45 protein-coding genes are annotated in these 48,153 nt (G+C 36.3%); 8 read left to right on the top strand and 37 right to left on the bottom strand.

What is annotated here, in order from left to right; all coding sequences use genetic code 11:
- Window positions 1-173: 173 nt before the first annotated feature.
- Window positions 174-914, top strand: coding sequence for an LPS export ABC transporter ATP-binding protein (lptB, locus tag AB8M93_RS07155; protein WP_373056885.1), 741 nt, complete (start codon window positions 174-176; stop codon window positions 912-914).
- 176 nt (window positions 915-1,090) lie between these two features.
- On the opposite strand, the gene AB8M93_RS07160 is transcribed toward lptB, so the two are convergent.
- Window positions 1,091-1,687 carry a hypothetical protein gene (locus AB8M93_RS07160; RefSeq protein WP_373056886.1) on the bottom strand — a complete coding sequence of 199 codons (597 nt, stop codon included), beginning with the start codon at window positions 1,685-1,687 and terminating at the stop codon, window positions 1,091-1,093.
- Between the two features lie 208 nt (window positions 1,688-1,895).
- Window positions 1,896-2,660: a CDP-alcohol phosphatidyltransferase family protein gene (locus AB8M93_RS07165; protein ID WP_373056887.1), complete on the bottom strand. Its 765-nt coding sequence runs from the start codon at window positions 2,658-2,660 to the stop codon at window positions 1,896-1,898.
- Window positions 2,661-3,070: 410 nt separating this feature from the next.
- Between AB8M93_RS07165 and lnt the strand changes: the two genes are divergently transcribed.
- Window positions 3,071-4,657 (top strand): apolipoprotein N-acyltransferase, encoded by a 1,587-nt coding sequence (gene lnt, locus AB8M93_RS07170; protein ID WP_373056888.1) that lies wholly within the window; start codon window positions 3,071-3,073, stop codon window positions 4,655-4,657.
- 1,069 nt (window positions 4,658-5,726) lie between these two features.
- On the opposite strand, the gene AB8M93_RS07175 is transcribed toward lnt, so the two are convergent.
- The 31 genes from AB8M93_RS07175 to AB8M93_RS07325 all read right to left on the bottom strand — a co-directional run bounded on the left by AB8M93_RS07175 (window position 5,727) and on the right by AB8M93_RS07325 (window position 38,179).
- Window positions 5,727-7,121 carry a sugar transferase gene (locus AB8M93_RS07175; protein ID WP_373056889.1) on the bottom strand — a complete coding sequence of 465 codons (1,395 nt, stop codon included), beginning with the start codon at window positions 7,119-7,121 and terminating at the stop codon, window positions 5,727-5,729.
- Between the two features lie 36 nt (window positions 7,122-7,157).
- Window positions 7,158-8,168, bottom strand: coding sequence for a glycosyltransferase family 4 protein (locus AB8M93_RS07180; protein WP_373056890.1), 1,011 nt, complete (start codon window positions 8,166-8,168; stop codon window positions 7,158-7,160).
- 8 nt (window positions 8,169-8,176) lie between these two features.
- The gene (locus AB8M93_RS07185) at window positions 8,177-9,190 is read right to left on the bottom strand and encodes a glycosyltransferase family 4 protein (protein ID WP_373056891.1); all 1,014 of its coding nucleotides are present in this window, start codon (window positions 9,188-9,190) and stop codon (window positions 8,177-8,179) included.
- Window positions 9,147-10,502 carry an O-antigen ligase family protein gene (locus tag AB8M93_RS07190; RefSeq protein WP_373056892.1) on the bottom strand — a complete coding sequence of 452 codons (1,356 nt, stop codon included), beginning with the start codon at window positions 10,500-10,502 and terminating at the stop codon, window positions 9,147-9,149. Before AB8M93_RS07190 ends, AB8M93_RS07185 begins: the two co-directional genes overlap by 44 nt.
- 3 nt (window positions 10,503-10,505) lie before the next feature.
- Window positions 10,506-11,579 carry a glycosyltransferase gene (locus tag AB8M93_RS07195; RefSeq protein WP_373056893.1) on the bottom strand — a complete coding sequence of 358 codons (1,074 nt, stop codon included), beginning with the start codon at window positions 11,577-11,579 and terminating at the stop codon, window positions 10,506-10,508.
- An 87-nt stretch (window positions 11,580-11,666) separates the two neighbouring features.
- Window positions 11,667-12,782 carry a glycosyltransferase family 4 protein gene (locus tag AB8M93_RS07200; protein WP_373056894.1) on the bottom strand — a complete coding sequence of 372 codons (1,116 nt, stop codon included), beginning with the start codon at window positions 12,780-12,782 and terminating at the stop codon, window positions 11,667-11,669.
- Complete coding sequence (locus AB8M93_RS07205) at window positions 12,782-13,585, bottom strand: class I SAM-dependent methyltransferase (protein WP_373056895.1); 804 nt, start codon at window positions 13,583-13,585, stop codon at window positions 12,782-12,784. The genes AB8M93_RS07200 and AB8M93_RS07205 overlap by 1 nt, the downstream gene beginning before the upstream one ends.
- A gap of 27 nt (window positions 13,586-13,612) precedes the next feature.
- Window positions 13,613-14,572, bottom strand: coding sequence for a glycosyltransferase (locus AB8M93_RS07210; RefSeq protein ID WP_373056896.1), 960 nt, complete (start codon window positions 14,570-14,572; stop codon window positions 13,613-13,615).
- A gap of 3 nt (window positions 14,573-14,575) precedes the next feature.
- Window positions 14,576-15,643, bottom strand: a complete 1,068-nt coding sequence (locus tag AB8M93_RS07215; RefSeq protein WP_373056897.1) for a glycosyltransferase family 2 protein — start codon at window positions 15,641-15,643, stop codon at window positions 14,576-14,578.
- Entirely contained in the window at window positions 15,613-17,148 is a 1,536-nt protein-coding gene (locus tag AB8M93_RS07220; protein WP_373056898.1) for a glycosyltransferase family 2 protein, read from the bottom strand. The genes AB8M93_RS07215 and AB8M93_RS07220 overlap by 31 nt, the downstream gene beginning before the upstream one ends.
- Window positions 17,149-17,354: 206 nt before the next feature.
- Window positions 17,355-18,350, bottom strand: coding sequence for an N-acetylneuraminate synthase family protein (locus AB8M93_RS07225; RefSeq protein ID WP_373056899.1), 996 nt, complete (start codon window positions 18,348-18,350; stop codon window positions 17,355-17,357).
- An 8-nt stretch (window positions 18,351-18,358) separates the two neighbouring features.
- The gene (locus tag AB8M93_RS07230; protein ID WP_373056900.1) at window positions 18,359-19,516 is read right to left on the bottom strand and encodes a glycosyltransferase family 4 protein; all 1,158 of its coding nucleotides are present in this window, start codon (window positions 19,514-19,516) and stop codon (window positions 18,359-18,361) included.
- On the bottom strand, window positions 19,516-20,496 hold the full coding sequence (locus tag AB8M93_RS07235; protein ID WP_373056901.1) for a glycosyltransferase family A protein: 981 nt from the start codon (window positions 20,494-20,496) through the stop codon (window positions 19,516-19,518). Before AB8M93_RS07235 ends, AB8M93_RS07230 begins: the two co-directional genes overlap by 1 nt.
- Window positions 20,493-21,131: a class I SAM-dependent methyltransferase gene (locus tag AB8M93_RS07240; RefSeq protein WP_373056902.1), complete on the bottom strand. Its 639-nt coding sequence runs from the start codon at window positions 21,129-21,131 to the stop codon at window positions 20,493-20,495. The genes AB8M93_RS07235 and AB8M93_RS07240 overlap by 4 nt, the downstream gene beginning before the upstream one ends.
- Window positions 21,132-21,138: 7 nt before the next feature.
- Window positions 21,139-22,227, bottom strand: a complete 1,089-nt coding sequence (locus AB8M93_RS07245; protein ID WP_373056903.1) for a glycosyltransferase family 2 protein — start codon at window positions 22,225-22,227, stop codon at window positions 21,139-21,141.
- Complete coding sequence (locus tag AB8M93_RS07250; protein ID WP_373056904.1) at window positions 22,220-23,377, bottom strand: glycosyltransferase; 1,158 nt, start codon at window positions 23,375-23,377, stop codon at window positions 22,220-22,222. The genes AB8M93_RS07245 and AB8M93_RS07250 overlap by 8 nt, the downstream gene beginning before the upstream one ends.
- Complete coding sequence (locus tag AB8M93_RS07255) at window positions 23,374-24,618, bottom strand: glycosyltransferase family protein (RefSeq protein ID WP_373056905.1); 1,245 nt, start codon at window positions 24,616-24,618, stop codon at window positions 23,374-23,376. Before AB8M93_RS07255 ends, AB8M93_RS07250 begins: the two co-directional genes overlap by 4 nt.
- A gap of 110 nt (window positions 24,619-24,728) precedes the next feature.
- Window positions 24,729-25,640 carry a class I SAM-dependent methyltransferase gene (locus AB8M93_RS07260; RefSeq protein ID WP_373056906.1) on the bottom strand — a complete coding sequence of 304 codons (912 nt, stop codon included), beginning with the start codon at window positions 25,638-25,640 and terminating at the stop codon, window positions 24,729-24,731.
- 24 nt (window positions 25,641-25,664) lie between these two features.
- A complete protein-coding gene (wecB, locus tag AB8M93_RS07265; protein WP_373056907.1) occupies window positions 25,665-26,777 on the bottom strand; it encodes a non-hydrolyzing UDP-N-acetylglucosamine 2-epimerase in 1,113 nt (370 codons plus the stop codon).
- Window positions 26,774-27,718, bottom strand: coding sequence for a glycosyltransferase family 2 protein (locus tag AB8M93_RS07270; protein ID WP_373056908.1), 945 nt, complete (start codon window positions 27,716-27,718; stop codon window positions 26,774-26,776). The genes wecB and AB8M93_RS07270 overlap by 4 nt, the downstream gene beginning before the upstream one ends.
- Entirely contained in the window at window positions 27,718-28,548 is an 831-nt protein-coding gene (locus AB8M93_RS07275) for a glycosyltransferase family 2 protein (RefSeq protein ID WP_373056909.1), read from the bottom strand. The genes AB8M93_RS07270 and AB8M93_RS07275 overlap by 1 nt, the downstream gene beginning before the upstream one ends.
- Window positions 28,545-29,585 (bottom strand): glycosyltransferase family protein, encoded by a 1,041-nt coding sequence (locus tag AB8M93_RS07280; RefSeq protein ID WP_373056910.1) that lies wholly within the window; start codon window positions 29,583-29,585, stop codon window positions 28,545-28,547. Before AB8M93_RS07280 ends, AB8M93_RS07275 begins: the two co-directional genes overlap by 4 nt.
- Window positions 29,582-30,472 carry a glycosyltransferase family 2 protein gene (locus tag AB8M93_RS07285; protein WP_373056911.1) on the bottom strand — a complete coding sequence of 297 codons (891 nt, stop codon included), beginning with the start codon at window positions 30,470-30,472 and terminating at the stop codon, window positions 29,582-29,584. The genes AB8M93_RS07280 and AB8M93_RS07285 overlap by 4 nt, the downstream gene beginning before the upstream one ends.
- 29 nt (window positions 30,473-30,501) lie before the next feature.
- On the bottom strand, window positions 30,502-31,644 hold the full coding sequence (locus tag AB8M93_RS07290) for a glycosyltransferase family 4 protein (RefSeq protein WP_373056912.1): 1,143 nt from the start codon (window positions 31,642-31,644) through the stop codon (window positions 30,502-30,504).
- Between the two features lie 20 nt (window positions 31,645-31,664).
- Window positions 31,665-32,474 carry a glycosyltransferase family 2 protein gene (locus AB8M93_RS07295; RefSeq protein ID WP_373056913.1) on the bottom strand — a complete coding sequence of 270 codons (810 nt, stop codon included), beginning with the start codon at window positions 32,472-32,474 and terminating at the stop codon, window positions 31,665-31,667.
- A 14-nt stretch (window positions 32,475-32,488) separates the two neighbouring features.
- On the bottom strand, window positions 32,489-33,436 hold the full coding sequence (locus AB8M93_RS07300; protein WP_373056914.1) for a sulfotransferase family protein: 948 nt from the start codon (window positions 33,434-33,436) through the stop codon (window positions 32,489-32,491).
- 1 nt (window position 33,437) lies between these two features.
- Window positions 33,438-34,301 (bottom strand): glycosyltransferase family 2 protein, encoded by an 864-nt coding sequence (locus AB8M93_RS07305; RefSeq protein ID WP_373056915.1) that lies wholly within the window; start codon window positions 34,299-34,301, stop codon window positions 33,438-33,440.
- A gap of 5 nt (window positions 34,302-34,306) precedes the next feature.
- Complete coding sequence (locus tag AB8M93_RS07310) at window positions 34,307-35,068, bottom strand: FkbM family methyltransferase (RefSeq protein ID WP_373056916.1); 762 nt, start codon at window positions 35,066-35,068, stop codon at window positions 34,307-34,309.
- Window positions 35,050-36,330 carry an ABC transporter ATP-binding protein gene (locus AB8M93_RS07315; RefSeq protein ID WP_373056917.1) on the bottom strand — a complete coding sequence of 427 codons (1,281 nt, stop codon included), beginning with the start codon at window positions 36,328-36,330 and terminating at the stop codon, window positions 35,050-35,052. Before AB8M93_RS07315 ends, AB8M93_RS07310 begins: the two co-directional genes overlap by 19 nt.
- Window positions 36,331-36,390: 60 nt before the next feature.
- Window positions 36,391-37,302: a glycosyltransferase gene (locus AB8M93_RS07320; RefSeq protein WP_373056918.1), complete on the bottom strand. Its 912-nt coding sequence runs from the start codon at window positions 37,300-37,302 to the stop codon at window positions 36,391-36,393.
- Window positions 37,303-37,306: 4 nt separating this feature from the next.
- Entirely contained in the window at window positions 37,307-38,179 is an 873-nt protein-coding gene (locus AB8M93_RS07325) for a class I SAM-dependent methyltransferase (RefSeq protein ID WP_373056919.1), read from the bottom strand.
- A gap of 154 nt (window positions 38,180-38,333) precedes the next feature.
- Between AB8M93_RS07325 and AB8M93_RS07330 the strand changes: the two genes are divergently transcribed.
- Genes AB8M93_RS07330 through AB8M93_RS07340 form a run of 3 tightly spaced genes read left to right on the top strand, consistent with a single transcriptional unit; the run spans window position 38,334 to window position 41,663 of the window.
- Window positions 38,334-39,722: a glycosyltransferase family protein gene (locus AB8M93_RS07330; protein WP_373056920.1), complete on the top strand. Its 1,389-nt coding sequence runs from the start codon at window positions 38,334-38,336 to the stop codon at window positions 39,720-39,722.
- Entirely contained in the window at window positions 39,719-40,516 is a 798-nt protein-coding gene (locus AB8M93_RS07335) for a hypothetical protein (RefSeq protein WP_373056921.1), read from the top strand. Before AB8M93_RS07330 ends, AB8M93_RS07335 begins: the two co-directional genes overlap by 4 nt.
- Before the next feature lie 4 nt (window positions 40,517-40,520).
- Entirely contained in the window at window positions 40,521-41,663 is a 1,143-nt protein-coding gene (locus AB8M93_RS07340) for a glycosyltransferase family 4 protein (RefSeq protein ID WP_373056922.1), read from the top strand.
- A 241-nt stretch (window positions 41,664-41,904) separates the two neighbouring features.
- Here AB8M93_RS07340 and AB8M93_RS07345 read toward each other — a convergent pair whose 3' ends face one another.
- Complete coding sequence (locus AB8M93_RS07345) at window positions 41,905-42,213, bottom strand: GIY-YIG nuclease family protein (RefSeq protein WP_373056923.1); 309 nt, start codon at window positions 42,211-42,213, stop codon at window positions 41,905-41,907.
- Between the two features lie 135 nt (window positions 42,214-42,348).
- Here AB8M93_RS07345 and neuC point away from each other — a divergent pair, with 135 nt between their 5' ends.
- Both neuC and AB8M93_RS07355 read left to right on the top strand, forming a co-directional pair.
- Window positions 42,349-43,506 carry a UDP-N-acetylglucosamine 2-epimerase gene (gene neuC / locus AB8M93_RS07350; protein ID WP_373056924.1) on the top strand — a complete coding sequence of 386 codons (1,158 nt, stop codon included), beginning with the start codon at window positions 42,349-42,351 and terminating at the stop codon, window positions 43,504-43,506.
- Between the two features lie 254 nt (window positions 43,507-43,760).
- Window positions 43,761-44,477 (top strand): acylneuraminate cytidylyltransferase family protein, encoded by a 717-nt coding sequence (locus AB8M93_RS07355; RefSeq protein ID WP_373056925.1) that lies wholly within the window; start codon window positions 43,761-43,763, stop codon window positions 44,475-44,477.
- Window positions 44,478-44,518: 41 nt separating this feature from the next.
- Here AB8M93_RS07355 and AB8M93_RS07360 read toward each other — a convergent pair whose 3' ends face one another.
- Both AB8M93_RS07360 and AB8M93_RS07365 read right to left on the bottom strand, forming a co-directional pair.
- Window positions 44,519-44,791 (bottom strand): type II toxin-antitoxin system YafQ family toxin, encoded by a 273-nt coding sequence (locus tag AB8M93_RS07360; RefSeq protein ID WP_373056926.1) that lies wholly within the window; start codon window positions 44,789-44,791, stop codon window positions 44,519-44,521.
- 1 nt (window position 44,792) lies between these two features.
- On the bottom strand, window positions 44,793-45,017 hold the full coding sequence (locus AB8M93_RS07365; RefSeq protein WP_373056927.1) for a TraY domain-containing protein: 225 nt from the start codon (window positions 45,015-45,017) through the stop codon (window positions 44,793-44,795).
- 229 nt (window positions 45,018-45,246) lie between these two features.
- On the opposite strand from AB8M93_RS07365, the gene asnB reads away from it, so the two are divergent.
- Window positions 45,247-46,965 (top strand): asparagine synthase (glutamine-hydrolyzing), encoded by a 1,719-nt coding sequence (asnB, locus tag AB8M93_RS07370; protein ID WP_373056928.1) that lies wholly within the window; start codon window positions 45,247-45,249, stop codon window positions 46,963-46,965.
- On the opposite strand, the gene AB8M93_RS07375 is transcribed toward asnB, so the two are convergent.
- Window positions 46,958-47,803, bottom strand: coding sequence for a polysaccharide pyruvyl transferase family protein (locus tag AB8M93_RS07375; RefSeq protein WP_373056929.1), 846 nt, complete (start codon window positions 47,801-47,803; stop codon window positions 46,958-46,960). The two genes, asnB and AB8M93_RS07375, sit on opposite strands and share 8 nt — an antisense overlap.
- Between the last annotated feature and the right edge of the window lie 350 nt (window positions 47,804-48,153).

Here is a 48,153-nt window from a genome sequence, read left to right on the forward strand (position 1 = left end):
GTTTAATTTATATAAATTAAGATGGACAAGGGGAAAGTTTTGAAAAAGTTTGGAGGAATTTTTGCTACAGTGAATAAAAAACCGTTAAACCTTGCTTATATCTGGAAAGAAACGGATAGAAATCTACCGGTTTCCCAGAAAATACAACCAAGCACCGGCATTAAATAAACAAAATGAAATTACGCGCTGATAATCTTATTAAGACCTATAAAGGCAGATCTGTTGTAAAAGGAATCTCCCTTGAAGTAAACCAGGGAGAAATTGTAGGATTACTTGGCCCAAACGGAGCCGGTAAAACCACTTCTTTCTATATGATTGTGGGCTTAATTAAACCCAACAGCGGAGACATTATCCTGGATAAAGTGAATATTACCAAATACCCAATGTACAAACGCGCGCAAAACGGCATTGGCTATCTTGCGCAGGAGGCTTCGGTATTCAGGAAACTTAGCATTGAAGACAATATTATGAGCGTGCTGGAACTTACCAGCCTTTCCAAAAAAGAACGGCAGCTTAAAATGGAATCGCTAATTGAGGAATTCGGCTTAAACCATATCCGGAAAAACCGCGGAGACCTTTTAAGCGGCGGGGAACGCCGTAGAACAGAAATTGCCCGTGCTCTGGCCACAGATCCTAAATTTATTCTTTTAGATGAACCCTTTGCAGGAGTGGATCCTGTAGCGGTGGAAGATATTCAGCGGATTGTAGCACAGCTAAAAAATAAAAATATCGGTATCCTTATTACCGATCATAACGTACAGGAAACCCTGGCAATTACAGACCGCACCTACCTTATGTTTGAAGGTTCTATCCTTAAACACGGGCAACCTGAAGAACTGGCTGAAGATGAAATGGTGAGAAAAGTTTATCTGGGCAAAAACTTCGAACTTCGGAAAAAGAAAATTTTTGAATAGAAATTTTCTTCAAGGTGGTTTTCTGGCCAATAAATCTGGGAAAATTAAAACACTTAAAAGAGGCCGAAAAAGGCTTAAATTCTATAGAAAATTGAAAACTTCTGGCCTTGCCTGTGGAATCCTTAAATTGAGATCTCCCATATTCCATTACACATTTAGCAACAATAATCATAAAGTTATTGCTTTTCAGGTTCAACCGGCGTGATCATGATATGGGATCTATGGGTGTTGGCATCCATTAACCATGGCATGCCGGGAGCTTGTGGTGTAGTTGGCAGGCCGGTACTTTCTGCCGTCATGTACGGCTTATAAAGCACATAGCGCATAAAGCCGTTCTTGAGTTCGCCGGTTTCACGATTATAGTCTTTTTCCTGTCCTGAAAAAACGTATAACATGGCTGGTTCAGAGGGCATTTTTAGTTTTCCCGAATCAATTTCGTTTTTCCTGGTATCCCGTTTTTCATTCAGGTTTTTGCCTTCGGCAGCCAATTCCCGCCCACGTGCCATAAAAGGTTCTAATGCTATGCCATAACACGCCACACTTATCCCGCCCTTGTCTGGATCGTCTGCAATGCAGATTATCTCATTGGTTCCCTGCCGCAAAGTCACCAGTTCCCCATCTTCATTATAACCCAAAACTTTAGCACCATCGCGAAACATTTCGGGTGCCGCCATCACTGCCGTCTTTATCTGGACTTCTGCAGGCAAGATTTCATTTTGTGCAAAAGCAGCCAACTTCCCTAAAACAAAAACAAGAAGTATTAATTTTTTCATAACTAAGACCTTTTCAAATAAGCCTTAATTTACAAAGATTCCTCAAAATCAGGTGTTAAACTGTCAACCATAATTTCCTAAGAGTCCCTAAGCTTTTGATTTATAGGTCAATCCCAATGCAGTAAAACTGGCTGTTATATGTTCAGAAATTATATATGACAATCTAAATTTTATCGCAAAATTTCTTCATGAATAGAAAAAGCCTGGCTTAAGCAATTGCAGCCTTCTGATCTCCAAAGATCAGCGAGAGCAGGACGTAACTTACAATAATAACTGGAATTGCCGCAAATTGCAGTAAGATCACCAGCACCAGACATAAGAGAATAAATAAATACCTCAATTTATTATTCTGAAAAGACCAGTCTGAAAACTTCAGGGCGAACAATTTTATTTCAGCATTTAAGAAATAACAGCTCAACAGCGTTAGGCCAATCAGAAACCATTCATTTAAAATAAAAGAAGAAACAAATTCTCCCGGCTGGTAAGTGAGGATCAATGGCAAACTAAGGATAAGTAAAGCATTGGCAGGAGTAGGAAGGCCAATAAAAGAATCTGTCTGCCGGTCATCTACATTAAATTTTGCCAACCGGTAGGCTGATGCCAAAGTAATTAATAATCCAAGGAGGGCAATATTATTGAAATCCCATTCCAAAAAAGAACTATCGGCAGTCCATTCCGTAGAAATTTCGTGTGATGGGCCAGGTAATGCCTTGTTCAGCATCTGGTACATTACAATTCCCGGCACTACCCCGCTGGTAACGGCATCTGCAAGGGAATCCAGCTGCAGCCCCACCTCGCTTTTAACATCCAGGGCACGCGCTGCGAGTCCGTCAAAAAAATCAAAAAATATTCCAAGTGCCACAAAGGCGGCTGCCATTATCAGGTGCCCCTGCACGGCAAATAATACGGCAATGCTTCCGCTTAAAAGGTTTAACAGAGTGATGAGATTTGGGATATGCTTCTTTATGGCCATATTAATTTTTATATGAAGATACTAAAGTAAGAATAAATATGAAGTTGGAAGTACGAGGTGAGAAGTACGAGGTTTGAAGTTGGAAATTTTCAACTTTTCATTTCACTTCTAACTTTTTAATTCCCACTTCTACTTTCTAATCTCAAACTTCCAAACAACCACCCCGGCCTACGGCCACCCTGCCCGACGGGGTCATTCAGGCGGGCCCTCCTTAGAAAGTAGGGGAGCATTTTCCCTACAGATTATAGATTTTTCATCTTTTAATGTAATTAATTTCACTTTCCACTCTTCACTTTTCACTCTTCACTATTTTAACTTTTAACCTTACGCTTATAAATTTAGTTTCCTATTTTTGAAGTGTCGGCAATACAATTGTCGTCTTTTTCCTGATTTATTTGTAAAATTTCAAAATGAAACAAATTGCTTACGCGGTTTTAAGCGGACTGCTCCTTGCCCTGGGCTGGCCTACTTACGGTTTCCCTTTTTTACTCTTTGTAGCCTTTATACCGCTGCTTTTCGCCGAATTTCAAATCAGGAATTTTTCTAAAAATTGGGTAAAATTGAAAGTCTTTGGGGCGGCTTATCTTACATTTTTTATCTGGAACCTTATTACCACTTACTGGATCTATTTTTCCACGCCTTTTGGCGGTGCTTTTGCGATTCTCGCCAATTCCCTGTTGATGAGCATAGTTTTTCTAATCTATCACCTTGTTGCCAAACGCACAGGTTTCTCGGCATCTGCCACCTTCCTGGCCAGTTTCTGGATGGTTTTTGAGCAAATCCACCTCAACTGGGATTTTTCCTGGCCATGGCTTAACCTGGGCAACGGATTTTCTGAATATCACAATCTTATTCAGTGGTATGAATATACGGGTACTTTTGGCGGCACGCTCTGGGTCTGGCTGGCCAATATTGCTGTTTTTAAAGCCCTGCTTCTTTATAAGGAATATAAAGACAAAGCGATTATTTACCGTGGAGTGGTAAAACTGCTGCTAATTTTGGCAGTTCCAATAGCGCTTTCTTATTTGATAAGATACAACTATGAGATGCCGGCCAAAAAGATGGAGGCGGTAATCTTGCAGCCTAACATCAACCCTTACACGGAAAAATATAATACCACCGATACCCGCATTGGAGAACTGCTGATGGATTTGAGCCGGGAAAAGGTATCTGATTCTACCGCATTAGTTGTTGCCCCGGAAACCGTTTTTGCCGATGGCACGGTTTTATCGGAATTTGAAAATTCTGAAGCTGCTTTTTTTGGAAGGCAGCTGGTTAGAAAACATAATAACCTCAGCTTTCTTGGCGGAATTTCCTTTTACCAGCGCTTTAGTGACCCTGCGCTGGTAAAACCTCAAAGCAACCAGATTGGGGTTAATGACTGGTATGATGACTATAATTCGGCATTTTTAATCAGCAATCTTAAGCCGGCGCAGCTTTATCATAAATCCAAACTTGTGGTTGGCGTGGAGAATTTCCCCTATCAAAGCCTTTTAAGGCCAATTTTAGGAGATATCATGATAGACCTGGGCGGAACCGTAGCCATGAAAACCACCCAGCCGGAGCGGGAAGTTTTTCAGCTGGATAATGGCGCATTTACTGCTCCTATCATCTGCTATGAATCGGTTTACGGAGAATATGTAACGGGATATGTTCGCAATGGCGCCCAATTTCTTACCATTATCACTAATGATGCCTGGTGGGGCGATACGCAGGGGCATAAGCAGCATCTTAGTTACGCCAGGCTAAGGGCAATTGAGACCAGAAAAGCTGTGGTAAGAAGTGCAAACACGGGGATCTCTGCTTTTATTAACCCATTGGGGGATATAGAAAAAAGCCTGGGTTATGAAAAAAGGGGAAGCCTAAAGCAGGAAATTGTCCTGAATGATGAGCAAACTTTTTATGTAAAATATGGTAATTATATCGCCAGGATCGCTCAATTTCTCGCTTTGTTCATCTTCCTGTTCGCTATGGTTAAGTACAGGAGAAAACGCTAGTGGTAGCCTGTAGTCGTTAGACTGGAGACTAGAGACTGGAGATTGGAGATTGGAGATTGGAGATTGGAGATTGGAGATTGGAGATTGTAAGTTCAATGGTATTTATTCATCTGATAATTGATAATTGTTTATTGTTTATTGTTTTTCAATATTTCCCCGCAAACCACGCAGATTAGCGCAGAATCTATTTTGAGGGTGAATTATAAATCATAGGCTCCTAACCCATAACACACAACTCACAAATTTTTCAAATTCCCACTTTTCACTATTCACTATTCACTTTTCACTCTTCACTTATTTCCCCGCAAACCACGCAGATTAGCGCAGAATCTATTTTGAGGGTAAATTCTAAATCATATGCTCCCAACCGATAACAGACAACTCATAACTTTTTCAACTCCCACTTTTCACTATTCACTATTCACTTTTCACTCTTCACTCTTCACTTATTTCCCCGCAAACCACGCAGATTAGCGCAGAATCTATTTTGAGGCTGAATTCTAAATCGTAGGCTCCAAACCAATAACACACAACTCATAACTTTTTCAACTCCCACTATTCACCTTTCACTATTCACTATTCACTTTTCGCTTTTCACTTTTCACTTATTTCCCCGCAAACCATCCAGATTAGCGCAGAATCCATTTTAAGGGTGAATTCTAAATATAGGCTCCAAACCGATAACAGACAACTCATAACTTTTTCAACTTCCCACTTTTCACTATTCACTTTTCGCTTTTCACTATTCACCTTTCACTTATTTCCCCGCAGACCATGCAGATTAGCACAGAATCCAATTTGAGGGTGAATTCTAAATATAGGCTCCTAACCCATAACACACAACTCATAACTTTTTCAACTCCCACTTTTCACTATTCACTATTCACTATTCACTTTTCACTTATTTCCCCGCAGACCATGCAGATTAGCACAGAATCCATTTTGAGGGTGAATTCTAAATCATAGGCTCCTAACCAATAACACACAACTCACAAATTTTTCAACTTCCCACCTTTCACTATTCACTATTCACTTTTCTAACTTCCAACTTCCAACTTCAAACTTCCAATTATTGTCCTCTAAAGAACAAAACCGTACTGCAGGTTTTCAGCAGAATATTAAGGTCCAGGAAAAGTCCGCGGTGTTTAATATAGTAAAGATCGTACTGAAGTTTTTCCAGGCTATCGGTATGGGAGGTGCCGTAATTAGCCATTACCTGCGCCCAACCTGTTAATCCGGGTTTTATCACATGCCTGGTTTCATAAAAAGGAATTATTTGAGACAATTCTTTTACAAAAACAGGGCGTTCCGGCCTTGGGCCTATAATGCTCATATCCCCTTTCAGCACATTATAGAACTGCGGAATTTCATCTAACCTGGCTCTCCTTAAAAACTTGCCGAAGGCGGTAATACGGTAATCATTTTTCTGGGCATATTGGGGGCCGCTATGTTCCGCATCATGCCTCATGGTCCTCAATTTTAAAATTTTAAAAATATAACCGTGTTTTCCCACTCTTTCCTGCGAATAAAATAACCTGCCCCGGTTCGCCAGCATATTCCCCACAAGAATAAATGGGAGAAGCAGCAATCCAAATGTGATTCCTGCTATTGAAATAAGGATATCAAAAAACCGAAACACCAGGGTATAGAACTTGTTGGAATGATTTCGGCTAAAAGGGAAATACCGGTAAAAATCTTTATCTACATTTTCAACCGGAATCCGCTGCGTTAATTCTTCATAAACCTGCGTATAATCCTTAATAGGAAAACCTGTGGTGAGCAGTTCATACAACTTGTTATAAAGTGGAAGCATGAGGCCTTTACGATACGCGCTGGCGACTACAATTTCACTAATATGGTTTTCAGAAATAATACCAGGAAGTTCATCTACATGAAATTCTTTTAGATGATGCGTATCGAGCCCGGCTTTAACCTGGTTATCTGTATTGATAAATCCCACAATATGGTAATTAGGATCGGTTTTTTGAAGGGCTTCCACAATCAGTTTGATATCAAAGGAATCTCCCACCACCAAAACCCTTTTATAAAACCTGGGGGTAGAGATCAAATTGATGTACGCCAGCCTCCACATTAGCAAAGCCAGGGCAATAGAAAGAAAAAAGAACAGGATCTGCAGGCGGTTTTCCGGCAGGCTTGGCGTATAAAACGGGGTAAGCATGTAGAATAAAACGGTAGTGGAAGTGGTTAAGATCACATTTTTAAGCACGCTTTCTATCCTGCTGGCCTTCTGAAGATCATAAAGTTCGAAAACGGTCGCAAAGAAATTCAGGAAAATAACCAGGACCAGTGTCCAGATCCAATACTGGGAATCTATCCGGAAATAATCAAATTGAAAGATGATCCCTACGATGCTGAGGGTAAGTAAAACTATGATATTGTCAAATAACCGCAGAAGGATCCTGCGTTCGGAAATTTCAAAATGAACTAATGGTTTATCAGACATATTTACTATTTCAGTCCCGGGCCTAATATAAAAATTTCAGTTAAGTACCTGCAACCAATCCTGCTTAACTATTTCCCAGTCGAATTTTTCAACTTTACTTCGGGCTGCCTCTGCCAGTGTTTCTGCCTGCTGCGGGCTTTTCAATAAAAAACGGATCGCTTTTGCTGCCGCCTCCGGTTCCTCTTTATCAAAAAGGATCCCCTCCTGCCCGTTTTTTATTAAATAAGGCATGCCCCCAACTCTTGTGGAGATTACCGGTAGCCCCAGGGCCATGGCTTCTATCACGCTTACGGGGGTGTTGTCTATAGCAGAGGTATTTAAAAAAATACTATATTCTGCTGCAAGCCTTATCCATTCTTTTTTTTCTAGCTTTCCGGTAAAATGAACCGGTAAATTATGCCTTTCTGCATAACTTCTGCACCTATTAAAGGTTTCATCTTTTGCACCGCCTACCATACACAAACTGGCTTGAGGGTATTCCAGCAAGAGCATTTCAAGGATCTTAACCGCCATTATCGGGTTATAGATTTCTGCAAAAGAACGAACCCATAGTATTTTTGGCTGCAATTCCTTGCGCAACCGGAATTCATATTTAGCTAGTTGCAGGGGATTAGGGATATACTTTAAATTCTTAATCCCGCTTTGTCCAAACTTTTTCAGTAAAAATTGGGAAGGAGCAACGTTTACAAAGGCATTTTTAAAGAACTTCCTGCTAATTTTCTTATTTTCCCGAAGCCTTTGCGGCAGATTTCCCCCGTGCAAAATGGGAATATATTTCAGCTTTAGCAGCCTACATATTTTTCCGCACAAAATGGCATACCAGAAATTTTGCGTGCTGTAAGTATCAATTAAAACATAATCAGTTTTCCCACCCGCGCGGGCAAGCGTTAGTAACATGTGCAATAAGCGGATACTTTTATTTCTAAAAGAAGACGCTGCCCTTACCTGATAACCTTCATTTTCTAATAATGGGATAAGTACATCTATGGTCGTGGGAGAGGCACCTTTTTTTTCCAGTTTATTACCAATGTAGATAAGCTGCTTCACAGAAGCTTTTAATTAAGTACCCGGTTCCATTCCGGTTTCACTTTTTCCCAATCAAAATTTTCCACTTTGGCCCTTGCTTTTTTGGTCATCTCTGCCGTTTCCTTTGGAGCTTCTATAAGTTTGGAAATTTCACCGGCCATGGCATCCTTATCATTATCAGGCACCAGTATCCCATCCTTTTCATGGTCTATAAGCATAGGCATACCTCCTACATTGGTGGAAACCACGGCCAGTCCCAGGCTCATTGCTTCTATCACGCTTATAGGGGTATTATCTATAGTGGTGGTGTTAATAAAAAAGTCATAATCTGTAGAAAGTTGTGCCCATTCCTCTTTCTTAAGTTTTCCGGTAAAACGCACCGGCAGTTTATGCTTACGCACGTAAGATTTGCAGGTTTGCATGCTCCCGTCTTTATCTGGCCCCACCATGCAAAGCTCGGCATCGGGATAAGTGCGAAACAACTGCACCAGCACTTTTAAGGCCAGCAGGGGATTATATCTTTTCTGAAAACGCCTTACCCATAACAGCCGGGGGCGAAATTCCTTCCGTTCTTTAAAAGGATAGTTTTCCAGCTGGATGGCATTGGGAACAATTTTAATATTATTGAAACCCTTATTTTTAAAAATATCATATAAAAAATGGGAAGGCGCCACGTTTACTTTGGCGTTTCCAAAAAGTTTGCGGCTATAAGATTCGGAATCATGGAGCCGCTCCGGCAGGTTTCCACCGTGAAGAATAGGGACATAATCCAAATTATAGTGATCACAGGTTTTACCCACGAGATAGGCATAGTAAAAGTTCATAGCCCCGTAGGTATCAATAAGCACCACATCGGTCTTTTTATGATGCCTGGCCACCATAGCGAGCATTTCTACCAGACGCAAACCTTTGTTGCTACGGGTGGAAGCGGTTTTCACCTCATAGCCCTCCCTTTCCAGCATTTTGCTCAAAAAAGAAATATAAGTAGCAGTAAAGCTGTTAAGCTGTAAGTCGTTTCCTATGTACAGGATCCTTTTTGTCATCTACAATATATAATAGTGCAAGCCCGTAAACAAAGCCAGGCAAAGCGATTCGCATAGCGGAATGGTTTATCGTAAGAAACCAAAAGGCTACAAAAGCCATGAAATAATAATTGTTTTTAAATTTAAACCAAAAAACAACAGGAACAAAGATAAGTATCAATAAAGCAAATACACCTAACAAACCATGTTCAGATAAAAGCCGGCTGATTTCGTTATGAGAAGCAATTTCAACCCCCAAAGTTTCTTCCCTGTATTGCCTTCCCCTGCCCGCTCCTATTCCCAATACCGGATGATTATAAAAAGCATGTAATTCGGTTTCCACCAGTTCTGCCCGGCCTGTAGTAATATCTGCTTTTAATTCTCCCGCGGCATTACGGTTCATATATCGGTTCCCGATTAGCCCAAAGGTATTTATAGAAGAAACAATCCAAATTATAAGAAAAGAAGCCGCAATGGTAAAAATTTTTATATTTATTCTAGCCTGTTCTCTACGATCCTGTTTATAGTAGAAAAAAAATAAAAATAGACTTACACATATTATTGCCGTAAAAACTCCTCCCCTTGAGAAAGTGATCACTGCCCTGTAGCCCATTAACCCTAAGAGTATTAAATCTAAAATATTTATAAGCTTATGCTTAATGGTAAATAATCTTATTACCAACAGGAATGCCCCCAATCCCATCACTGTGGAGATCTGGTTTGGCCCATACCCTCCGGTAGCCGCATAGTTGCCGGACATACTAATGAGGCCTTCCCTAAGGCTGGGAGTATATAGAAAAAGGTAGATCATCTGCGAAATTACAGGTAAAAGCAACATCAAAATTACCTTCTGGAAATCCAGTTTATTTATCTTTTTATAATAGCAGTAAAGGGCAGTCACTCCAAGACACACCGGCCCACTTAAGTTAAAGGCCACCTGTTTCCTGAAACTAAATTCGTAGCCCCAGTTTAAAGAAGCAATGATCACCCCCGGCAGGAGTATTAATAAGTATGTCCAATATGGTACTGTTTTAGAGGATGTCCCCTTAAAAAACATCCCAATCACCAGAAAAATGATTACCATATATTTCCCGGTTTCGTAAAAAACCATACCATCGGTCATCCGGAAGTAAACCTCAGCTCCCGCAATATACGCTGCGCCCATTAAGGCTTCATTGTTCCTGTTCTCGTTTTGAATGGTAATAAAAGTAAAATATCCCAGCACCCCGAGCATCAGTAAAGGAGAAATGGGCCTATACAGATAAATGGCAAAAGCCATAACCGCATGCAGCAGCAAAAGTTTAATATATAGCTCATTTAAGTCCTTACCCATAGTTTATTTAAGAAGGTATTTGTAAAATCCCGTTAATTTTGGAAGTACCACCTCTGCACTATAATTACTTTTCACGAAGGTATTAAACTTTTCGGCATCGCCTTTTCTTCTCTTTTCATTGTGATAATACTCCAGGATAGCTTCGGTAAGTTTTTTCTTATTTTCCGGAGGGACCAAAATACCATTTTCTCCAATTACTTTCCCACAGTTCCCAACATTAGTGGAGATTACAGGCAATCCACAAAACCCATATTCCAGTAGACTTACGGGCAAGCCTTCAGACTTAGAGGATAATACCCCAAGATCAGACTGCTTCATAATAGAATAAACATCGCTTAAACTTTTGTAGTAATAGATTTTTTGATAGTAGCGCGATTCTTTTATTCTTGTTAAAATTTCAGAAGAATATTCTGTTTTAGGATCGGCACCTACCAAATGAAGGCTTGCGGGAATGTTTTCCGCAACATTCTCAAAAGCTTCAATAAGGTTTACATGATCCTTTTGAGGCCTCAAATTCGCCACACATAAGATCCGGAAATCATCAGCGCTTCCCATTATTTCCACTTCGGAATTTTTTATAGCAATAATCCCTGGAAAATTATTTAATTCAATAACATTAGAGCAATGAAGATATTCTAATGCCCAGTTTTTCAAAGAGGTATTTACTGAAATGATCCCGTCAAACAGATGAGAAAATATTTGAAGTGTTTTATAATTGCGTTCCCGCAGATACTCACTCTCTCCATAATGATCATGCCATACCAGTTTTATATTACAACCGGCCATTTTTAGTAATCCTGCTAAAAAAAAAGAGCTGCTATGCGCGTGAACCATTTGTATTTTCTCTTTATCCACAAATTTCTTCAGTCTTAAAAATGCGGGAAAGTCTAAGGTATTCTTCTTCTTTAAATAAAGATAATTTACCCTGGCATCCAGATCTTCCAAAAGGCTTCCTTCCATTCGGGTACAGCACAAATAGGAGGCAATTTCGCTACTACAAAGCGAGTTCGCATAGGTCACCGCCATACGCTCTGCACCACCGGGCCTTAAGGAGTCTATAAGTTGAAGTACACGCAATGTAAGGTTTAAGGTTTAAGGTTTAAGGTTTAAGGTTTAAGGTTTAAGGTTTAAGGTTTAAGGTTTAAGGAAAATTAAAAACCGTCTTCACGTTTCCAAAATTCTTTTTATCTCGGTTTCAAATTTTTCTAAAGTATATTCCTGAGACCAAATCCTGGCAGCAGCCGAAACAGATTTTAATTTCTCTTTACTTTCTATGTGGCTTTTCACTATGCTTACCGCAGATTTTAGTTCTTCCCCGATTAAAATCCCGCGTTTTCCGTAATCCAGCATCCATGGAATGCAGGAAACAGGAGTCGCTATGGGAATGCAGCCGTAGAACATCCCTTCTGCCAAGGCTTTCGGCCAGCCTTCGCTCCGGGAGGGTAAGATAATAAAATGTGATTTTTGATAGGCTTCTTTAATTTCATTTAACGGCCTGTTGCCGTGAAGTTTTACTACCCGCGCTAATTTACCTGAAGCTATATACTGCGCTAATGATTCTTTTAAAACACCATCTCCGTAAATGTCCAGTTCTACCTGCTTTCCTGTATTATATAATTCTTGAATAATCCGGCTGGCAAATAAAGGCCTTTTCCCTTCAGATAAGGTTCCCACGAAAACGAATTTATGGGGAACTGAAAAATCCTTTTTAAAATCTTTCTTTTCCGTCTCAGAAAAAGAGGCTGTAAAAAAAGAAACGATATTTGCAGATTGCCCTGCCCATGTTCCATACACCAGAACCTGAATATTGCGGGTAAGAAAAGTATTATTCAGAATCCACTTTTGAAATTTATAGCTTCGTGGTTGTTTTGCATTAGGGTCCCAGTTCCCGGCATACTTTGCGGTTTTTGGTTTCTTCGGAAAAAATACCTGCACCATACAAGCGAGCAATCCAATATTCCCGGGGCAACGTATATGAATATGGTCTGCCCGGGACATGGCTTTAAAAATCTTAAAACATAACAAAGGAAGTTTCAGAAAAGAGATAAAAGCATTGGGCAGGGATAAAAAATTTATTAAAGCCACCCGGGTAAAGTGCAGGCTTGAATGTTGATAAGAAATTTCAATTTTAGGCTTCTTTTTTAGCTTTAAAGGAGCCACGATTTCCACCTCATCTACATATTTAAGCCAGATATTCATTTCCCTTACATAGGGTTCATAAGCAAAATATTCATCGCCGCTTTTTAGATGTTCCACATGTGAAAAAATCGTGAAGCGCATTATCTGGAGTTATATTTCATACGCATAGTAAGATGCATGCAACTAAACATAACAGCATCATTATTTAAGGATAATTTCCAATCATGCCGATGCCACTGCTGCCCAACCTCTTGTTTTTTTTGATTGCTTAAAGGAAGTAAATTCACAAGTACCAGCCACTTAGATTTACCAAATACCGCTCTTCTTTCCAAAATTTGAAATGCTTGCTGATATTTGTAGTATACTTTCCTGGAAAACGGCCATTCCCATGCCCTGTCTGATTGGAAAGGCCTGTAGAGACTCCTTAATATCTTAATTGGCAGACTCGTCTGCAGGGGATCATAACTAATGATTTCTCCTCCAATTTTTAATTTTTCCTTTATACGTAAAATGAGTTTATCTGTATCCCGAAAATGATGGAGTACACCGTAGGCATAAATTAGATCAAAATCCCTTTCTTCAAATTCTTCAGATAGGAAATCTATCGCTACAGCCCTCGCACCAGGCACTTTGGAAATTCTTTTTTTTAACTGTGCAATCCCTCTTTCACTCAAGTCAATCCCCAGATATTCTCTTGAATTTTCAGCTAAATAATAGGACAGAGAATTGCCTGCATAACAACCTAAATCCAGAACCTTTTTATTTGACAAATCTCCCAGCCATTCACGATGTAGTTTGTAAATTTGATTTTCTACACCAAAATCTTTCCGCATCCTGCGCAACATCCCATTCCTAAACGTATACCAAATTTTGGTTGCACGATTCTTCCGAAAAGTTTCGTAAAACTCCTTTTGCTTCTTATTAAGTTCAGCTTCTCCCGACATTCAAAAGTGGTATAATATCACTTCAGCTCAACTATTTTGCTGAAGATTGTTCATATTCTGCAAGATATAATTTATTTGAGCTGAAGGTGTGCAATACTTATCAAAATAAGTTTTTCCCTGCTTTGCCAGCAAATTCCTCCAGGCAGGATCCTTCAAAGCCTTATCTATAAGCGCCGGAAAATCTTTAGTATCAGAAACATAATATATTTCTTTCTCATGTTCCGGAATTGTTGGTAATTCTATCTTAAAGGGATAGGCTAATACTAAAATGCCTTTATTAAAATATTCAGCAAGCCTCCAGCTTACGGCTCCACAAACAGCAGGATTGTTTAGGCTAAACAATGACATTGCACTTAATTTCGAAAACTTTTTAGGTCCATAATACTTACTACTCAATTCTCCTTCATAGTCATAGGTTTCTCCATCAGATCTTGCCATAAAGCCTCCTTCAAAGTCAATTTTTTCATTTTCTTTACAGGCTCTTATAAATTTTGCCCTTATAAGGTTAGTTTCTGATTCTTTTTTCCAAAGCCGTGAAGCAAAAAAAACAAAATTACCATGATTTTCTCTAAAGTTGAAGTTCCGGTAAAGTGGCCTCTGCCTAAGAGTATTTATCTGCTGAAGTACTGCTTTTAAATTGACATATTTAAACCAGTTTAACTTAAATATCTGCAGATAGGCTGAAAGACAATTTATAGGGTAATGCGGATAAAGAGCTACTACCTTATGCCGTTGATAGGAGTCATTCTCAAGAAGTTTGTTGGTAGCAAAGTAAATATCGGCCAGTTTATATAGTTCTTCATTTACCTGCTGCGGATCATCATTATCTATAACACCCATTTTAGTGTTCCACCGAAAAATCAAAACTGGTTTATTATGAAATTTCTGAAATTCCTTTTCATTAATAAATCGCACCCGGAAATTCTTAAAAAAACCATATAAATAATAGGATGAATAATAATTGGGAATGTTCAATATCTCTATCATTTATTAAGTTTTTGGTTTCTCGGGCCTTTGGAAGATAAGATTCATCAAGGCGCTTAATCTACCCATGGCATCCTTTAGAGCTCCTTTTTCCCCATCTATAACTTCATTTTTTACACGGATTCCCATGAGTAAACAGTTAGTAAAAATCCATTTCCAGCTAGCTTTAATAGAAGGATTGGGATTCTTTATCCTCCATACATACCAGCCGTTTGTGACTACCATCTTCCCATATTTAACCATATCTGGCCGCCCTTCTGGTGCATGGTGATGCTCTACTTTTGCGGCTGTATTAACATATAGTTTGCCAATTTTAGAAGCTCTCAGGGAAAAATCGGCGTCTTCATAGAGCCCGTAGCCCTCAAAATAGGAAGAAAAGGAAATTTTATCAAATAGCTCTTTTTTATAACTGGCAATACCGCCCATCATCATTTCTATCTCATAAACTTTTCCGCTTGGCGGCAAAAATCCAATGGAATAACCATGAGAAAAGTCGGGCATCATTCCGGGAGGGACATCCGGGGCAAGTCCGCACTTTCTTCTAAGCACAAACCTGGAGCCTTCTCTTCGAACCCAGGAATCATATTGAAATTCCCCTTTTTTAACAACATACTCCTCAGAAACTTTTTTCCATTCCACCTCATTGGTAATATAGCCCCCAACCCCTACAGCATCAGGATAACTGCGATAAGTTTTGAGCACCTCTTCAAAATAGAAAGTAGACAATATGGTATCATCATCAAGAAAGAAGACAATTTTTGTCTCTTTTTTCAACTTACCTACCCCAAAATTCCGTTGCCGGGTTAGGCCTTTATTTTTTTTATCTACTTTATAATATTCCAGGCCTTCCAAAGAAAAATTAAAGAGAATTTTTTCAGTGGCTTCATTTTCAGAGCCATCAATAATAAGGATTTGTGGAGGCAGAATGCTTTGCTTTTCTATGGATTTCAAAAGTTTTTGAAGCGACAACGGTCGTTGTGCGGTACAGATAATAAGACTAAATGCTCTATCCAGATTATTTCTAGCTTCGGAAGTAGTATTATTTATTTTTCCTGTAGTATCTGATGCGCCCATTCTTTACTTTTTTTCCACCTAAGGTTCATAGATCGTATATAGGTAAACGGATTTTTGATCTCCTGATTTCTATAAAATTTAAGCAGTAATGATGTTTTAAAGCCTTTTATTTGTTCAGGGGTATTATATTTTAGAGCAAAAGCCATTACTGTAGGGGATGGCTTTGGCAGAGGCTCCTGAGCCTCCCATTCTTTTTTCACCTTGGTTCTTAATCCGCCAACTTTAGCTTTCAGGTGTAAAATTGCAAGATCTGGATGATAAATAATATCACATCCAAGGTTTCTTAGTTGCATACCAAAATCGGAATCTTCCCCATAAGCCTGTTCATATAAGAGCGGAAAACGGCATTTTTCTGCAAAGCAGGTTTTTACAATGCTTGTTCCTGAGCCAAAGCTCCCCCATTGTTTTATTTTAGAAAAAACAGTTTCTTCCCCTTCCTGTCTGCAGTTTATATTTAAGCAGGAAATATTTAAGCGTTGTAATTCTTTGAGAGATTTTTTTAGAAGTTCAGGTTCCAGGCGAATATCATCATCAGCAAAAAAAATCCAGTCAGATTTTACTTCTTTTAAAGCTATATTCCTGGCATTACAGGCACCAGTCTGGTGGGTAAAATGATGAATGATTTGAAAAGGCCATTCTCTTCCTTCTAAAAAGTTTAGTTCTGAGGTTGCATGCTCTTCAGGGTTTTGTTCCACCACAATTACCTTTTTTGGAAGCAATACCTGCTCCTCCAAATCTTTCAGCACATTAAAAAGATGCTCCTTTCTGCCTATTGTGGGAATAATAACATCAATTTCTTTTGAAGCGGAATTTTCTCCTGCTGAGATAGAAATTTTTTCCAGTGCTATATTCTGCCGGAAAAATTTAGGTTTGTTTAAAGCTTTTAAAAATGCCAGGAGGGGAAATCTTTTTTCATACCAAAGATGGCAGAATAGGAGAACATATATCCAAATGCTGTTATAATGCTGACTGATAAATTTATACAATTCCTTATCCGAAGTAGTACAAACCGGAGAATTAACAGACTTGATAGTTGTTAGCGCAGGCTCCGAATAACAAAACAAACTGTTTTGCTGCCCCAGTTTCGCGATCGAATTTAGCAGATAACCAAAATCTTCAATTCCATTAAAAAGCTCTTTAAAACAGAGCAATGCCTTGCCGTAAATGCCCCCAACATCAGTACTCATGCGCCAGCTGGGAAACCTGACTGCCCTGTTGATATTGATAAAGGGCAGCTGATCTATGTACCCGATGTCTTCTGAAATGTATATGTTTCTTACCGCGTAAGAAGCCATTATACGCTGGTGATAAAATATGCTGTTCCACTCATCTGCACTTACCTGATCGTGAAATTCTTCTCCGCACCAGCCTACAACTTCCTCAGGAAATCTTTGGGCAACTTTCCAGAAAGCATCCACCAATCCGGATGCGGCGAGCTCCAGTTCCTGGCCTTCTTTAAGAACATGTAGAAGTTTTTTCCCTTTTTTATGGATAAGAAGAATCATTGGGGTAATTAGGATTTTTCCAAAAGTAGTATTTTTTAAAATAGTACTCCGCCATTGCGAGCGGAGTGAAACGAAGCGAAGCAATCCCACGTGCAGAAGGCATCATCATGCTCGGAGGACGCCGCATGAGTTTGCTTCGGACTGCCGTCCTCGCAAAGACGCGTCATGAACAAGTGCGACGGACTATCGGCCTCGCAAAGACGTATTCACTCCAAATCATCCCAGTTCAAAAAATTCCACTGTGCCAAATCCTGTTTAAGTTTTTTCCCGATCACTTCCCTGAACCTCGCTGCTTCCATACCAAATCCTTTTGGCTTTTTCGCTTCCAGGTCTTCAAAACTGAGTACATGCCCTGCCTTTAGATCTTTATTTATCGCCAGGGATTTTTCAAAAATCTTTTTAAGATCATCAAACCCTGAATTGTCATTTTTGTTAACAGGATTATTTAAAGCTGTTTCAATATTTCTAACAGCTGACACCAGTTGCCTGATCTCTTTAATTTCTAAAGAAGAAGCGGCATCGGGGCCAAAACTTCTCCGGTCAAAAACCGCGTGGAATTCCAGGATTTCTGCGCCTAAAGCAGCAGCAGCAATGCAGGTTTCCGGCTTTGCAGAATGATCTGAAAATCCCACAGTAACTTTATACCTGTCCTTTAATTCACTAATCTCATTTAAACCATACTCCTCTGCGGCGGTTGGATAGGCCGTGGTACATTGTAAAATGGAATATTCAACATTCCTTTCTTTTAAAAAATCTACGGTTTCATTCAGCTCCTTAAAAGAACTCATTCCGGAAGATAGAATTACCGGCTTTCCAGTTCTGGCAATTTTTTCCAGTAACAGAAAGTTATTTACTTCCCCTGAACCTATTTTATACCGCTTCACTCTTATCCTTTCCAACAGTTCCACCGCCGCGTTGCTAAAAGGAGAGGCCAAAAACTCCACTCCTTTCTTATCGCAATGCTCTTTAAGAAGCAGCCATTCCTTGTGAGAAAATTCCATTCTTTTCCAGTAATCAAAACGTGTTTTATCCTGAGAGGAGAACTTTACTCTGAAAGGTTCATGTTCGCTACTTTCCGCTTCAGCGATATGTACCTGAAACTTTACAGCATCTACTCCTGTTTTTGCCAGGGCATCTATATAAGAAAAGGCCATTCCCAGACTTCCCTCATGGGCCTGTGCTATTTCGGCTATGATGAACATTTAAAAATCTATTCGTTTATATTCCTTTTTACTTCTGCTATGTACTTATCAATAATTTTCTGTTTAGAATAGTTTTCTAGATAAACCTTTCTGTTCCTTTCCCTAATCCTTAATAATTCATTCGTTTCAAGGATCTTTATTTTTTTATACTCAATTCCAAAAGATTTTTCATTATCTGCTTGGAACCAAAAATTATTATAAGTTGTTTTCAATCTTTCTTTCATTGCTCCAACTTCGGTACTTAAAATAAGTTTTCCTGCAGCCATTGCTTCAATTCCTACCAAAGGACCTGCTTCTGTAATGGAGGGGATAATGATGCAATCGGATTCTTTATAAACTTTTGATATTTTACTATTATCAATCGCTCCCGTTATAATAATGTTTTTATAATTAGCGGTAAGTTGAATAATTTCTGGCAATAGTGGTCCTTCTCCAACTATTGTCAATTTATCATCTGGGAAACTAAATTTTGTAAAAAAACGAATTAAATTAATGATATTCTTCTCTGGACTTAGCCGTGCTAAAACGGTAAAATTTTTTGGCTTAGTAGTCTGCATTTTAATTTTAAGTAGTTCTTCTTCATTCATGGCAGTCTGATCGATGATAGTAAAATTATTATCAATTAAAGAATGATGCAGCTTATTTGCATTTTTATAAGAATGATGAATATAAATGCTTACTTTTTTAAGATGTGCCAAATTTAGTCCTTCTTTAATCTCTCCTGTAGTTCTAAATAAAATAGGAATATTATAAGCATATGCGATTTCGATAATTTCCCTTGTTCGTAAGGTATGAAGATGAGCAAAAATCAATACAAGATCATAATCTTTTATAATATTGTCTAATACCTTCTTTTCATTTTTTTTAATTAAACTAGAAGTAAACCTGTTATTTACATAATAGTAAATTGGATTTTTTTTTCGGTTTCTAATATAACTTACAAAAGTGAATGGCCTGAGAAGCCAATACTTTTGCCATATAAATTGTTTAAGTGTATCAACTTTTAAGTTGTCATCAAAACTGTATAATTGAGACTCGCGGGAAAGGTTAGCTGTTGAGAATACCTGAACAGCAAACTCTTTTTTTAATTCACTTGCAATAAAGCCAGCTTCAAGTTCTCTACCGCCCTTATCTTCAAATGGACCTGTTATAAGAATTCTATTCATTAGCGATAGAAAATTTTAAAAGCCTTCTTTAGAAGATATTTTTTTAATTTATAGACTTTGCTATCATTTTCATTTGTTTTCCTGAAATTAAATAAAGAATCTCCGTAATTGTAATCGGCATTAAGGCCAATTTCATTTTCCAGCTTTTCATACATCCATTCTTCCACTTCATTCCCCATGTGGTATGCATAATTGTTATAAGTCCCTAGTCTCATTAATCCGGCTTTATCGATTGGTTCATCTATATATCTATATTCCGAATCCCCACCAACTAAAGTTAATGACGGATTAAAAGGAACAGTTTCAAAAAGAATTCCTCTTTTTAAAGTTAATACCTGATGGCCACTTCCTACGATAGCTTTTACTGAATTGGATTCAATAAATGGCCAGTTTATATTATTATCTTTTTCATTATTCCAGTTTATACTGGTCAAATATTTATTATGTTCCTCGTAATTCTCTGGAATTGGCTTATAATAGTACTTTACTTTTCTAAATAAGATTTTTCCCAATGTAGAACTCGTGCCATAATATAAACCATGTCTAAAGGGAATTGGAGAAACAGAACCAACATTTTTGAAGGCTTTAAAAACCTGCATAGTTGCTCGATTCCAACCTATTGTGAAGAGAATGTCTGAATCAGACAAAGTGATATAATCTTCCCTGGAACCTCTGGCTGCTCCAATAACAGCATCTATTTTACCAATATTAGTTCTATGATGTATTATTGTATCAATATCTTGATGCGCATAAGAATGCAACAATTCAAAAACTGCTTTGCAAGAGCCATTATTTACAACGGTAATTTTGTAAGTATTATCGTTTGCTTTTATTAACGAATCTAAGCACATTTTTAAAACTTCTAAGGAATTAGCGTAATATCCTTGAAGTTTTGGAATATAAGTAACTACAACAACGCGATGTTGTATAGTAAGGTGAAGTTTTTTAGTTTTTTTCTGAGGGTTAGAGCCGCTTCTCATTTTTTATCAAGCTTGGATTGCAAACTAAAAATAGATTGGTTACGCCATTCTTTATATTCCAGAATCTTATAATTATATTTATCGAACATTTTTTCAAGTTCTTTTTTTGGATAATCACTAAGCCAGCCCCTGTCTAATCTTGGCGCATTGGAAATATCGCTACAGGCATAAGAAAGCACAATGTTTTCAATATGATAAGACATTTTTAAAATCACTTTTTCTATATCGTAAACATATTCCAGTACCCCACTAAAAACTGCGGTATTATATTTACTTAGATCAATTTGTATATTTTGATTCAAATCACACTCAATAACTCCCGGATGACGTGCAATTAAATCTGAAGCCTGATAAGTACAATTTTCAGGAAGTCTTGATTTTAGGCTCATCTTTCCCGCACCAAATTCAATTACTTTTGAATTTGGTTCTATTAAAGATGCCATCATAAAGGTTCTCTCATCCCAACTTGCATCAAGCTCTTGCAAATTTTCCCATCGTTTTAAATCGCTATGACCTAAATTTCTAAGAGCTATGGTTTTTTTTCTTCTGTTAATCGTACGAATTCGCTCCAACCCGCTTTTAATTTGATTACGAGAGAAAAAATATATCTTTTTAAAAATGCTAATTGTGGGCATTATTAATTTATAGTTTGATCTTAAAAACTATCGTTTTTAGGTCGGGGGTAACTTCATAGGAGTAATTATAGTCCCTATATTCAAAAATGATCTTTTTTAAAATAATATCGCTGACCTCCTTAAGAGAAATATAAATCTGAGATTGTTTTCCTATTCTTTTTTTTACTATATGTTTCAAACTACTAAAATAATCTGCTTCAGAAACCTGAACCTGTAGGATCTTATTCTTATAGTATTTGATTCCTTCATTCATAAAATGTTCAACTACAGCGGCGATGTTTTCAAGATGTACTATAGCTTCAGGAAAATTTAATTCATCAGCTTCCTGCTTTTCAAAAGCGTTCCCCCAGAACGATTGAGAAACAGGTTTTATAATATTATTTCTTAAGTTATTAAAATAATGCTGTTGATTTATTCTCATAGCATTTTTTAGCCTAGGATTAAATGTTAGTGCCTTCTGCTCTGAATTTTGAAAAGATTGATGCCAATTATGATAAAAGTATATATCTTTTAATTTAATCTCATGATATCCAGCATTTCTAATTCGTGCATAAAGATCGACATCCTCAGCGCCATAGAAATGAAAAAACTCATCATAGCCAGAAACTTTATAAAAAGCATCCTTAGGAGCGAGAATCATTCCGTTTACATCTCCAGTTCTGTCATGTTTAAGCAAATCAAAATCTTTAATTTCGTAAACTTTCTTTGAATTTTTTCGGTTCAAATAAGCCATTCTAAACAGATAAAAAGTATCTGAAGAAATTTTATCTTCCAAATATGATGTTGCTTGTGAAGAAAAGAGCAAATCTATATCTGCAATAAAAATATTATTAGTAGTGGAATTTTTTATTCCGAAATTCAGAGCCCTACTCTTATTCCATAATTTTTGTGAGGTATGAAGATAAAAATAACAGCAAAAATCAAATTCTTTAAGTATATACTCAACCTGAGTAGAGATAGATTCTTCACTTCCATAATCTACAAAAATAACTTCAAAATTCTGAAGGTACTGCTTATGAAGAGAATCTAATGAAAGCTTTACCCTCTCTAAATCCCTGTCTCGAAAAGCATATATAATACTGAGTTTTTTATCCATTTATTGAAATTACCTCGCTTTCCACTTTATTATATTTCTCAAGAACTTTCTTCTTAACATAGCTTCTTTCAAGCTTAGGCCTTATTTTTTCCTGATTGTAACTGTAAGCCCTATTAAGAACTTCTATATCTCCCAGGCTTCTTATTATTAAGTCAGATATTGATTCCAGATCCAAAGGATCTTCTATTAAGAAGCCATTCAATCTATCCTCAATAATCTCAGCGGTAGCTCCACCAGGATTGGACTGGATTGGAAAAGCACCTGAAATTATTGCTTCCAGCAATGTATTAGGCATTCCATCTGAAATACTGTTGCCAATGTATATTCTAGATCGCTCCATGAGGTCCATGACTTCTCTTCTACCAATATTCCCGAAAATAGCAAAATTAGACCAGTTTGTCATACCGGATTCTTCTGCATAGACTACTACCTGGGAATCTGCTCCAAAAATTATAATTTCAAAACTATCAAGTTTTTCCCGTAAATTCTGAAGTACCTTTAGAACGGGAATACATTCACCAAATAAATCCTGATAGCCCTTAACAAGAATAGCATTTCTTTCTTTAGGCATCAGAAGCTTTTTATTTTTATCAAGCTCGTACCCGCCTCCCCCAGGGAAATCCCCAAGAAACTCTCCTTGAAAACTATATTTCAAGGCGATATGATAATCTCTTTTACAATCAGCAAACATATAATCTACGTATGGCAGAACATTTTTAATATCCTTTAAATATGCTATTTCATTCTGAAAATAATATAGATCATTTCCCCAAGCAGAATAAATCCATCTTACTTCAGGATACTTCTTCATAACATTAAGAATTGGGGCACAGGCAGAAAATAAAACGAAACTTTGTACTACATCAGGTTTAAACTCAACCAACTTTTCTTCAAAAATTTCCGCAAGTTTCTTTTCAAATATTTCACTTAAAACGTTATAAGCATAATTAAAATTCTTTTTTAAAAACTGTCTGCCTGGATAGTCAAATTTTCTTTTCCAATTTACGGTTTGTTGAACCCATTCTATTTTTTCTACTTTTTTACCATTATCAAATACATCTATCCAAAGCACTTCATGATGAGAAGCCTTGAGTTGATCCACCCAATTGAAAAAATGATTAGCAAACATGGAAACCATCAATATTTTCATCTACTTAAATTTTGAATCGCTTTTTTCAAATATGCAGAGGATAGATATTTCTCCAAGTCCTTTCTATTGAGTTTCATATTTTTCGGAGATCCTTTCCACAAAAGATATAATTTTTCCAAAAGATTTGTGATTCGTTCCTGATCCTCTACTCTGGACCAATAGGTATAATCATCTCCTAATAGTCTTTTAGATTCACTCAAGTCAGGTCCTAATAACAGAATAGGTCTATCAGCCTTAACACAATGTGGAAATTTTCCTGGCAAAAATGGACTTATGTCCGATTTTGCTTCTAGGATCACATTTACTGAAGATAGTTCCTGCATTTTTTGCACCTGAACAAAAGGCAATCCTTTCGGAAAAAAATGGATATTTTCATTATTTGAGGATATTTTTTTCAAAAATATTTCGTGTACAGAACTGTTACCGGCAAAAATGAGGTTTACTTTATTTGAAGCTGAAGGATATTTTTTTAGAAATATGAGAAATGATTTAACTAAAGGTTCGGGATCGCGAGGTTCCAATAAGGTCCCTGCATGCAAAATATTAAATTTAGAAGAATCAAAAAATTCCGGCAACTCTACCTCCCTGTTTTTTTGATTTGAAATTTGATGCGGAATTATAATCCCAGATCTTAAAAATTCCGAGAAGTAACTTCCCATCCATTTCATTAAAAGTTCTGAAGGAAAAGCCGAAAATGCGGCCCTTTCAGAAATCTCTTTTACAAATTGCCATTTTTTAAATTGTCCTGGTTCCACCCAGGCAAAAGGAGGAGGATATAGATGCATGGGATAAGGATCATGCATGTATGCAATCCATTTACTATGTAACTCAGGAATTTTTAATAATGCCTGATGTGGTCTAAAACTACCTCCTTTACTCAAAGTAAGGATATAATGAGGAATAAAACCTTCAATTTCCCGGATACTTTCAGCAATACTGTCCCTGTCGTTTAAAAGCGTAAAGGAGAAACCAAATAAATTTTCTAATAAGCAGTGTAAATCAATTTTCAGATCTTTGCGCAGCCTTCTTTCTATTCGGCTTAAAAAGAAATTTAAACTTCTTCTATTTTCCTTTATGGCAAAACATGGAATATCAGTTAACTTTATCTCCTGGCGGGTATAGTGATATACCATTAGCTCAAATCCGGCTTGGTGCAGATTTTTAATAAGGGCCACATTTGCCTTGGAGCCACTACTATCCTCTACATTTATAGATTCTGCTATAACAAGTATTTTTTCCAAGAAATAAAATTTGTGTAAAACTAATATTATCCACCTAACTCAGACTACTCTTTTTTCAATTTAATTAGATTTATCAAAGGACTTCCAAAATTTAAATTTATTTTTATTTTTCATTTTGTCTTCTCCATCCAAAAACTACTACCTGTAGCTTTAGCTGACAAAGGCATTTTTGAGAATAAATGATTATGAAACTTATTAAGATAATCAGAAAAAATTAAAATATCGAAAGAGGTATTGTACATAAGAAATGCCTTTAGGAAATAAGTCTCGTTCCATCCAAATCCATTTAACACCCATGATTTGGGATATTCGAAAGGGAACTGGATATCATGAAAATGAATAATCACTCCTTTTTTTAAAATAGGTAGTATCTTATTTAATATGTAATGGACATCACTCCCTGTTTTAACCACATGAGAACTGTCAATAAAAAGAATATCTCCTTTTTCCAGCCTTTCAAATGTTTTTAACGGCACCTTCTGCACTAGTTTTGAAATTAGTTGAACCGAAGTTATATCATTATCTTTAAAAAGCGATTGCAGCCGTACCTCTGGAAATGGTTCAATGAATGTTAAGTTAATTTTGTTTTGAAAGAAGGTTTGATTCATATCAAGCATTAATGCTGAAGAATAGCCAGATCCTATTTCAGTTATTTTTTTAGGTTGAAGATACCTGATAAATGAATACAGAATAATTCCGTCAGCATAAGCATAGTAACTATTGTTCAGGAAGTAGCGTTTTTCAGGAACTGGATTTTCTGGAAAATCCATCTCATCGTAGAATTTCTCAAATTGGTGAAAAAGTTCTGTTTGTCTTTCCTTATTAATGTTTATCCCCGGAATATTTTCTTCAAGCTCTGAGACCCATATTTCATCTTGTCTTTGCTTAATATCTTCTAGAGAAACTACACTGGAATAAAAATGGCCTGCGGGAAATTTAGAATTAGAATTAAGCTTATGTAGAGTTCTTACATAAGGCAGCCTATTCAGGAAATCCTTAAATCTATTTTTTAATTTCTTCATAAGTTAGAAATAGCAAGGTGTACTTTAGACTTTAAATTCATTCATTAGCACCTTTACTATTTTTTTTGCGGCCTTCCCATCACCAAAAGGATTAATTGTTTCTTTCTGTGGATTTCCGGGCTTATCTAATAATCGCATACTTTCAATAAGAATTTTATCTCTCGAAGCTCCCGTAAGTATACAGAATCCGGCATCAACAGCCTCGGTCCTTTCAGTTTCCTCCCGGGTAACTAAAGTAATCTTATTAAAACTTGGGGCTTCTTCCTGTATTCCCCCAGAATCTGATATTATAAAGTTACATCGCATCATCAACCATAATAAACCAGGATAACTTACAGGTTCGATAAGATCAATATTAGCAACTGAATTCAATTTTCCGTGAACAATCTTTTTTACTATAGGATTCAAATGAACGGGAAATATTATTTGCACATCTTCTCGATTAGCGATTTCCTTTAAAGCTTCACAGATTTCAGACAAGCCATGCTCAAAATTCTCTCTTCGGTGACCGGTAACAAGAATTATTTTCTTTCCTGAAATTAGCTTGAGTTTCAAGTGCCTGATCTCTTCGTTTTCATAACCAGATTGCAGTAATTTTTTCCCGAATACTAATGCATCTACAACTGTATTACCGGTAAAGTAAATTTTATCTACAGAGATCATTTCTCTTAAAAGATTATCTCCAGATTTTTTGGTGGGAACAAAATGAAAATCAGCAATCCTGCTAATCATTTGTCTATTCGCTTCTTCAGGAAAAGGAGAGTTTTTATTATAAGTTCGCAAACCGGCTTCAATATGTCCAATCCTAATTCCTGAATTAAAAGCAGCCATTGCAATAATAAAAGCAGTGGTAGTATCTCCTTGTACCAGTACAATTTCAGGAGCTTCTTTTAGTAAAATTTCGTTGATACTCCTGAAAATATCCGCACTTAAAAGGTTGAGATTCTGGCCCGGTTTCATTAAATCGAGATCAAAATCTGGTTCGATTTTGAAAAATTCCATCACCTGGTCCAGCATTTCGCGATGTTGTGCGGTTATGCAAATTCTATGATTTACTTCATACTTTCTTAAAGACTGAATAATAGGTGCCATTTTAATAGCTTCAGGGCGTGTACCAAAACAAACAAATACTTTCAAATTTTAATTATTTTTCCTTTTAAATAAAATATCGGTCTTAATACCGGGTATATTTTAAAACCTAATAGATATTTTGCTTTTTCAATTTCCCCGGCATTTGTCATTTTCAATATATGTTTTAGTACCTCCTGGGCGTTCAGCATAAAGCTTAATCTAATAAAGAATTTTTTAAGGGTGTTATTTAAAAGTTTTTTCTTCCCTAAATTATCAATTATTAAAAATGCGGCATTTTTATATGATGCAGTCCTAATGCTATTTTTATTCCAAAACTCCCCTGTATTTGAGTTGGAATGTTTTCTGTTATAATACAAAACCTTATTAATAGAAACACCTTCATAACCCGAAGATAAAATTCTGGAATAACATTCCCATTCTTCTCCATACATTAGCGATTCATTAAAACGAAGTTCCTCAAAACACCTTTTATTCCATAATACGGTACAGGAAGCAAATGGTATTTTTCCAGTGACCATATCAGGAAGATTCTCAATTTCAAACACCGCTTTTTTGATATTACTGATTTCAGAAAATTTCGGTAAATTGGACTGTTCTGAAAAAGGTTCTTTATGATACCTGCAAAAATCATATTGCTGATCTTTTAAAAATTCAAAACAGATTTTCAAATTATCAGGATGAATAATATCATCATCGTCAAAAAACTGAATAAAGTTTCCTTTTGCCAATGCTATACCCATATTTCTGGAACCGGGAAGTCCCTTCATGTATTTTTTTCCCCTTTTAAAGTATTTGAATCTTGAATCTGATTCTATAAATGGCTTTACAGCCTCTAAGGTATTGTCGCTACTCTCATCATCTATAATAATACATTCCCACTTCCGAAAGCTTTGATTAATAATAGTATCCAGAGTTTCACCAATAAGATGGCTACGGTTATAAGTTGCCATAATAATTGATATCTCAGGATTTATAGTTGCTGGCATTACTTCAAGAGCTTTTTAATGGATCGTAAAGGCGCAAGCAATTTACTTCCAATACGGAAATCTAATTTATCTGAAATTTTCATCTTTTCATTCTCCTCTTTATTAAGCCGGGCAAACAATTCATTCACAAGTAAATCAAAATGTTCAATATATAAGTCCTTATGTTTAAAAACTATCTGTCCAAATTTTTCATGTTTTAAATTCTTTATCCTGGTAGTAGTTGAGTTTTTTCCCACCTGATAATTGAAAAGGACTTTTTTAATAACTTCTGCGCGCCCTCCATTTTTAAGGATATTTAAATAAAATTCCCAATCTTCAAAACCTAAAATAGGTAATTCTGTTTCATAACCTCCACAAGCTTCCCAGTCGGCTTTTCTAAACATAGAACTTCCCAAAGCAGAGTTTGAAACCATGAAATTCCTGTAATCCCCTCCGGCAGGTGTATAAATATCAATTTCTTTCTCTTTAGTAAATCTTCTGGCCTGGCAGGTTACAATTTTAACCTCTGGATCTTCCTGCATTAATTTCACTGCTTTTTCACAAAAGGAAGGTTCAAAAAAATCATCTGAATCAAGGTTTAAAATATATTCTCCTGAAGTTTTTGCAATTCCATTATTCCGTGCAATGCTCTGTCCCTGATTTTTTTGAGTAATTAAAACATCGATAGAATCTGTTACAGCTTTAATGGCTTTTTTAGTTTGGGCATCAGAACCATCATCAATAACAATAATCTCCTTTTCCATATATGTTTGCTTTGCTGCAGACTCTACAGCCCTAACCACATCAGGATCGTTGTAACAGGCAATAATTATGGAAATTTTAGGATTCATTTCATATCAACAAATAGCTTATCATAAATTGCTGCTATACTTGCAGGCTCATATTTAGATAATATATTCCTATTAATTTGATAATTAGCCTTGTTCAAATTTATAGCATCTTTTAATGCATTTATAACAGAAACTTTATTTTTAGGATCAAAAATAGGAAAACCTAATTCCTCAAGTTGTTCTTTTAAATTACCTGTACAGGGGCCTAAGACAATCTTATCATATGTCAAACCCATAAAAATATTTCCGGAATTCAAAATATTAATACGAGGTATAAAAACAATATCGGCTGCAGCCATATGCAAACCAAATTCATTGTAGCTTAATCTCCCGTAATTAAAAATGTATTCCGGGGATTGATATTTACTCTTAAAATGAGTAATTAGAAAATTCTTAACATCAATAATTTTTTTTAACCTAGTACGTCCAGGAAAATCATATCTTAATTCCGCCCTCATATTAGTTGCAATTAAAACTTTTTCAGGCGCTTGAACCATTTTAAAAGCATTTAAAATTAAATCTCTTTCTTTATGAAACCTAATTTGTCCTGGGGCAATTATTACTAATGCTTCTTTAGAAATACCCAATTTCCTTCTTGCCTCCTCCTGTTTAAAAAATGGAAATGAGTTTCTATATAAAGGATGGTATACTACTTTATGATGTGCTTTAGGATATATTAATTCGTATTTCTCTTTGCTATAATTTCCAAGGTGAATAAATACATCAGCATTAGATTCAACAATTCGAAAAAGTTCCTGGTAATTATTTGTTGTACCTTTTATTCTACTGAAATCATGTTTCGTATAAAAAATCAAAGAATGTTTTTTCCATTCAAGTATTCTTCTTTCCAAGTCAGAAAGCTCTTCAGATGACGGTTCGAACCAATTAAAAATAGCTTCAGGCCAATGTATGTTTACAATACTGAAATCTGAAGAATATTCACTTATATTTGCATAGGTAAATTCACAATTTGAGTATGCTATTATCTCTTCTAAATAAGGGTTGCCTTCTTGTTGAAAAGGAAGAAAAACTTTCATTTAAAGGAATTTATTAAGAGGCCCGAAAGTAATCCTTTTAAACGATAAAAGAAAAACGGTTTAAAATAGATCCCTTTAAACCTTTTTAAAATTTCATTTTTGATAACCCTTATTTCCTTATTCCTGGTAATTATGTAATTAACCTTATATTTTTTAGAATATAATAATTTATTTCTAATATAGAAATAGTGAAATGATCCATTTTTTGGACTGTTTAAATTATATACAATCGCACTCCGATTTACTGCTAATTTCCATTCATATAATTTAGCATTCGTACACCAATCGGTTTCTTCCCAATACATAAAATATTCTTCTGGAAGAAAGCCTATTTCATAAATTGCTGCTGTTCTTAATAAAATACTACTTCCATCTATATAATCTATCTCGTAATCAACTTTTTCATTCTTATTAAAAGCAAACTTATTATGATTTTTATGAAAAGTCTTTATACCATCCAATTTATCAATAACCTCGCCATCCGAAAAAATTTTATCACTATGTTCTCGGGAAATTATTCGTGGGCCTACGGCTGCTAAGGAGTGATCTCTTTCCATCAAATTTAGGAGGAGACTTAACGTATTTCTTTTAGTCCGTATGTCTGGATTTAAAATCCAAACATAATCTGCTTTTTCTTCAAGAGCTTTTTTTATTCCAATGTTATTGCCTCCAGCATAACCTAAATTTCTTGAGCTAAAAATTAAATTTTCGTGGGGAATATTTTGCTGAAGATTACTTACATCTTCTGATTTTGAACAATTATCTATAATTAATATTTGAAAATTTTGATAAAGATCTCTTTTTAAATTTTTAAATAAGCTCACTGAGTCATGAGAGCTATTATAGTTTAATATTATTACATATACCCATGGCAGATTTTTATCCATTCTTTTAATTAGCTAATAATACTCCTTTATTATAACCGTTCCAGTATCTTCAAAATTTCTGTTCCTTTTTGACAGGCAGTGAACTTAGCAAATTCTTTCCTGTTAAAATTGGAATGCTCTACTCTTTTTATTGGATTGTTAAAATAAAATTTAATTCTTTCAGCCATAGCTTCAATATTTAAATATGGAACAATAAATCCACCCTTATTTTCAATAATTTCAGAAATACCTGTAGCCTTATCAAAACAAATTATAGGTATGCCCAACATCCCGGCTTCAATACATACCAAGGGAAAAGGATCTTCTCTGGAAGTCATCAGGAAAACATCAAAATCTTCAAAATAAGATTCAGGCTTTTCAACTTCACCCACAAAATGGATATCATTTTTTAATCCAAGTTTTTCTAGTTCCAGATCCAGACTTTCTTTATCGGCTTCTGGAACCAGGCCAACCCAAGTGAATTCTATATCAAATTCAGAATAATTATCTTCCAAATACCGGGCAACCTGGATAAATAAATCTGTTCCTTTCCTATGACCAAACTTTCCGGACCCTCCAACCTTAAAAACTTTTTTATTCTTCTTTAGTTTATCTGAAGTTTCCGGCTTTTTGGTGAATTCATAAACTACCTGGATCTTATGTGCAGGTACCTGATGATTAACAATCAAATTATCCTTCACCATTTCCGAGGCTGCGATCACAAAATCTATATTATCTACATATGGCCTAAAATCACCAATTGTCCTCTTTATTTCAGATTCCAGTTCATGTACATGAAGAATTAATTTGGATTTATTCTTCTTCAATTTAATTCTCTGGGCCAAAGAAAGTGATACCGTTGTATTTGAATAAATAATGTTGAAATCCCTACGGGACAAGTCATCTATAAAATCTTTTTTGGCATCCCTGTGGTGGTAGTTGATTTCTAATTTTCTGAAAACTTTCCTTTGCCAGCGTTGAATGAAAGTTGGTTTGGTATTGGTAATTCTTGAAAAATCATAATATTCGTACGCCACTTCTTTGAATTCTTTTGACAAGCCCCCATTATATAAAGATAAAAGTACAAAATGTATTTCCGGATGCTTTTCCTTTAACCATTGCAAAAAATACAAAAGCATAAATGGCGCCCCTGTCCTTGACGATTCGTGAGATATAAAAAGGATTTTTTTCAAAGCAGATTAATTTTTTAAGACTAAAATTTATTTAGAAGGCCTAGTTTTATTAATAATCCTATTTTCCTCGATTTTCGCAGAATAGAAATTTTACTTTCCAGTATTGAAATTTGCTCTCTATATTTAAATATCTGTTGACTATCTTCCAAGAAAAAACTATATTTTGATTCCAGGACTTTCCTTCTTTCTTCTAATACCAAATCCCAATTTTCAGGATCGGTACTTACTCCATCCAGATAGTGAATGCTTAAAATTTCATTTACTTTAAGGTAAGAGGCCTTACAATCACAAATACTTTCGAGAAAAAATTTCCAGTCTGAAACAATCTTTAAACCTTCATCATAATATCCGGTCCTTTTGAATAGATCGACCTTTATAAAAGTTGCCTGGTGAGGTAAGGTATATTTTGTAAAGTATGAGAAGACCAATTTATCCGGAAATCTTCTCACATATTCCGCATCATTTTTAACAACCCTTATATCAAAATATATGAGGTCTTCATCACCAAGAAATTTATGGTTTCTTGCGAGAATGCCATCATCTGTAAAATGGTCACCACTATTTAAAAACAATAAATATTCTCCTGAAGCCACTGCAATGCCCTTGTTCATCGCATTATAAATTCCTTTGTCCGGTTCACTAACCCAATAATCTATCCTTCCTTTAGAACTTTCAATAGCTTCCCTACTACCATCAATAGAACCTCCATCTATAATAATATATTCAAAATCCTTCCATGTTTGTTCAAATACACTCTGCATGGTTCTCTTAAGACCTTCAATGTTATTGAGATTCACCGTAATAATTGAAATATGAAAGTTTTTTGGCATTAATTATATATCGTTTAAAACCCTTCGAGAATTCTATATATTTTTTCTTTTATTACAAAAAACAATCTTTTGCTAAAATGAAAATTTTTAAAATTATGATCTTTCATATGAAGATAATGGGAAAATGAAATCGTTCTTTTAAAGAAAATTGTTTCTAAATTATAATCCCCATATTTTTGAAGAAAATCTTTTCCTAAAAATTGTGCGTAACCTTTCAAAAATCGTATCTGAACTTTATTTAATTTTTTTTGCTCTGCAATTTTTTTAGCATTATGATATCCCTCGGCAGAATTCTGAAAAGGATCACCATATTTTCCCTTAAACTTATTATTGTTTTGTGTGTTTAAATTAATCTTATTGAAAGGAATACCCAGCCATCGATATAACTCCTTTATCTGTACATCCTGATTTTCTATAAGACTTTCATAATTCACAAAATAAGTGTTCTTATTGTTAGAATAGCTTTCCTCAAACTGAGAAATAGTTACAGGCCCTAGGATAAGATCCCTATAATAGGGGAGCATCTTTTCTGAAGTACTGGCATTCCATGTTTTAAAAATCGATTTCGCGACCTCCAAAGGGTTTCTCTTCAGAATAATCATTTTCGATTCAGGGAAGAATGCTCTTATTTCATTTATAATTTCCCAATAACGAGGTGTTTTATCAATTATAAAGTCATAATTTTTTATTAATGGACTATATAAACTCAAGAGAAATTGTTTATTACTTTCCTCAAAATCTATTTCCGGAAAATTATTTTTATACTCTTTAAATGCATCAATCGCAAGCTCATTATCAAAAGTAGCCTCAACGAGAGAGGGCTTGAGTATATTTATAAAATTTAATAGTATCCATGGTTCACTACACGTGTTGACCACATCATTGTTTGAAAGCAGGTTCTGTAAGTAGGTAGAACCACTTCGAGGAAGGGAGATGATAAATATTAAATTTTCTTCTTTCAAATCAGTTTCTAAGTTTTCTTAGAATTTTTTGGAAAGAAGAAACTTTAGGCTCTTTAAAAATCAAGTTACTTTTTTCCTCTCCTAAATCAAGTAAAATTTTATTTACCCTAGATTTAATGTAGTTGGATGTTTTAAAATCCTGACGGCTAATTTCAGGTAAATATTTTTTAAAAATATAATATAAACATTCCCGATGAACTTCCTTTCTTTTTGTAGACAAGCCACAGCGGCTTATCCTGTTTTTAGTGGTTGGTTCCAAAGAAAACTTTACTTTTGCAATTTTGGCTAATCTAATTTTAAAATCAAAATCTTCATATATTTCTAGATTCTCATCATACAGACCGATCCTTTCAAGTAAAGAACGTCTTACTAATTCATTTCGATAGAGGGTGCTTCTGGGAAAATCTCTACATATAGTTTTTATAAATAAATTTTCTTTTTTTGATAAATTGAAATCACTGCTGGTCCATATCCACTTCACTTCATTTAAATCTTTCGGCTCAACGTACATATGGTTTGAAAAAGCTACATCACATTTTTCTTTTTGAATTATTCTTGATTCAATCTCAAGTTTATGGGACAAATAAACATCATCTCCGTCCAAATAAGTCACATAATCACCAGTAGCATTTAGCAACCCAATATTTCTAACTTTTGAAATGCCAAGGTTTTTGCTATTAAATATAGGTTTAATGCTGGGGTATTCTTTTGTATACTGGCTAATTAGTTCCTGAGAACCGTCATTTGAAAAATCGTCAACCACTATAATTTCTATAGGTTTCACCGTTTGTTTAAGAACACTTTCAATGGCATCTTTAAGATAATTCTTCTGGTTATAAGAGGTTATGTACACTGAAATATTCACAAGCACTAAAAATTAGAATTTGTTGCAGAAAATTTTAGACCATTCTCATATATTAAAGTATTCTTAGTTTTTGCGAGTAATGAATAATTGTTGTGCGTTAACATAATATCTATATCAGATTTCTTAATAGTTTCTACTTCAGAATTACAGTCCTCTATCAGTATTATTTTAGGTTTCCATTTCTCAAAATCAAATGATTTTAATACTTTGTAATCTAATCCTTCCACATCAATATTTAAAAAGTCAATTTCTTGCTTCTTTGAAAGATACTGTTCTAAAATAAAGTTTAATGGCATTAATTTTATGGTTACTATATCTAAAATCCTATAATTTTTAAATCCATCTTTTAATTTAGCTAAGTCTTTTGAAAAAGTGTTTAAAGCAGGTTCATTAAAAATATAATAATGACTTTCCTCTTCAACATCCGAAATTCCATATTCTATATTAATATCATCGGGGCGAACCCTATTGAATTCCTTCATACTCCCCGGCATGGCATCAATATTAATTCCTCTCCAACCTATTTTATAAAATAAATAGGTATTAGAGAATCTCTTGGGATGATGAGCTCCAACATCTACAAAAAAGCCATTTTTTTTTCCTTCAAAGATTCTCCTCAGTATTAGATCTTCTCCCTCCTGCGAATATGATAAGTTTACAAATGGATCAGGTTTCTCCATTACTGATTTCAAAGGAGCCTGATATAAATCTATGAGACTATTAGGTGTTAACTTGTAAATTATTTTTTTTAGCAAACGGTTTCCCATGACCCCTTTATTAAAATTTTTGCCTTTTTATTAAACCCAAGCTTACCCGTTCCAAAGAAATCCCCTTTAAAAACGTTAAAACTTCCTATAGGTTCTTTAGGCCAATCAGCCTCTTTCTTATCGCATTCTATTCTACCTTTGACAATGTAGCTACCTTCATTTAAAAAGAAATCGGGAATTGAACATTTTACTAAATATTCCCCAGCTTTATTAATATTTAAATTATTATTTTGATAAGAAGTATACAGCACACTTATTAGATCATTTTCAGGAGTATGAATGGAAAAACCTAAATCAATATTTTCATTTTTACTAATTCCTTTTACTACTAACTGAAAGCATAAAGTAACTGTTTCACCGTTTAAAACTGTATCTACTATTTGTCCATTTCGATTTTCAAGGTAAAACTTAGAGAATTTTACCATACCCGAGCCACTTCGATCTTTGATCAATTCCAAATTTTCAGGAATCACTTCATTCTCATAAGTAAGATAGTAACTTACAGCTTCTTCTATAGAGCCCTCAAATCCTGCGTTCCCATTTTCAAGAACAATTCCTCTAGTACAGAAGCTTTTAACACTTGCCATATTATGACTTACAAAAAGTACTGTTCTCCCTTCTCCTGCTGAAAGATCCTGCATTTTTCCAATGGCTTTTTTCTGAAATTCAGCATCTCCTACGGCCAATACTTCATCTACTACTAAAATTTCAGTTTCCAGGTGTGCAGCAACAGCAAAACCAAGTCTTACCGTCATACCGCTACTATAGCGTTTTGTAGGAGTATCAATATACTTTTCACAGCCCGAAAAAGCAATAATTTCATCTAATTTCCTTGTAATTTCTGCTCTTCTCATCCCTAATACGGCACCGTTCATATATATATTCTCTCTACCAGTAAGTTCCCCGTGAAAACCTGTACCGACTTCCAGTAATGAGGCAATACGCCCTTTCGTTTTTATACTACCCGTAGTAGGAGATGTTACCCTGGAAAGTATTTTTAATAAGGTAGACTTACCAGCACCATTTTTACCGATAATTCCCAATACTTCTCCTTGTTTAACTTCAAAATTAATATCCCTTAAAGCCCATACATAATCTTCGTTTGCTACGCTACTTCGATCATTTACTGCTCCTAACTTTAAGTAAGGATCTTCCTTACCACGCAATTGGTGCCACCAGCGGTTAAGGTCATGTCCCAACGTACCCGTTCCAACTGTTCCCAGCCGATATTGTTTAGATATATTTTTAGCTTTTAAAATCAATTTCTTATCACTTACTTTTAATCCGTACGTTCCCTGATAATTATTATGGAAACCTTCATTTCAAGTTCTGAAAAAGTTTCTTTTCAGCAAAAATAAATATATACGCATCACCTTAACAGGATGAAATTTCCACAATGATTTCGCTAACCGTAGCGATTGACTGTAATTCTTCTCACGGAATAAACATGCCATTAATGAAAATTTATGTTGTACTAAACTTTCTTTTATAATTGCTCTATGACTTGAGAACTTGGGATCATTATATATATTTTCTATTATTTTTAAATTCACTTTAGCGATATCACTTGGCACCCTTTTGAGCTTTTCAGAAACCCCTATTTCCTTTCTGTAAACTGCGGTAACTTCATCAAAATATTTTATTTTTTTCCCACTTCTTATAGTCCAAAGGTAAATAGGCCAATCACCATATGGCAAATCATCCAACCAAGAAGGAAATTCCTCTTTTAGTTGTATGTTTCGAAATAATACTGAAACAGAAGGAATGAAATTTTTAAAAATCAAATCCTTAAAATCAGAAACATTTGGAAGGTCAGCGCCCTTTTTTATATGGACTTCACCATTTGGATATAAAAAATTTACTGCAGTATATGTTATATAAAAATCAGGATTCGATTCTAAAAAGCTTACTTGTTTTTGCAGCTTTAAAACATCAATCCAATAATCATCTCCATCACATATTGCAACATACTTGCCCTTGCATTCTTTAAAGGTTTGAATAAAATTCTGGATTAATCCAATATTCTTTTTGCTTTTTAAAAGCTTGATTTTTTGCGGATATTTTTCAGCATAATCCTCACAAATTTCAGTTGTTCTGTCCGTACTACAGTCCTCCCCAATCACCAGTTGAAAATTAAAATCTGTTTTCTGACACAGGATACTCTCAATGGTATGACCTATAAAATTCTCCTGGTTATAAGTCAACATAAAAATGCTTACAAAAACACTACTCACAAAATTAATGTTTATATATTATCATTTGGCTTCTGGCAAACGGCCTGTTTATAGACAAAGGAATATTCTTTTCATTTGTTAAAGCCCACCGTTTAAATTTATTTCTTGACTCTCCGGAATTCATTAACCGGCTAAAGCGCTCTAAAGTTCCCACAGGAACTGTTTTTACTTCTTTAAAAAATTCTTTTCCCGCTTGCTCAAAATGTTTTGAACTAAAAGACCTATCCGGGTGGGGATCATTTTCTTTCCATACTTTAAAAGCCCTCTTATTAAATTTTGAAGGCCGTCCTTTTACCGGAATATGCCAGCGAATTTCATCCAGAATTCTATTGTTGACTGCAGGCTCAAAAAAACGGGCTTCCCCTTTATCCTTTAAAAGCCGGGCAGTTTCTTTAAGGAATTTTCGTTCTAAGGGAATTGTGAGGTGATGTAAAAAAGCTTTTCCCACTACAAAATCAAAACTGTGGGATGGTAGCTCATTTTTTAAAAAGTCACCCGCCACAAAAGTAATTGGAATCCTGAAATTATAAGAATCATTCAGTTTTTTAATAATTTCACCACTCGCATCTGCAAGGTCATTCGCATACACTTCAGCTCCCAAAGCTGCCATAACCGCAGCATTTACGCAATCTCCACAACCCATTTCCATAACTTTTTTTCCTTTAATCTTTTCCGCAAAATGATTTTGGTATAGGGCAAACCAACTGGTTTCGGTGCTTGTCGCGGAAGCTAAAAAAGAATCCAGGTTATTTATCCAATAAATAATATTATTAATATTAAAATTGGCATAAAGCTTTTCGTAATGCTCTTTATTCTTTTGTTGATTTAAGTCTTCCACATATCCTAAGTTAGCGGCTAAATGTAACAAAAATGCCATAAAGTCTAAGCACAAAGCTTTGATTCTGCTTAATTCATAAATTGACTATATTAGAAAATCAATTAAATAGTGTCACTTTCAGTAATGAATTTACAAACAGCAGCAAATTCCCTATCTTTCCACTTTCAAAATTCTTAAATCCAGAAGAAAACTTTTGAGCTCCAAAAAACTTTTTATTCTCCTTCCGGATGGCGTGGGCCTGCGCAATTTTGCCTTTACTTCTTTTGTGGAAACAGGTGTTAAGGCTGGATGGGAAACTGTTTTCTGGAATAAGACGCCATTCAGCCTTAAGGAACTGGGGTATAGAGAAATTTCACTGGAAGGAAAACCGCGTGCCTTTACCGATCTTTTAAAAAGGGCCAAGATCATTTCAGAATTAAATTTTTTTCAAAAAAAATTCAACGATCCCGTTTATGGAGATTATAAATTCCCTGCTGCCTCAAAAGGATTAAAGAATAAGCTTAAAAACCTTGTCGTTGATTTTCTTGTTTTAAGCCATTCCGGGAAAAAAGGTTTGCAAAGACTAAGAAAAAGATTAATAAATTCGGAAAGAAAATCCAATTACTATAAGGCATGCAAGGCAGTTCTTGAAAAAGAAAAACCAGATTTTATATTTTGCACCAACCAGCGTGCCGGTCATGCTATTGCGCCATTGACTGCAGCAGCCGACTTGAATATCCCCACGGCTACCTTTATCTTTTCATGGGACAACCTGCCAAAGGCGACCATGGTAGTAGAAACTGATTACTATTTTGCCTGGAGCGATTATATGAAAAAGGAATTGCTCAAGTTTTACCCCTATATAAAACCGGAGCAAATAAAAATCACCGGCACACCGCAGTTTGAGCCACATTTTGATCCCCTACTAAGAAAAACACAAGAAACATTTTTCCAGGAAAATAATCTTGATCCTGATAAGGAATATATTTGTTTTAGCGGGGATGATGTGACCACTTCCCCCAATGACCCTCAATACCTGAAGGATATTGCTGAAGCGGTTCAAAACCTTAACAGGAGCGGCCGGAAGCTCGGGATCATTTTTCGCCGTTGCCCGGTAGATTTTTCAGGTCGTTATGAGGAAGTCCTGCACGAATACCATGATATTATTACCCCTGTAGCCCCTAAATGGAAAAAACTTGGTGAACGTTGGAATGAAATTCTTCCTACGAAAGAAGATTTACAATTACAGATGAATACTATTTTACATACCGAAGCAGTTGTAAATGTGGGCTCTTCGATGGTATTTGATTACGCGGTTTTTGACAAACCATGTCTTTTTCTGAATTATCAGGCTGAAAATAGCCAGGATAAAACCTGGTCTACAGATAAAATATATAATTTTGTACATTTCCGTTCCATGCCAGATAAAGACGCGGTTTTCTGGCTTAATACCAGGGAAGAAATAGAAGCCAAACTAGTGATGGCTTTAAATGAAAATTCCCATATCATTTCTAAGGCAAAAAAATGGTTTGAAATTATCAATTACCATCCCCCGCAAAAGGCTTCGGAAAGAATATGGGGAGAAATAGAAACCGTAATATGAAGCAAAAGATAATTTTTCTCAATTCCTTTCTTCCCCGGACCGGGCATAACTTTACTGCTGAAGTAATAAAAGTTTTTTCAAATCATGAAGTGCTTGCCCATTCACGAAGTGAAACCAGGCTTTCTTCCATCCTAGAATCTTATTATGAAGTATATGATAAAAAAATACTCTTCGATAGTGACAGGGAATTTATGGATGAGCTGTTTATTAACGATCTAAGGCAGAAAATTGTCCGAAACTCCAGCTATGAGTATATAATGATAAAAGATACTTCTTTTGTTGGAGTAGAAAGGCTTCCTTTCATTTTTCCAGATGATTTTCATTTTATTTTAATTAGAGATCCAAAAGCGGTTTTTCTTTCTCTATTAAAAGGAATGAATCTTCAGAAAAAATGCCTTAAAAATGAGGTAAAAAAATGGGGAATACCTATGGGGTTTTATCCATATAGTTACAGTAAAAAATTAAGTAACCAGGTATTGGAAGTTTTCCCAAAAATGGAAAAACATTTTATAATTAGATATGAAGATCTGGTTAATAAAGATGAAAAATTACTCATGGAGCTAAAAGAAAAATTTAATACTCCTAAAAGCCTGGAAAAGATCAAAAAGGAAATAGAGGAAATAAATGTAATTAATTCTTCCTTTTATAAAGAAGTAGGAGCAACGAAAATCTGGGACGGTAAGCCCAAAACGGATAAATTTAATCCCATTAACCGTAAGTTAACTAATCCTTTTTTAAGAAAAGGAATAGAAGCCGGAAGTCTAAAACTTCGTAAGAAATTAGGATATATTTAAAATCATGTACCTAGGCTTCCTTACTCCCGAATATCCCCACTCCTCCACAAATGCTTCTGCAGGCCTGGGCAGTAGTATTAAAAATATGGCTACAGGATTGGTAAATGCAGGGATTGAAGTTACTGTTTTTGTCTATGGCCAAAAAACAGATAATAGATTTAGGGAAGAAGGAATTAATTTTCACCTGATAAAGCAGAGGAATTATAGATTCCTGGGTTGGTACCTTTATCGCAAACATCTTCAGGCGTACCTTAATAAATTTATCGTTTCAGAAAAAATAGATGCCATAGAAGCCCCGGACTGGACCGGGATCACGGCATTCATGCAACTGAAGTGCCCATTGGTTCTTCGTGTGCATGGCAGCGATGCCTATTTTTGCCACCTGGAAAAAAGGCCTCAGAAAAAGAAGAATTTCTGGTTTGAGAAAACAGCCCTTAAAAGTGCCAATCACCTTATCTCTGTAAGTGCTTTTACGGCAGAAAAAACACAGGAACTATTTCAGCTAAAAAAAGAAATACAGGTTATTCCCAACGCTATTGATGTGAATAAATTCATTCCAGATCAAACAAAATTCGAGCCTGATACCATTCTTTACTTTGGAAGTATCATCCGGAAGAAAGGGGTTTTGGAACTGGCACACATCTTTAACCTTATAAATCAGATCAAGCCGAATGTAAAACTTAGCATGGCAGGGCGCGATGTATATGATATAAAAGAAGGAATTCCAACCTCCACTATAATGAAGCAAAAGCTTTCTGAATGTGCCAATAAAATGGTCGAATGGAAAGGCATGCTTCCTTATGATGAAATATTAGATTTAATAGCTGCAGCCTCGGTAATCGCCCTGCCAAGTTATGCCGAAGCCTTACCAATGACCTGGATAGAAGCAATGGCCATGGAAAAAGCATTGGTCACTTCAAATATCGGCTGGGCCAGGGAAGTGATGGTAAATGGGGAAACCGGTTATACGGTTGCTCCCGAAAATCATCAGGAGTATGCGGAGAAAATAATAGAATTACTGGAGAATAAGAAAATGGCAGAGAAAATGGGTGAAGCCGCAAGGAAAAGGGTAAAGCAACATTTTTCTACGGAGGTGGTGACGCGGCAGAATATATATTTTTATAAGCAAATTATAACACACACATGAGATCGCGTCGCTTCACTGCGTTGCGCTCGCGAGGACAACATGAAAAAAAATTAACCCCGACGTTTCGCTCTCGATGACACCTTCAGAACAAAATTAACTCCGGTATTGCGAGTCCCGAAGGGACGTGGCAATCCGCTGTAGGTAGTCACACACATGATCGGGACTAACTAAGAAGCAGATTGCTTCGGTCGTCCTCTGGACTCCCTCGCAATGGCGGTATGCTAATGATGCGACCCCACAATCATCCCAGAGGAATCCCATTAAAAATCCAGCCATCGGATAAATCCTTCCAATCGGGATTCTGTTTATTAATGAGTAGCTCCTTCTTTAACCTGCTTCCCGCCTTTATTTTTTTCTCATAGGCAATAGCTTCCACTATATTTGGAAACTCCTGAAAATAAACCAGCTTATCACAATTATACCGACTGGTAAAACCTTTATAAAATTTCGTTTTATGCTGGTACACCCGCTTAAGAAGGTTTGAAGTAACCCCTGCATAAATCACGGTATTATTCTTATTGGTCATTAAATACACGTGGCATAGCTTCATGATTAAATATAGTAAAAGATCGCGTCGCTTCGCGCGCGAAGACGTTTATTAACCTTGTGGCCTTCATTTCGTTTGCGAGGGGGTTCAGCCAAAAATTCCTACTTTAGCTTCCTGGAACAGAAATCAAAATCCAATATGCCCAAACGGAAAATCTGCGTAGTAGTTACCGCCCGCCCTTCCTATAGCAGGATAAAAACGGCACTAACCGCCATACAGGCGCATCCGCAGCTTGAATTGCAATTGGTGATCGCAGGCTCCGCACTTCTTGACAGGTACGGGAATGCTGTAGATTTTATCGAAAAAGACGGGTTTCCTATAGCGGCAAAAGTTTTTATGGTACTGGAAGGGGAAAATCCAACTACAATGGCCAAAACTACCGGGCTCGGACTTATGGAACTCACCAATGTGCTCTATAATCTAAAACCTGATGCGGTAATTACCATAGCCGATCGTTTTGAAACCATTGCGACTTCTATTGCAGCTGCTTACCAGAATATCCCGCTGGTCCATATTCAGGGAGGGGAGGTTACCGGTAGTATAGATGAAAAGGTGAGGCACTCCAATACCAAACTGGCCGATCTTCATCTGGTTTCCAGCGAAGATGCCCGGGAACGGGTAATCAAACTTGGGGAAGATCCCTCTAAAGTGATCAATACGGGCTGCCCTTCTATTGATCTGGCTAAAGAAATAAAAGAAAATCCAGAGCTTGATTTTGACCCTGTTAAAAAATACGGAGGGGTTGGCGCCGAGTTTTCCTGGCAGGATGGATATGTAGTGGTAATGCAGCATCCCGTGACTACAGAATACAAAGAAGCTAAAATCCATATTATGGAAACGCTTAAAGCGGTTAAGGCATCGGGATATCCCGCTTTTTGGTTTTGGCCCAACGTAGATGCAGGGTCTGATGGGACTTCTAATGGCATAAGAACTTTCAGGGAACTGGAACAGCCAAAGAATATTCATTTCTTTAAGAATATGAATCCGCTGGATTTCCTGAAATTACTGAAAAACGCAAAAGTACTCGTTGGCAATTCCAGTGCAGGAATAAGGGAATGTTCTTATCTTGGGGTGCCGGTGGTAAATATTGGCAACAGGCAAAACCGGAGAAGCCGGGCGCAGAATGTGGTTGATGTTGATTATAATGAGCAGCAAATTCTTAATTCCATAGAAGACGGGATTGCAAAAGGCCATTTTCCTCCTTCAGAAATTTATGGAAATGGAGAATCCGGAAAAAAAATCGCCGAAATCCTGGCTACTGCCGAACTTACTTTTTCCAAAACAATTTCCTATTGACACCTGTTGAAATCTGGGTTTTTTAAATTGTATGGCGGGTGTGGCTCCTTCAATGCGATCCTTCATTGCGAGTCCGCCGCAGGCGGAGGTGGCAATCTGCCAATAGAATACTTCCATTCATGATCGTGACTAACCGACAGGCTGATTGCTTTGCTTCGCTCGCAATGACTTAACCGACGGAGGGATTACCAGGGATGCTCCGCGCCCTCGCAATGACGATGCTACAAAAAATCCTATCTTTGAAATAAAAACCATTGAAAATCTTAGGAATTATACCGGCTCGTGGAGGAAGTAAAGGCATTCCCCGGAAAAACATAAAGCTCCTTGGTGGCAAACCCCTTTTAGCATACACTGTTGATGCCGTAAAAGCTTCAAAATATCTTGATAACTGCATCCTGAGTTCAGAAGATGATCCAATTATCCAAACAGGTATAAACCTCGGGCTGGAAGTGCCATTTAAACGTCCGGAAGAACTGGCAGAAGACCACAGCACTTCTCTCGATGTAGTTAAACATGCTATTGCTTTTTTTGAAAAAAACAATGTCTTTTTTGATGCCATTTGTCTTTTGCAGGTAACTTCTCCTTTCAGAAAAAAATTGCTAATTGATGAGGCTATTCAAAAATTTAAGAAATCCGGTGCCGATTCCCTCCTTTCGGTAAGGCAAATTCCTGCGGAATTTAATCCGCACTGGGTTTTTGAAGAAAATGAAAATCAGCGTTTAAAAATCGCGACAGGAGAAGAAGAAATCATTACCCAGCGCCAGCAGCTTCCAAAAGCTTATTATCGGGATGGGGCCATTTACCTCAGCAAAACCGAGGTGATAAAAGCTCAAAATTCTTTATACGGAAAAGATATTTCTTTTATAGATACCACCGGAAGTCCTTATGTGAATATTGATGAAATGAGAGATTGGGAAGAAGCAGAAAAAATTATAAAAACTGAAAAATGGAAAAAGGGAAATATTAGCTAAGATGCCATTTTGCATTTAAGCAGAGCTTAAACCGGTTAGTCTCACTTAAAGATATCGGAGTGTGAACCCACACGAACAAGTTTAATTATCTTTTCCTTTTCAATTTGAATCCAAATTAGTAACCTGTCTGGCCTTATATGGCATTCCCAATTATCCTTGAATTCCCCTTTTAAAAGGTGTGGCCTCATCTTTTGCGCGATTCCTTTCACTCCTTTAACCTCAAGAACCTTTAACACCATTCTAATATCTTCCAGGTCTCCTTTATACTTTTTTAGATCTTTTTTGAATCTTGTGGTCGGAATTAGAAGATACATCTTATATAGAGTCCAAAAATTTATCAATATCAGATATAGGCTTTAGATCCTTATTGTTTCTTGCTTCCTCTAAAGCTTCCAATGTTTTGTCATTAGGTTCCTTTTCAACGACTTTAGACAAAATCAGCTCTACATAATTATTAAGACTTCTTTTATTCCTTTTTGCCTGTTCCTTTAATTCTTCAATAAGCTCTTTTTCTAATCTGAAGGCGGTTTCGACTTTCATAGTAAATTTTCTTTCTAAGATAGGATATAACATGATGTTATACAAGGATTTAATTTAGTAACTGTTTGCCCTAAATCCTACTCTTTTAATATTTATAGGAATTTCTAAGATACCTCAAAAGGTGGATTATTTTTATTGCTTATTATTGCCATTACTAATCATTAATGCCGAAAGGAACAGAGATGTTTTCTGATCTTCCCCGGCTGCGAAAAATATTATTTAAATAGAAATGTGTGGTATTGCCGGAATTATTTCTAAAAATCCTTCAGAAACAGCCCTAAAAAGCATGCTGAAAAAGCAGGCTCACCGTGGCCCTGACCATACCGGCATATTTACAGACCCCGGATTTGCAGCTTTAGGACATAACCGACTTTCTATCATAGACCTTTCCCCGGAAGCCAACCAGCCATTTTATGAGCCTTCAAAAAGGTACTATCTTACCTTTAATGGCGAAATTTATAATTATAAGGAATTAAAAAATGAACTGAAAAAGGTCTGGAATTTCCGAACCACTTCAGATACCGAGGTTTTGCTGGCTGCCTTTATCACCTGGGGAAAAAAGTGCCTGCATAGGCTGAATGGCATGTTTTCCTTTGCCATCTGGGATTCCAAAGAAAAAAAACTATTCGCTGCCAGAGACCGTTTTGGAGTAAAACCTTTCTATTATAGTTCCCATTCAGGATCATTTTATTTTGCCAGCGAGATTAAAAGCATCCTGACCGTTACTCAAAAAGATGCTCCAAATATAGCAGTCTGGGCTAATTATTTTTCATTTGGTTCCTATGGAATGCCCGATGAAACTTTTTACAAAGACGTGCATCAACTTCCCGGAGGCTCTTATCTTGAATATTCCGAAGAAAAAATTACAATTACCAGATGGTATAATTTTGAAAACCGGATTAGAAAAAATCAGGTAGAATATAATTTTGAAGAGGCAAAAGAAACCTATCTGCATTTGCTTAAGGACAGTATTAAGCTTCGGATTAGGGCAGATGTTCCGGCAGGTTTCAATATTAGCGGTGGCGCAGACAGTTCATTATTACTGGCCCTGGTAAATTTATATGAAGAAAACAGCCATATTAATGCCTATACTTTTTATACCGGCGATGGGCGATATGATGAATTGCCTTGGGCCAGGGAAATGATCGCACAAACACAAAATCCGCTTCATGAGGTAAAATTAGAAGTAAATGAAGTAGCATCTTACGGCAGCTTTATAGCCAAAGTACAGGAGGAACCTTTTGGAGGGATCCCCACCCTGGCTTATGCAAAGATATTTTCTGAAGCCAAAAATGATGGAATAAAGGTGCTTCTTGACGGGCAGGGAATGGATGAGCAATGGGCGGGCTATGATTATTACCTTCAAAAGGAAAATACAGGAAAAACCATACAGGGCGTGGGTGAAAGAAGCCCTTTCAGGCCGGAAGCCCTTCAAGAGCATTTTAGGGCGGCTGCAAAAAGACCGGTCTATCCAGAGCCCTTCGGTAACCGACTTCAAAATCTGCAATTCCGGGATCTTTTTTTTACTAAAATTCCGCGAGCCCTGCGCTTTAACGATCGTATTTCTATGATATACAGCACCGAACTAAGGGAGCCGTTCCTGGATTACAGGCTGGTGGAATTTGCATTCTCACAACCCGAAATATATAAAATTAAAGCTGGTGTCCAGAAGTTTCTTTTGAGACAAATATTACAAGACCTTGTTCCTGCAAATCTCAGTTATGCACCTAAACGCGCACTGCAAACCCCACAACGGGAATGGCTGGGCAATGACCTTAAAGCATGGGTGGAATCGAATTTAAATCAGCTAAAAAACTCCAGTATGGCTGACTGGTTTAACTATGCTGAAATTGAAAAAGAGTGGCAAAAGTACCTGGCGGGTGATCATAAAAGTAGTTTCCACCTCTGGCAATGGATAAATGCAGCGATGCTATCAGAAATTAAATAAATCTGGAATCTTCCAAATTATACAAAAACGGGCAGCTTTTCATTAGCCCATCCTGTACTTCTTTAATTTTTTCGGCTTTGGGAAGATTGGGTTTTTCCTTTACCAGGTTTTCCAGTTCCCTTAATGACTTTTTATGCTGAAGAAATTCCGGCTTGTAAACCGGAATTGCTACCGATTCCAGATAATCGGGATATTTAACCCCGTCTCCAAAGATCTTATTTGAAAATTCTACCCAGATACCTGGAATTTTGTAAGCATGAGAAATAATTAGCCCGTGCAGGGAAGAAGATATGGTTTTTTCGCAACTCAGGATTTTCCGGGTCACTTCTTCCACATCAAGCGTCATCATATCTATCACCAGAATATCCTTATTTTCAGCATACATTTTAACTGCCAATTGATAATCATGGTAGTGTGGAATAATACCAATTTTATACGCTTTCTCAACTTCCGGGTAAAAATATAAAGGCAGGAGTAAAGCGGGATCGCCATAAACTTCAGGGCAGCTGTGACCGGTATCCAACAGGAATTTTCTGGTATGTGGCCCGCGTACCGCCCTAAAATCGGCTTTAGCTATTTGATGCTTCCTGTCTATAATTCCACTGCCCCAAACAATGCTATCTTTTGTGGCATGAGGCAAAATGCTGCCAATTGCCAGGTAATTGTTCTTGTTAAATTTGTACCAAGGCTGTTTTTTGGGCTGCACAAATTTCACTTCACGCCCACTTATCTTTTCTACCAGATATTTGGAAAGTAAATCTCCATAATTCTCTTTGTCCTTAAAAATAAATTTTCGCTCACTCCAGTAGAATAAGGGTATGGGATTGGTGGGTTTCAATTTTTTTCTGTTGTGGGTTGTTTGTTGTCTGTTGTTCTGTTTTTATTTCTGTTCCTGCAGTTGATTAATTGCCAAGTCTCCCGCAGAATGCTTTTCCTTTTTAACTCATTAACTCTTTTACTTTTTAACTTCACCCTTCACTTCACCCGCAGAACCCGCTGATTTCCGCAGAAAAAACTTCATTAAACCTATTTTCAATTATCCATTATCCATTCTTTCATTGGCTCATTTCCTCATTAACTCTTTTACTTTTTAACTTCACCCTTCACTTCTCCCGCAGAACCCGCTGATTTCCGCAGAAAAAACTTCATTAAACCTATTTTCAATTATCCATTATCCATTCTTTCATT

The organism is Autumnicola aciditolerans (assembly GCF_041679265.1).
GTDB lineage: Bacteria > Bacteroidota > Bacteroidia > Flavobacteriales > Flavobacteriaceae > Autumnicola.

Excerpts from the sequence above, each read along its gene's own strand:
- AB8M93_RS07160 (WP_373056886.1), bottom strand. The coding sequence starts at position 1,687 with ATGAAAAAATTAATACTTCTTGTTTTTGTTTTAGGGAAGTTGGCTGCT.
- AB8M93_RS07275 (WP_373056909.1), bottom strand. The coding sequence starts at position 28,548 with ATGAATCCTAAAATTTCCATAATTATTGCCTGTTACAACGATCCTGAT.
- AB8M93_RS07185 (WP_373056891.1), bottom strand. The coding sequence starts at position 9,190 with ATGACAAAAAGGATCCTGTACATAGGAAACGACTTACAGCTTAACAGC.
- AB8M93_RS07345 (WP_373056923.1), bottom strand. The coding sequence starts at position 42,213 with ATGAAGCTATGCCACGTGTATTTAATGACCAATAAGAATAATACCGTG.
- AB8M93_RS07190 (WP_373056892.1), bottom strand. The coding sequence starts at position 10,502 with ATGGGTAAGGACTTAAATGAGCTATATATTAAACTTTTGCTGCTGCAT.
- AB8M93_RS07200 (WP_373056894.1), bottom strand. The coding sequence starts at position 12,782 with ATGCGCTTCACGATTTTTTCACATGTGGAACATCTAAAAAGCGGCGAT.
- AB8M93_RS07165 (WP_373056887.1), bottom strand. The coding sequence starts at position 2,660 with ATGGCCATAAAGAAGCATATCCCAAATCTCATCACTCTGTTAAACCTT.
- AB8M93_RS07225 (WP_373056899.1), bottom strand. The coding sequence starts at position 18,350 with ATGTTCATCATAGCCGAAATAGCACAGGCCCATGAGGGAAGTCTGGGA.
- AB8M93_RS07310 (WP_373056916.1), bottom strand. The coding sequence starts at position 35,068 with ATGGGAAACCGTTTGCTAAAAAAAATAATTTACAAGTTAACACCTAAT.
- AB8M93_RS07240 (WP_373056902.1), bottom strand. The coding sequence starts at position 21,131 with ATGCCCACAATTAGCATTTTTAAAAAGATATATTTTTTCTCTCGTAAT.
- AB8M93_RS07270 (WP_373056908.1), bottom strand. The coding sequence starts at position 27,718 with ATGCCAGCAACTATAAATCCTGAGATATCAATTATTATGGCAACTTAT.
- lptB (WP_373056885.1), top strand. The coding sequence starts at position 174 with ATGAAATTACGCGCTGATAATCTTATTAAGACCTATAAAGGCAGATCT.
- AB8M93_RS07285 (WP_373056911.1), bottom strand. The coding sequence starts at position 30,472 with ATGGATAAAAATCTGCCATGGGTATATGTAATAATATTAAACTATAAT.
- AB8M93_RS07230 (WP_373056900.1), bottom strand. The coding sequence starts at position 19,516 with ATGAATAGAATTCTTATAACAGGTCCATTTGAAGATAAGGGCGGTAGA.
- AB8M93_RS07340 (WP_373056922.1), top strand. The coding sequence starts at position 40,521 with ATGTACCTAGGCTTCCTTACTCCCGAATATCCCCACTCCTCCACAAAT.
- AB8M93_RS07205 (WP_373056895.1), bottom strand. The coding sequence starts at position 13,585 with ATGTCGGGAGAAGCTGAACTTAATAAGAAGCAAAAGGAGTTTTACGAA.
- AB8M93_RS07295 (WP_373056913.1), bottom strand. The coding sequence starts at position 32,474 with ATGCCAAAAAACTTTCATATTTCAATTATTACGGTGAATCTCAATAAC.
- AB8M93_RS07325 (WP_373056919.1), bottom strand. The coding sequence starts at position 38,179 with ATGGCATTTTTGTTACATTTAGCCGCTAACTTAGGATATGTGGAAGAC.
- AB8M93_RS07360 (WP_373056926.1), bottom strand. The coding sequence starts at position 44,791 with ATGTATCTTCTAATTCCGACCACAAGATTCAAAAAAGATCTAAAAAAG.
- AB8M93_RS07210 (WP_373056896.1), bottom strand. The coding sequence starts at position 14,572 with ATGATAGAGATATTGAACATTCCCAATTATTATTCATCCTATTATTTA.
- AB8M93_RS07335 (WP_373056921.1), top strand. The coding sequence starts at position 39,719 with ATGAAGCAAAAGATAATTTTTCTCAATTCCTTTCTTCCCCGGACCGGG.
- AB8M93_RS07215 (WP_373056897.1), bottom strand. The coding sequence starts at position 15,643 with ATGGGCGCATCAGATACTACAGGAAAAATAAATAATACTACTTCCGAA.
- AB8M93_RS07280 (WP_373056910.1), bottom strand. The coding sequence starts at position 29,585 with ATGAAAGTTTTTCTTCCTTTTCAACAAGAAGGCAACCCTTATTTAGAA.
- lnt (WP_373056888.1), top strand. The coding sequence starts at position 3,071 with ATGAAACAAATTGCTTACGCGGTTTTAAGCGGACTGCTCCTTGCCCTG.
- neuC (WP_373056924.1), top strand. The coding sequence starts at position 42,349 with ATGCCCAAACGGAAAATCTGCGTAGTAGTTACCGCCCGCCCTTCCTAT.
- AB8M93_RS07235 (WP_373056901.1), bottom strand. The coding sequence starts at position 20,496 with ATGAGAAGCGGCTCTAACCCTCAGAAAAAAACTAAAAAACTTCACCTT.
- AB8M93_RS07260 (WP_373056906.1), bottom strand. The coding sequence starts at position 25,640 with ATGAAGAAATTAAAAAATAGATTTAAGGATTTCCTGAATAGGCTGCCT.
- AB8M93_RS07365 (WP_373056927.1), bottom strand. The coding sequence starts at position 45,017 with ATGAAAGTCGAAACCGCCTTCAGATTAGAAAAAGAGCTTATTGAAGAA.
- AB8M93_RS07220 (WP_373056898.1), bottom strand. The coding sequence starts at position 17,148 with ATGATTCTTCTTATCCATAAAAAAGGGAAAAAACTTCTACATGTTCTT.
- asnB (WP_373056928.1), top strand. The coding sequence starts at position 45,247 with ATGTGTGGTATTGCCGGAATTATTTCTAAAAATCCTTCAGAAACAGCC.
- AB8M93_RS07175 (WP_373056889.1), bottom strand. The coding sequence starts at position 7,121 with ATGTCTGATAAACCATTAGTTCATTTTGAAATTTCCGAACGCAGGATC.
- AB8M93_RS07250 (WP_373056904.1), bottom strand. The coding sequence starts at position 23,377 with ATGAAAATATTGATGGTTTCCATGTTTGCTAATCATTTTTTCAATTGG.
- AB8M93_RS07245 (WP_373056903.1), bottom strand. The coding sequence starts at position 22,227 with ATGGATAAAAAACTCAGTATTATATATGCTTTTCGAGACAGGGATTTA.